Source organism: Salmonella sp. NW1250 (assembly GCF_051812965.1).
Lineage (GTDB): Bacteria > Pseudomonadota > Gammaproteobacteria > Enterobacterales > Enterobacteriaceae > Salmonella > Salmonella enterica.
Map to the genome: position 1 here is coordinate 230,687 of NZ_JAMNDD010000002.1, position 57,671 is coordinate 288,357.

General features: G+C 51.8%; 52 protein-coding genes and 2 CRISPR repeat arrays (2 of these 54 running past the window's edge). Of the genes, 39 read left to right on the plus strand and 13 right to left on the minus strand.

Annotation, left to right across the window (positions count from 1 at the left end; all coding sequences use genetic code 11):
• The 3 genes from eno to NBA72_RS04365 form a co-directional block, all read left to right on the plus strand.
• Positions 1 to 43: the 3' portion of a phosphopyruvate hydratase gene (gene eno, locus NBA72_RS04355; RefSeq protein ID WP_000036734.1), read on the plus strand. It extends 1,256 nt beyond the left edge of the window; only the last 43 of its 1,299 coding nucleotides appear in the window; its start codon lies beyond the left edge, outside the window; its stop codon occupies positions 41 to 43.
• 135 nt (positions 44 to 178) lie between these two features.
• A complete protein-coding gene (gene queE / locus NBA72_RS04360; protein ID WP_001199961.1) occupies positions 179 to 850 on the plus strand; it encodes a 7-carboxy-7-deazaguanine synthase QueE in 672 nt (223 codons plus the stop codon).
• A gap of 296 nt (positions 851 to 1,146) precedes the next feature.
• Positions 1,147 to 3,066: direct repeats of the CRISPR family, unit length 29 nt; unit sequence GTGTTCCCCGCGCCAGCGGGGATAAACCG.
• 97 nt (positions 3,067 to 3,163) lie between these two features.
• The gene (locus NBA72_RS04365; RefSeq protein ID WP_042948848.1) at positions 3,164 to 3,961 is read left to right on the plus strand and encodes an MBL fold metallo-hydrolase; all 798 of its coding nucleotides are present in this window, start codon (positions 3,164 to 3,166) and stop codon (positions 3,959 to 3,961) included.
• Between the two features lie 87 nt (positions 3,962 to 4,048).
• Here the strand turns inward: NBA72_RS04365 and queD are convergent, their stop codons facing one another.
• Positions 4,049 to 4,411, minus strand: a complete 363-nt coding sequence (gene queD / locus NBA72_RS04370) for a 6-carboxytetrahydropterin synthase QueD (protein WP_042948849.1) — start codon at positions 4,409 to 4,411, stop codon at positions 4,049 to 4,051.
• A gap of 423 nt (positions 4,412 to 4,834) precedes the next feature.
• Between queD and cysJ the strand changes: the two genes are divergently transcribed.
• The 3 genes from cysJ to cysH all read left to right on the plus strand — a co-directional run bounded on the left by cysJ (position 4,835) and on the right by cysH (position 9,156).
• A complete protein-coding gene (gene cysJ, locus NBA72_RS04375; protein WP_042948850.1) occupies positions 4,835 to 6,634 on the plus strand; it encodes an NADPH-dependent assimilatory sulfite reductase flavoprotein subunit in 1,800 nt (599 codons plus the stop codon).
• Positions 6,634 to 8,346: an assimilatory sulfite reductase (NADPH) hemoprotein subunit gene (cysI, locus tag NBA72_RS04380; RefSeq protein WP_042948851.1), complete on the plus strand. Its 1,713-nt coding sequence runs from the start codon at positions 6,634 to 6,636 to the stop codon at positions 8,344 to 8,346. The genes cysJ and cysI overlap by 1 nt, the downstream gene beginning before the upstream one ends.
• 75 nt (positions 8,347 to 8,421) lie before the next feature.
• Positions 8,422 to 9,156, plus strand: a complete 735-nt coding sequence (cysH, locus tag NBA72_RS04385; protein ID WP_042948852.1) for a phosphoadenosine phosphosulfate reductase — start codon at positions 8,422 to 8,424, stop codon at positions 9,154 to 9,156.
• 87 nt (positions 9,157 to 9,243) lie between these two features.
• Here cysH and sopD read toward each other — a convergent pair whose 3' ends face one another.
• Complete coding sequence (gene sopD / locus NBA72_RS04390) at positions 9,244 to 10,197, minus strand: SPI-1 type III secretion system effector SopD (RefSeq protein WP_077917555.1); 954 nt, start codon at positions 10,195 to 10,197, stop codon at positions 9,244 to 9,246.
• 442 nt (positions 10,198 to 10,639) lie between these two features.
• Between sopD and NBA72_RS04395 the strand changes: the two genes are divergently transcribed.
• The 8 genes from NBA72_RS04395 to cas2e all read left to right on the plus strand — a co-directional run bounded on the left by NBA72_RS04395 (position 10,640) and on the right by cas2e (position 19,578).
• Positions 10,640 to 13,300: a CRISPR-associated helicase/endonuclease Cas3 gene (locus NBA72_RS04395; protein WP_042948854.1), complete on the plus strand. Its 2,661-nt coding sequence runs from the start codon at positions 10,640 to 10,642 to the stop codon at positions 13,298 to 13,300.
• 493 nt (positions 13,301 to 13,793) lie between these two features.
• Positions 13,794 to 15,350 (plus strand): type I-E CRISPR-associated protein Cse1/CasA, encoded by a 1,557-nt coding sequence (casA, locus tag NBA72_RS04400; protein WP_023137834.1) that lies wholly within the window; start codon positions 13,794 to 13,796, stop codon positions 15,348 to 15,350.
• On the plus strand, positions 15,347 to 15,907 hold the full coding sequence (gene casB / locus NBA72_RS04405) for a type I-E CRISPR-associated protein Cse2/CasB (protein ID WP_042948855.1): 561 nt from the start codon (positions 15,347 to 15,349) through the stop codon (positions 15,905 to 15,907). The genes casA and casB overlap by 4 nt, the downstream gene beginning before the upstream one ends.
• Before the next feature lie 13 nt (positions 15,908 to 15,920).
• The gene (gene cas7e, locus NBA72_RS04410) at positions 15,921 to 16,979 is read left to right on the plus strand and encodes a type I-E CRISPR-associated protein Cas7/Cse4/CasC (protein ID WP_042948856.1); all 1,059 of its coding nucleotides are present in this window, start codon (positions 15,921 to 15,923) and stop codon (positions 16,977 to 16,979) included.
• Positions 16,980 to 16,989: 10 nt separating this feature from the next.
• Positions 16,990 to 17,736 (plus strand): type I-E CRISPR-associated protein Cas5/CasD, encoded by a 747-nt coding sequence (cas5e, locus tag NBA72_RS04415; RefSeq protein WP_042948857.1) that lies wholly within the window; start codon positions 16,990 to 16,992, stop codon positions 17,734 to 17,736.
• A complete protein-coding gene (cas6e, locus tag NBA72_RS04420; protein ID WP_042948858.1) occupies positions 17,718 to 18,368 on the plus strand; it encodes a type I-E CRISPR-associated protein Cas6/Cse3/CasE in 651 nt (216 codons plus the stop codon). The genes cas5e and cas6e overlap by 19 nt, the downstream gene beginning before the upstream one ends.
• A complete protein-coding gene (cas1e, locus tag NBA72_RS04425; RefSeq protein ID WP_042948859.1) occupies positions 18,365 to 19,285 on the plus strand; it encodes a type I-E CRISPR-associated endonuclease Cas1e in 921 nt (306 codons plus the stop codon). The genes cas6e and cas1e overlap by 4 nt, the downstream gene beginning before the upstream one ends.
• Complete coding sequence (cas2e, locus tag NBA72_RS04430) at positions 19,285 to 19,578, plus strand: type I-E CRISPR-associated endoribonuclease Cas2e (protein ID WP_001518648.1); 294 nt, start codon at positions 19,285 to 19,287, stop codon at positions 19,576 to 19,578. The genes cas1e and cas2e overlap by 1 nt, the downstream gene beginning before the upstream one ends.
• A gap of 96 nt (positions 19,579 to 19,674) precedes the next feature.
• Positions 19,675 to 23,795: a CRISPR direct-repeat array (repeat unit 29 nt; unit sequence GTGTTCCCCGCGCCAGCGGGGATAAACCG).
• Positions 23,796 to 23,809: 14 nt separating this feature from the next.
• Here cas2e and NBA72_RS04435 read toward each other — a convergent pair.
• Positions 23,810 to 24,856: an aminopeptidase gene (locus tag NBA72_RS04435; protein ID WP_000490481.1), complete on the minus strand. Its 1,047-nt coding sequence runs from the start codon at positions 24,854 to 24,856 to the stop codon at positions 23,810 to 23,812.
• A gap of 250 nt (positions 24,857 to 25,106) precedes the next feature.
• Between NBA72_RS04435 and cysD the strand changes: the two genes are divergently transcribed.
• From cysD to NBA72_RS04485, 10 genes are all read left to right on the plus strand, one after another.
• Positions 25,107 to 26,015, plus strand: coding sequence for a sulfate adenylyltransferase subunit CysD (cysD, locus tag NBA72_RS04440; protein ID WP_042948861.1), 909 nt, complete (start codon positions 25,107 to 25,109; stop codon positions 26,013 to 26,015).
• A 9-nt stretch (positions 26,016 to 26,024) separates the two neighbouring features.
• Entirely contained in the window at positions 26,025 to 27,464 is a 1,440-nt protein-coding gene (gene cysN / locus NBA72_RS04445) for a sulfate adenylyltransferase subunit CysN (RefSeq protein ID WP_001522893.1), read from the plus strand.
• The gene (gene cysC, locus NBA72_RS04450) at positions 27,451 to 28,056 is read left to right on the plus strand and encodes an adenylyl-sulfate kinase (RefSeq protein WP_001173663.1); all 606 of its coding nucleotides are present in this window, start codon (positions 27,451 to 27,453) and stop codon (positions 28,054 to 28,056) included. The genes cysN and cysC overlap by 14 nt, the downstream gene beginning before the upstream one ends.
• A 50-nt stretch (positions 28,057 to 28,106) precedes the next feature.
• Entirely contained in the window at positions 28,107 to 28,430 is a 324-nt protein-coding gene (locus NBA72_RS04455) for a DUF3561 family protein (protein WP_001537530.1), read from the plus strand.
• Positions 28,431 to 28,620: 190 nt separating this feature from the next.
• A complete protein-coding gene (ftsB, locus tag NBA72_RS04460; RefSeq protein WP_000517480.1) occupies positions 28,621 to 28,932 on the plus strand; it encodes a cell division protein FtsB in 312 nt (103 codons plus the stop codon).
• 18 nt (positions 28,933 to 28,950) lie between these two features.
• Positions 28,951 to 29,661 (plus strand): 2-C-methyl-D-erythritol 4-phosphate cytidylyltransferase, encoded by a 711-nt coding sequence (gene ispD / locus NBA72_RS04465; RefSeq protein ID WP_001650520.1) that lies wholly within the window; start codon positions 28,951 to 28,953, stop codon positions 29,659 to 29,661.
• Positions 29,661 to 30,140, plus strand: a complete 480-nt coding sequence (gene ispF / locus NBA72_RS04470; RefSeq protein WP_001219244.1) for a 2-C-methyl-D-erythritol 2,4-cyclodiphosphate synthase — start codon at positions 29,661 to 29,663, stop codon at positions 30,138 to 30,140. Before ispD ends, ispF begins: the two co-directional genes overlap by 1 nt.
• The gene (gene truD / locus NBA72_RS04475) at positions 30,137 to 31,186 is read left to right on the plus strand and encodes a tRNA pseudouridine(13) synthase TruD (RefSeq protein WP_000134246.1); all 1,050 of its coding nucleotides are present in this window, start codon (positions 30,137 to 30,139) and stop codon (positions 31,184 to 31,186) included. Before ispF ends, truD begins: the two co-directional genes overlap by 4 nt.
• A complete protein-coding gene (gene surE / locus NBA72_RS04480) occupies positions 31,167 to 31,928 on the plus strand; it encodes a 5'/3'-nucleotidase SurE (RefSeq protein ID WP_001221538.1) in 762 nt (253 codons plus the stop codon). The genes truD and surE overlap by 20 nt, the downstream gene beginning before the upstream one ends.
• Positions 31,922 to 32,548 (plus strand): protein-L-isoaspartate(D-aspartate) O-methyltransferase, encoded by a 627-nt coding sequence (locus NBA72_RS04485; RefSeq protein WP_000253545.1) that lies wholly within the window; start codon positions 31,922 to 31,924, stop codon positions 32,546 to 32,548. Before surE ends, NBA72_RS04485 begins: the two co-directional genes overlap by 7 nt.
• A 138-nt stretch (positions 32,549 to 32,686) precedes the next feature.
• Here the strand turns inward: NBA72_RS04485 and NBA72_RS04490 are convergent, their stop codons facing one another.
• On the minus strand, positions 32,687 to 32,845 hold the full coding sequence (locus NBA72_RS04490) for a peptidase (RefSeq protein ID WP_223148970.1): 159 nt from the start codon (positions 32,843 to 32,845) through the stop codon (positions 32,687 to 32,689).
• Between NBA72_RS04490 and nlpD the strand changes: the two genes are divergently transcribed.
• Positions 32,775 to 33,857 carry a murein hydrolase activator NlpD gene (gene nlpD, locus NBA72_RS04495; RefSeq protein ID WP_223149274.1) on the plus strand — a complete coding sequence of 361 codons (1,083 nt, stop codon included), beginning with the start codon at positions 32,775 to 32,777 and terminating at the stop codon, positions 33,855 to 33,857. The two genes, NBA72_RS04490 and nlpD, sit on opposite strands and share 71 nt — an antisense overlap.
• A gap of 62 nt (positions 33,858 to 33,919) precedes the next feature.
• Entirely contained in the window at positions 33,920 to 34,912 is a 993-nt protein-coding gene (gene rpoS / locus NBA72_RS04500; RefSeq protein WP_000081498.1) for an RNA polymerase sigma factor RpoS, read from the plus strand.
• Between the two features lie 44 nt (positions 34,913 to 34,956).
• Here the strand turns inward: rpoS and NBA72_RS04505 are convergent, their stop codons facing one another.
• Genes NBA72_RS04505 through NBA72_RS04515 form a run of 3 tightly spaced genes read right to left on the minus strand, consistent with a single transcriptional unit; the run spans position 34,957 to position 37,224 of the window.
• Complete coding sequence (locus NBA72_RS04505; protein ID WP_000562964.1) at positions 34,957 to 35,193, minus strand: non-oxidative hydroxyarylic acid decarboxylases subunit D; 237 nt, start codon at positions 35,191 to 35,193, stop codon at positions 34,957 to 34,959.
• Between the two features lie 10 nt (positions 35,194 to 35,203).
• Positions 35,204 to 36,631: a non-oxidative hydroxyarylic acid decarboxylases subunit C gene (locus NBA72_RS04510; protein ID WP_000863168.1), complete on the minus strand. Its 1,428-nt coding sequence runs from the start codon at positions 36,629 to 36,631 to the stop codon at positions 35,204 to 35,206.
• Positions 36,631 to 37,224: a non-oxidative hydroxyarylic acid decarboxylases subunit B gene (locus tag NBA72_RS04515; protein ID WP_001237180.1), complete on the minus strand. Its 594-nt coding sequence runs from the start codon at positions 37,222 to 37,224 to the stop codon at positions 36,631 to 36,633. Before NBA72_RS04515 ends, NBA72_RS04510 begins: the two co-directional genes overlap by 1 nt.
• Positions 37,225 to 37,394: 170 nt before the next feature.
• Between NBA72_RS04515 and NBA72_RS04520 the strand changes: the two genes are divergently transcribed.
• Positions 37,395 to 37,799: a MarR family winged helix-turn-helix transcriptional regulator gene (locus tag NBA72_RS04520; RefSeq protein ID WP_000423338.1), complete on the plus strand. Its 405-nt coding sequence runs from the start codon at positions 37,395 to 37,397 to the stop codon at positions 37,797 to 37,799.
• Between the two features lie 18 nt (positions 37,800 to 37,817).
• On the opposite strand, the gene ygbI is transcribed toward NBA72_RS04520, so the two are convergent.
• The gene (gene ygbI / locus NBA72_RS04525) at positions 37,818 to 38,582 is read right to left on the minus strand and encodes a DNA-binding transcriptional repressor YgbI (RefSeq protein ID WP_000613179.1); all 765 of its coding nucleotides are present in this window, start codon (positions 38,580 to 38,582) and stop codon (positions 37,818 to 37,820) included.
• A gap of 196 nt (positions 38,583 to 38,778) precedes the next feature.
• On the opposite strand from ygbI, the gene ltnD reads away from it, so the two are divergent.
• From ltnD to NBA72_RS04555, 6 genes are read left to right on the plus strand one after another with little or no spacing between them, the layout of a single operon-like run.
• Positions 38,779 to 39,702 carry an L-threonate dehydrogenase gene (gene ltnD, locus NBA72_RS04530; RefSeq protein ID WP_000206957.1) on the plus strand — a complete coding sequence of 308 codons (924 nt, stop codon included), beginning with the start codon at positions 38,779 to 38,781 and terminating at the stop codon, positions 39,700 to 39,702.
• A complete protein-coding gene (otnK, locus tag NBA72_RS04535; protein ID WP_042948862.1) occupies positions 39,696 to 40,958 on the plus strand; it encodes a 3-oxo-tetronate kinase in 1,263 nt (420 codons plus the stop codon). The genes ltnD and otnK overlap by 7 nt, the downstream gene beginning before the upstream one ends.
• Positions 40,955 to 41,593: a 3-oxo-tetronate 4-phosphate decarboxylase gene (otnC, locus tag NBA72_RS04540; protein ID WP_042948863.1), complete on the plus strand. Its 639-nt coding sequence runs from the start codon at positions 40,955 to 40,957 to the stop codon at positions 41,591 to 41,593. The genes otnK and otnC overlap by 4 nt, the downstream gene beginning before the upstream one ends.
• 4 nt (positions 41,594 to 41,597) lie before the next feature.
• On the plus strand, positions 41,598 to 42,374 hold the full coding sequence (locus tag NBA72_RS04545; RefSeq protein ID WP_023202630.1) for an HPr family phosphocarrier protein: 777 nt from the start codon (positions 41,598 to 41,600) through the stop codon (positions 42,372 to 42,374).
• 39 nt (positions 42,375 to 42,413) lie between these two features.
• Positions 42,414 to 43,364: a D-erythronate dehydrogenase gene (gene denD / locus NBA72_RS04550; protein WP_001165731.1), complete on the plus strand. Its 951-nt coding sequence runs from the start codon at positions 42,414 to 42,416 to the stop codon at positions 43,362 to 43,364.
• A complete protein-coding gene (locus tag NBA72_RS04555; RefSeq protein ID WP_000202725.1) occupies positions 43,361 to 44,857 on the plus strand; it encodes a GntP family permease in 1,497 nt (498 codons plus the stop codon). Before denD ends, NBA72_RS04555 begins: the two co-directional genes overlap by 4 nt.
• 41 nt (positions 44,858 to 44,898) lie before the next feature.
• Here the strand turns inward: NBA72_RS04555 and NBA72_RS04560 are convergent, their stop codons facing one another.
• Entirely contained in the window at positions 44,899 to 45,831 is a 933-nt protein-coding gene (locus tag NBA72_RS04560; RefSeq protein ID WP_000216305.1) for a LysR family transcriptional regulator, read from the minus strand.
• Positions 45,832 to 45,918: 87 nt separating this feature from the next.
• On the opposite strand from NBA72_RS04560, the gene NBA72_RS04565 reads away from it, so the two are divergent.
• Both NBA72_RS04565 and NBA72_RS04570 read left to right on the plus strand, forming a co-directional pair.
• The gene (locus NBA72_RS04565) at positions 45,919 to 47,127 is read left to right on the plus strand and encodes an MFS transporter (protein WP_023205392.1); all 1,209 of its coding nucleotides are present in this window, start codon (positions 45,919 to 45,921) and stop codon (positions 47,125 to 47,127) included.
• Positions 47,124 to 47,504 carry a DUF4440 domain-containing protein gene (locus NBA72_RS04570; protein ID WP_023250572.1) on the plus strand — a complete coding sequence of 127 codons (381 nt, stop codon included), beginning with the start codon at positions 47,124 to 47,126 and terminating at the stop codon, positions 47,502 to 47,504. The genes NBA72_RS04565 and NBA72_RS04570 overlap by 4 nt, the downstream gene beginning before the upstream one ends.
• A 55-nt stretch (positions 47,505 to 47,559) precedes the next feature.
• On the opposite strand, the gene mutS is transcribed toward NBA72_RS04570, so the two are convergent.
• Positions 47,560 to 50,127 carry a DNA mismatch repair protein MutS gene (gene mutS, locus NBA72_RS04575; protein ID WP_042948934.1) on the minus strand — a complete coding sequence of 856 codons (2,568 nt, stop codon included), beginning with the start codon at positions 50,125 to 50,127 and terminating at the stop codon, positions 47,560 to 47,562.
• A gap of 146 nt (positions 50,128 to 50,273) precedes the next feature.
• Between mutS and NBA72_RS04580 the strand changes: the two genes are divergently transcribed.
• From NBA72_RS04580 to NBA72_RS04590, 3 genes are all read left to right on the plus strand, one after another.
• On the plus strand, positions 50,274 to 51,731 hold the full coding sequence (locus NBA72_RS04580; protein ID WP_042948865.1) for a tyrosine-type recombinase/integrase: 1,458 nt from the start codon (positions 50,274 to 50,276) through the stop codon (positions 51,729 to 51,731).
• Between the two features lie 11 nt (positions 51,732 to 51,742).
• Positions 51,743 to 52,327, plus strand: coding sequence for a hypothetical protein (locus NBA72_RS04585; RefSeq protein WP_042948866.1), 585 nt, complete (start codon positions 51,743 to 51,745; stop codon positions 52,325 to 52,327).
• Between the two features lie 158 nt (positions 52,328 to 52,485).
• The gene (locus NBA72_RS04590; protein ID WP_042948867.1) at positions 52,486 to 53,469 is read left to right on the plus strand and encodes a hypothetical protein; all 984 of its coding nucleotides are present in this window, start codon (positions 52,486 to 52,488) and stop codon (positions 53,467 to 53,469) included.
• 122 nt (positions 53,470 to 53,591) lie between these two features.
• On the opposite strand, the gene NBA72_RS04595 is transcribed toward NBA72_RS04590, so the two are convergent.
• On the minus strand, positions 53,592 to 54,110 hold the full coding sequence (locus NBA72_RS04595) for a helix-turn-helix domain-containing protein (RefSeq protein WP_042948869.1): 519 nt from the start codon (positions 54,108 to 54,110) through the stop codon (positions 53,592 to 53,594).
• 896 nt (positions 54,111 to 55,006) lie between these two features.
• Between NBA72_RS04595 and NBA72_RS04600 the strand changes: the two genes are divergently transcribed.
• Positions 55,007 to 55,432, plus strand: a complete 426-nt coding sequence (locus NBA72_RS04600) for a hypothetical protein (RefSeq protein ID WP_042948870.1) — start codon at positions 55,007 to 55,009, stop codon at positions 55,430 to 55,432.
• A 132-nt stretch (positions 55,433 to 55,564) separates the two neighbouring features.
• Here NBA72_RS04600 and NBA72_RS04605 read toward each other — a convergent pair whose 3' ends face one another.
• The gene (locus tag NBA72_RS04605; RefSeq protein ID WP_079981021.1) at positions 55,565 to 55,837 is read right to left on the minus strand and encodes a hypothetical protein; all 273 of its coding nucleotides are present in this window, start codon (positions 55,835 to 55,837) and stop codon (positions 55,565 to 55,567) included.
• A gap of 445 nt (positions 55,838 to 56,282) precedes the next feature.
• Positions 56,283 to 57,671, minus strand: the 3' portion of a protein-coding gene (locus NBA72_RS04610; protein ID WP_052940660.1) for an AAA family ATPase. Its footprint extends 582 nt past the window's final position; only the last 1,389 of its 1,971 coding nucleotides appear in the window; its start codon lies beyond the right edge, outside the window; its stop codon occupies positions 56,283 to 56,285.

Here is a 57,671-nt window from a genome sequence, read left to right on the forward strand (position 1 = left end):
AGCACCGTACAACGGTCGTAAAGAGATCAAAGGCCAGGCGTAATCCTGCTTTTACCTCTTAACGTATAAACCCGCTTCGGCGGGTTTTTTTGTATCGGTTCAATAGCGCAGCCGCTGCGCATGACCGGGCAGACGAAATCTGCAATAATTAACGATTATCCCCTTAACAGAGAACGCTATGCAGTACCCGATTAACGAGATGTTCCAGACCCTACAAGGCGAGGGTTATTTTACCGGCGTCCCCGCTATTTTTATTCGTTTACAGGGATGTCCGGTCGGCTGTGCCTGGTGTGATACTAAGCATACCTGGGATAAACTGAGCGATCGGGAAGTGTCTCTGTTCAGCATTCTGGCAAAAACCAAAGAGAGCGACAAATGGGGTGCTGCGAGCAGTGAAGACTTGCTGGCAGTAATTAATCGTCAGGGCTATACCGCGCGTCACGTTGTCATCACCGGTGGCGAACCCTGTATTCACGACCTCATGCCGCTCACCGATCTGCTTGAAAAGAGTGGTTTTAGTTGTCAGATTGAAACCAGCGGGACGCACGAAGTGCGCTGTACGCCTAACACCTGGGTCACGGTTTCACCAAAAGTGAATATGCGCGGGGGATATGACGTGCTTTCCCAGGCGCTGGAGCGCGCCAATGAAATCAAGCATCCCGTTGGGCGAGTTCGTGATATTGAGGCGCTGGATGAACTGTTAGCCACGTTGAGCGATGATAAACCGCGCGTGATTGCTTTGCAGCCCATTAGCCAGAAAGAAGACGCGACGCGTCTGTGTATTGAAACTTGTATTGCGCGTAACTGGCGGCTGTCTATGCAAACGCATAAATATTTAAATATCGCCTGATGCATTACTAATCTTACAGACGGCCTGCCGATGCCGTCTGTGACTCATCCATTACCTTGCATTGTTTATTTTCTCTATGTGAATTTCGATGAGTGTATAAAAGCGCTGATAAATTTTTCCATAGCGATGCACGGATCACGCTATTTTGGTAAATTTAAAGAAAAAATCATTCTATGAACTTTTTTGCATCAAAATCAGCAAATTAGCTGTTCTTTAATAATTTAAATTGTTGCGATTATGTTGGTGGAATGTGGTGCTGATAAAAAGTAGTTTATAAACAATGATATACGTTTAGTGTGTTCCCCGCGCCAGCGGGGATAAACCGTGTGAGATACCGGCGCGGCCCGTCATGACGTCGTGTTCCCCGCGCCAGCGGGGATAAACCGTTTATGCCGAAGTTAACGGGACAAGAAGCGCAGTGTTCCCCGCGCCAGCGGGGATAAACCGTGAGATCGGCAATTGCTCTCTGGAGTTGCCATGTGTTCCCCGCGCCAGCGGGGATAAACCGGCCAGACAACAGCAGACACCTACGCAACTGCAGTGTTCCCCGCGCCAGCGGGGATAAACCGACAACTTCAAACGGTGATAACCAGGAAATAATGTGTTCCCCGCGCCAGCGGGGATAAACCGTTAGCCTCAACGTAAAATCCTGGGCTTTAGGCGTGTTCCCCGCGCCAGCGGGGATAAACCGATCGCGTTTTCCCTGGCACTTAAGGAGGTTTAGTGTTCCCCGCGCCAGCGGGGATAAACCGCTGGACGGTCGGATCGTGGGCAATTATCCGTTGTGTTCCCCGCGCCAGCGGGGATAAACCGCAGGTTTATTTTCCGCGCGGGCAGGCGCTGGAGTGTTCCCCGCGCCAGCGGGGATAAACCGTTATCAGCACATAACGGAGAGCGAGGCGCAGTGTGTTCCCCGCGCCAGCGGGGATAAACCGCGATTTATGTAAAGGGTGGCCTGGAAGGGGATGTGTTCCCCGCGCCAGCGGGGATAAACCGATTATTGATGGTCATCATCGTTTCCTGGGGGCGTGTTCCCCGCGCCAGCGGGGATAAACCGAACGCTGTCAAATTATTTTCCCGCCAGCTTGCGTGTTCCCCGCGCCAGCGGGGATAAACCGCACCTCAGATGTTTGGGGTGCAATTTGTAATGGTGTTCCCCGCGCCAGCGGGGATAAACCGTGCCAGCTCATCAGCGCTCATAACGGGCTCCAGTGTTCCCCGCGCCAGCGGGGATAAACCGGCATGACTGTATGGCGTACAAACTGGATAGATGTGTTCCCCGCGCCAGCGGGGATAAACCGGATCGTGATTACGCTAAATATTTAATGAGAGGGTGTTCCCCGCGCCAGCGGGGATAAACCTGCCGATTCAATAAAAACAGATAATCTGGCCGCGTGTTCCCCGCGCCAGCGGGGATAAACCGGCTGTTATCGCCAGTATGGGCGGCCTGTGGTTGTGTTCCCCGCGCCAGCGGGGATAAACCGAGGATCTGTCCCAGCAGGGCGTCTGCACGTTTGTGTTCCCCGCGCCAGCGGGGATAAACCGGTCACTTGGGGCAACTTCAAGAATACTTCTGTGTGTTCCCCGCGCCAGCGGGGATAAACCGCGCAGGTATCACCTCCGCCATGGGGATCGCGCGTGTTCCCCGCGCCAGCGGGGATAAACCGGCCTCTACCACGGAGCAAAAATGATAAGCGCAGTGTTCCCCGCGCCAGCGGGGATAAACCGGATGATCGTTTTTTTCGTTACGTCGCGCAAATGTGTTCCCCGCGCCAGCGGGGATAAACCGCCGTAGCTTGGTTGTGGACTCATCCTAACGGGGTGTTCCCCGCGCCAGCGGGGATAAACCGATGCCGTACATAGTCCCCATATGGTTTGTGATGTGTTCCCCGCGCCAGCGGGGATAAACCGAGAATGATTTATCAGAGCATTTTGATAGTAATGTGTTCCCCGCGCCAGCGGGGATAAACCGGCGCGTCAGCGTGGATTAACTCAACAGCGCTCGTGTTCCCCGCGCCAGCGGGGATAAACCGGAGTTTGGGGGCACTATGAAGGGATCGATGCTGTGTTCCCCGCGTCAGCGGGGATAAACCGACGTTTTGCGAGCCATCAGAAACCTTAAATGCGTGTTCCCCGCGCCAGCGGGGATAAACCGAGCGGCTAAACCTGCCGGTTATCGCTGAGCAGGTGTTCCCCGCGTCAGCGGGGATAGCCGTTGCATAATCATAATCTGTGTACCAGTAATGGCTGCTACAAACCTGTAAAGTAAAAAGGCCGCGTTTTTCCGGGGAGGCTTTTATACAGGAGAAGGCCATGGCGTTAAGGATCAGGGTATTGCTCGAAAATCATAAGGGGGCTGGAGCGGATAAATCGTTGAAGGCCAGGCCAGGGTTAAGCCTGTTGGTCGAGGATGAGTCTACGTCTATCTTGTTCGATACCGGCCCTGATGGCAGTTTTATGCAAAACGCGTTGGCGATGGGGATCGACCTGTCCGATGTGTCTGCTGTGGTGCTTTCGCATGGTCATTACGATCATTGCGGCGGCGTGCCGTGGCTTCCTGATAACAGTCGAATCATCTGCCATCCCGATATTGCGCGCGAACGTTATGCGGCAATGACTTTTCTCGGTATTACCCGAAAAATAAAAAAATTGTCGTGTGAGGTGGACTATTCACGCTACCGAATGATGTACACGCGTGCCCCTCTACCGATTGGCAAAAACTTTATCTGGTCAGGGGAAATACCGGTGGTCGCGCCTGAAGCCTACGGTATTTTTGGCGGCCACGATGCGGAGCCGGACTCTATTTTGGATGAGGGCGTACTGATTTACCTGTCGACAAAAGGATTAGTCATCATTACGGGATGCGGGCATCGGGGGATCGCAAATATTGTCCGGCACTGTCAGAACATTACCGGTATAAAGCGGATTTACGCGCTTGTCGGCGGATTTCATCTCCGCTGCGCATCACCGTTCACGATGTGGCGAGTCAGGCGCTTTCTGCAAGAACAAAAACCTGAAAAACTATGCGGTTGTCACTGTACAGGGGCCTGGGGGCGGTTGTGGCTACCGGAAATAACCGCACCTGCAACCGGTGATGTGCTGCGCTTTTAACACCGCGCTGGACAATGTTTTCACCGATAAAACGTCGTGTGGATGGGCTGGAATCAATCTGCCATCCAGCCCACGCGTTAATAAACCTTATTCGCCGCGATAGACGCAGCCGGCTGTACAGGTTTCTTTCACCATCACGGCGCTCAGTAGCGGCACGACGGGCTTAACCTGATCCCAAATCCATTTTGCCAGCACTTCGCTGGTGGGATTGGACAGCCCTGGAATATCATTCAGATAGTAGTGATCAAGACGATCGTAAGTAGGTTTAAACGCCGCTTTGAGATCCGCGAAATCTATAATCCAACCGGTATGCGGATCGACTTCACCGGTAATTTCGAGACGCACCATAAACGAGTGTCCGTGCAGGCGGCCGCACTTATGCCCTTCAGGCACGTGAGGCAGGCGGTGAGCGGCTTCAAAGGTGAAATCTTTATACAACGTGGTGGACATGATGAACTCTCAGGCAATAAAAAAACCGCCGTAGGGTACCGGAAAGCGCATTTTTTATCATTAACTAAAACCATTCTCCGCCTTGTGACGGGCAATTAATTTAAGAATTTCCAGAAAAATTAATAATTATCAATCAATTATAAAATCTATTTTGGCGTTAATAACGATAACTAAAACAGGTTAGTTCATTTGGTTATTTGTTATTTCCAACCCTTCTTTAATTGTTATTCCTCTCACCGTTAACCTTATCCTCAGTTTGGGATTTATCGCTTATACATTTCATCTTTCAAGCCGCATCTGTGTTGACTGCGTTTACTCACCCCAGTCACGTATTTATGTACGCTCCTGGGGCGCGCTCAGCTTACGGCGAACTTGAATGATTTTGTGTATAGATCCGCTTTGCTTACTGGAACATAACGACGCATGACGACACCGGCTCCACTGACTGGGTTGCTTCCGCTTAATCCGGAGCAACTGGCGCGCCTTCAGGCCGCGACAACCGACCTTACTCCCGAACAGCTTGCCTGGGTCTCCGGCTATTTTTGGGGCGTACTGAACCCGCGCTCAGGCGCTGTTGCCGTCACGCCTGCTCCTGAGGGGAAGATGCCGGGGGTTACGCTTATCTCCGCTTCGCAAACCGGCAATGCGCGTCGTGTGGCGGAAGCGCTGCGTGATGATCTGCTGGCGGCCAACCTTAATGTGACACTGGTGAACGCCGGCGACTACAAATTCAAACAGATTGCCAGTGAAAAACTGCTGGTGATAGTGACGTCCACCCAGGGAGAAGGCGAGCCGCCGGAAGAGGCCGTCGCGCTGCATAAGTTCCTGTTCTCGAAAAAAGCGCCGAAACTGGAAAACACCGCGTTTGCCGTATTTGGTCTTGGCGATACATCCTATGAATTCTTCTGCCAGTCCGGAAAAGATTTCGACAGCAAACTGGCGGAACTGGGCGGTGAACGCCTGCTCGACCGTGTCGATGCTGACGTTGAATATCAGGCAGCTGCCAGCGAATGGCGCGCCCGCGTGGTTGATGTTCTGAAGTCCCGCGCACCTGTCGCGGCACCTTCGCAATCCGTCGCTACTGGCGCGGTAAACGACATCCACACCAGCCCCTATACCAAAGACGCGCCGCTGACCGCGACCCTCTCCGTGAATCAGAAAATCACCGGTCGCAACTCGGAAAAAGACGTTCGTCATATTGAGATTGATTTACGCGACTCCGGTCTGCGTTACCAGCCGGGCGATGCGCTGGGCGTCTGGTATCAGAACGATCCGGCTCTGGTGAAGGAGCTGGTTGAGTTGCTGTGGCTGAAAGGCGATGAGCCGGTGACGGTTGATGGTAAAACCCTGCCGCTCGCCGAAGCGCTGGAGTGGCACTTCGAGCTGACGGTGAATACCGCCAACATTGTTGAGAACTACGCGACCCTGACGCGCAGTGAGTCGCTGTTGCCATTAGTGGGCGACAAAGCGCAGCTTCAGCACTACGCCGCGACCACGCCCATTGTTGATATGGTACGTTTCTCTCCGGCGCAGCTGGATGCTCAGGCGCTAATCGACCTGCTGCGCCCGCTGACGCCGCGTCTGTACTCCATCGCCTCCGCGCAGGCGGAAGTCGAAAGCGAAGTACACGTAACCGTCGGCGTCGTGCGCTACGATATTGAAGGCCGCGCCCGCACGGGTGGCGCTTCCAGCTTCCTCGCCGACCGCGTGGAAGAAGAGGGCGAAGTGCGCGTGTTTATTGAACACAACGATAATTTCCGCCTGCCAGCGAATCCGCAGACTCCGGTGATTATGATTGGCCCAGGTACGGGTATCGCGCCGTTCCGCGCCTTTATGCAACAGCGTGCGGCGGAAGGGGCGGAAGGCAAGAACTGGCTGTTCTTCGGCAACCCGCACTTTACCGAAGATTTCCTCTATCAGGTGGAGTGGCAGCGCTACGTGAAAGAGGGACTGTTAAGCCGTATCGATCTCGCCTGGTCACGCGATCAAAAAGAAAAAATTTACGTACAAGACAAGCTGCGTGAACAGGGCGCCGAGCTGTGGCGCTGGATCAATGATGGCGCGCATATTTATGTCTGCGGCGACGCCAGGCGCATGGCCGCAGATGTCGAAAAAGCATTGCTGGAAGTGATCGCTGAATTCGGCGGTATGGACCTCGAATCGGCAGATGAATATTTAAGTGAGCTGCGCGTAGAGCGCCGTTATCAGCGAGATGTCTACTAATGAGCGAAAAACATCCAGGCCCACTGGTGGTCGAAGGTAAACTGTCCGATGCCGAGCGCATGAAGCTGGAAAGCAACTATCTGCGCGGTACCATTGTGGAAGATCTGAACGACGGTCTCACCGGCGGTTTTAAAGGCGACAACTTCCTGCTAATACGCTTTCATGGCATGTATCAGCAGGATGACCGCGATATTCGCGCCGAGCGTGCGGCGCAGAAGCTGGAGCCGCGCCACGCCATGCTGCTGCGCTGCCGCCTGCCGGGCGGGGTGATTACTACGACGCAATGGCAAGCGATCGACAAATTCGCCGCTGACAACACGATTTACGGCAGTATCCGTCTGACCAACCGTCAGACCTTCCAGTTCCACGGCATTCTGAAGAAGAACGTCAAGCCAGTGCACCAGATGCTGCACTCGGTGGGGCTGGACGCGCTGGCGACCGCCAACGATATGAACCGTAACGTGCTGTGTACCTCTAACCCGTACGAGTCTCAGCTGCATGCTGAAGCCTACGAATGGGCGAAGAAGATCTCTGAACATCTGCTGCCGCGCACTCGCGCCTATGCGGAGATCTGGCTCGATCAGGAGAAGGTGGCGACCACCGATGAAGAGCCGATCCTCGGTCAGACCTATCTGCCGCGTAAATTTAAAACCACGGTGGTGATCCCGCCGCAAAACGATATCGATCTGCACGCCAACGACATGAACTTCGTGGCGATTGCTGAAAACGGCAAGCTGGTGGGCTTTAACCTGCTGGTTGGCGGCGGTCTGTCTATTGAGCACGGTAATAAGAAAACCTACGCTCGTACCGCGAGCGAGTTTGGCTATCTGCCGCTGGAGCACACCCTGGCGGTGGCCGAAGCGGTAGTGACGACGCAGCGCGACTGGGGTAACCGTACCGACAGGAAAAATGCCAAAACCAAATACACCCTTGAGCGCGTGGGACTGGAGACATTTAAAGCGGAAGTCGAGCGTCGCGCGGGGATCAAATTTGAGCCGATCCGCCCGTATGAGTTTACCGGTCGCGGCGATCGTATCGGTTGGGTGAAAGGGATCGACAACAACTGGCACCTGACGCTGTTTATCGAAAACGGTCGTATCCTGGATTATCCGGGGCGTCCGCTGAAAACCGGTCTGCTGGAGATCGCGAAGATTCATCAGGGCGAGTTCCGTATCACCGCTAACCAGAACCTGATTATTGCCAGCGTGCCGGAAAGCCAGAAAGCGAAGATCGAGAAACTGGCGCGCGATCATGGGCTGATGAATGCCGTGAGCGCGCAGCGTGAAAACTCAATGGCCTGCGTGTCGTTCCCGACCTGCCCGCTGGCAATGGCGGAAGCCGAGCGTTTCCTGCCGTCGTTCACGGACAAAGTGGAAGCGATTCTGGAAAAACACGGCATTCCTGATGAGCATATTGTGATGCGCGTGACCGGCTGCCCGAACGGCTGTGGCCGCGCGATGCTGGCGGAAATTGGCTTAGTAGGGAAAGCGCCTGGTCGTTATAACCTGCATCTTGGCGGCAACCGCATCGGGAGTCGTATCCCACGGATGTATCAAGAAAATATCACCGAGCCGGATATTCTGGCCTCGCTGGATGAACTGATTGGGCGCTGGGCGAAAGAGCGTGAAGCGGGTGAAGGCTTCGGCGACTTTACGGTGCGTGCGGGCATCATTCGCCCGGTGCTCGATCCAGCGCGTGATTTCTGGGAATAACCTGAATTGCCGGATGGCATCTGTGTAGGCCTGATAAGCGCAGCGCCATCCGGCAAGGCAAACAGTGAGGAACTTATGTCCCAACTCGATCTCAACGCATTGAATGAACTGCCAAAAGTCGATCGCGTACTGGCGTTGGCAGAAGCCAACGCCCAACTGGAAAAACTGAGCGCCGAAGAACGCGTGGCCTGGGCGCTGGAAAATCTGCCCGGCGAATACGTGCTCTCCTCAAGCTTTGGCATCCAGGCGGCGGTGAGCCTGCACCTGGTGAACCAGATTCGCCCGGATATCCCGGTGATCCTCACCGATACCGGCTATTTGTTCCCGGAAACCTACCAGTTTATTGATGAGTTAACGGACAAACTCAAACTCAACCTGAAAGTTTACCGCGCGGGCGAAAGTCCGGCCTGGCAGGAAGCGCGCTACGGCAAGCTGTGGGAGCAGGGCGTTGAGGGCATTGAGAAATACAATGACATCAACAAAGTCGAGCCGATGAACCGGGCGCTAAAAGAGCTGAAAGCGCAGACGTGGTTTGCGGGTCTGCGTCGCGAGCAGTCCGGCAGCCGCGCGCATTTACCCGTTCTCGCTATCCAGCGCGGCGTGTTTAAAGTGCTACCGATTATCGACTGGGATAACCGTACCGTTTACCAGTACCTGCAAAAGCACGGCCTGAAATACCATCCGCTGTGGGATCAGGGCTATCTGTCGGTGGGTGATACGCACACCACCCGCAAATGGGAGCCGGGTATGGCGGAAGAAGAGACACGCTTCTTCGGGCTGAAGCGCGAGTGCGGGCTGCACGAAGGGTGATTGTCCTTACGCGGTATGATTATACTTGCTGCTATGAAAAATCCGGCAGGCAGCCGGATTTTAAATTAGTTATATTACTGACTATCTTTATGTCAGTAATATATTACGACTGCACCCATCTTTACCAATGTGCAAAGAACGTTCATGGGTTAGATATAGCTTTTCAAGAATTACATCAATAAACATCTTTTTTGCATGATAGTCGTTATAATCCTGATTAAGTTTTTTTAAAAAACCGGAATTTGTTGGTTTAAACTCTGTAAACGGCGAATAGGTATGTAGTAAATAGGAGATGCACGGATGCATCATGCTAAAAGCGACTTCACCCTGTACCTCCTGATAACCTATTTTGCAAAACTGAGTTGTAGGCTCAAAGTTACCGGCATTAATACAGGCCAGCATCGATTTTTCATCTGCAGTAAGTGAGTCCTGCCATTCGACAAGCGGGTGGTCTGGAGCCTCTGCGGGACGCATCATCTCATAAACCGCCGCTTTGATTTGTGCATTGCCCGTCACTTCTTTTCGTAGAGTTGAAATCGACTCCTGAAGTAATTCCGGGTGCCAGGTCATCTTCGAACCAATCACCTCGCATATTTGTAAAAATAACTGTCTCTCCTCTCTACTCATAGATTCTATCACTGCATCATCTGATATATTGAGGATGTCCTTAATATTGCTTTGGCTGATCACCGTGTCGCCGACCATAAGTAAAAATTGTGTCTGAGAAGCGTCCATCTTGATAGTAAACAGATCCTGATGAGCCGGGCAGGCCAGATGTTGTAGCCGTTTAAAGGCGTAAATTTTATTTATATCCTCTACGTTAACTTCCATCTCTCCAGGTTCACCACGGCCCTGTCCGTGAATGATGGAGTGTAATACTTCCAGCGCATAGTCCTTTTTTTCCGCTCTAAAATGATCCTGGACTTTATCCCAGCCCCCCATATGGATTGCTTTTTCTTTATCTGCGCTTAACAGATGAGCAAGCCGACTTTCGTTAAGCGTATAATTTTGATGATTACCGAAGCTTAAAGTGACTGGCATAATATTTTCCTTCAAATTTATATTATTCAATATCCGGAGTAAAATATATCTTTCAATTCTCTCTTTTTTATTAAACAGATAAAGTTTACTCCAGGAGAGAATTTGAACGACATTATTAATACAGCACATTTATGGTTGGTAATCCTTTGTGGTGACGATAATTCAGACAAAAGGTAGATGATTCGCCGCAAATGGTCGTTTTTTTAAATTTTGGTTTATGCAGGGGGCGTTGGAAGAAGCCTCTTTGATCGCTTCTTCCAGAAGAAAAGAGCGGAAAATTTATAATAATTATTCGTGGGGTAAATGTTTCTGAAGAATATATAAAGTTGAGTGAGCATATTTAAATATAATCTCAGGAAGTGCAATTTTTGTGAGATATATCAACAAAAAAGACCATTAAAAAGGCGTAGAGTGCTTTTATTATCCACATGCTGGAGTTTACGTGTCGATATATCACTATTGGGGAAAATCTCGACGAGGAGAAACTGACGGCGGTGATGATTACCATTTGCTTTGCTGGCATTCTTTAGATGTTGCGGCTGTGGGTTACTGGATGGTGATAAATAATATTTATTTTATTGACCACTATCTAAAAAAATTAGGCATCCAGGATAAGGAGCAGGCGGCGCAATTTTTTGCCTGGATTTTATGTTGGCATGATATTGGAAAATTTGCTCATTCCTTCCAGCAACTATACCGTCATGAGGCTTTAAACATCTTTAATGAGCCTACACGGCATTATGAAAAAATCGCGCATACCACGCTGGGATACGTGTTGTGGAACTCCTGGCTAAGTGAATGCCCTGAATTGTTTCCTCCTTCTTCGCTTTCAGTTCGTAAAAGTAAGCGCGTTATGGCGCTTTGGATGCCAGTCACTACAGGTCATCATGGACGCCCTCCAGAGGCAATCCAGGAGCTGGACCATTTTCGCCAGCAGGATAAAGACGCGGCAAGAGATTTTCTTCTGAGAATAAAAGCGCTCTTTCCTTTAATTACTTTGCCTGAAGCCTGGGATGAAGATGAGGGTATCGACCAATTTCAGCAACTTTCCTGGTTTATTTCCGCTGCGGTTGTACTGGCTGACTGGACTGGTTCTGCCAGCCGTTATTTTCCGCGTACTGCGGAAAAAATGCCTGTTGATACCTACTGGCAGCAAGCTCTCGCTAAAGCACAAACTGCCATCACGCTATTTCCCTCAGCGGCGAATGTGTCTGCCTTTACGGGCATAGAAACGCTTTTCCCTTTTATTCAGCATCCCACACCGTTACAACAAAAGGCGCTTGAGCTGGATATCAACGTGGATGGCGCCCAACTCTTTATTCTTGAAGATGTCACCGGGGCCGGAAAAACAGAGGCGGCGCTCATATTAGCTCATCGACTGATGGCGGCAGGTAAAGCGCAGGGACTCTATTTTGGACTGCCGACAATGGCGACAGCCAACGCGATGTTTGAACGTATGGCGAACACCTGGCTGGCGCTGTATCAGCCGGACTCCCGTCCCAGCCTGATTCTGGCGCATAGCGCGCGTCGCTTAATGGATCGTTTCAATCAGTCAATATGGTCGGTCACTCTTTCTGGTACGGAAGAACCCGATGAAGCGCAGCCTTATAGTCAGGGATGCGCCGCCTGGTTTGCCGACAGCAATAAAAAAGCGTTGTTGGCGGAGGTTGGCGTAGGCACGTTGGATCAGGCGATGATGGCGGTAATGCCATTTAAACATAACAACCTGCGGTTACTGGGTCTTAGCAACAAGATTTTACTGGCTGATGAGATCCATGCCTGTGATGCATGGATGTCCCGAATACTTGAAGGTTTGATTGAACGGCAGGCCAGTAATGGCAACGCCACTATTCTGTTATCTGCGACGCTATCGCAGCAGCAGCGAGATAAGCTGGTGGCGGCATTTTCCCGTGGGGTGAGGCGTAGTGTGCAGGCGCCGTTGCTAGGCCATGACGATTATCCCTGGCTGACTCAGGTCACACAAACAGAGCTGATTTCTCAGCGGGTTGATACACGCAAAGAGGTTGAGCGTAGCGTAGATATTGGCTGGCTACATAGTGAAGAGTCGTGTCTTGAACGTATAGGTGAAGCAGTGGAAAAAGGAAACTGTATCGCCTGGATACGTAACTCCGTTGATGATGCGATTCGTATCTATCGCCAGCTTCAACTGAGTAAGGTCGTCGCCACGGAAAACCTTTTACTCTTCCATAGTCGCTTTGCTTTTCACGATCGTCAGCGGATTGAGTCGCAGACGCTGAATCTCTTTGGCAAACAGAGCGGCGCGCAACGTGCCGGTAAGGTCATTATCGCCACGCAGGTAATCGAACAAAGTCTGGATATTGACTGCGATGAGATGATCTCTGATTTAGCGCCGGTGGATTTATTAATTCAGCGGGCCGGTCGACTACAGCGTCATATTCGCGATCGTAACGGTCTGGTGAAAAAGAGTGGGCAGGATGAGCGAGAGACGCCAGTGCTGCGCATTCTTGCTCCGGAGTGGGATGACGCGCCGCGAGAGAACTGGTTATCCAGCGCCATGCGTAACAGCGCCTATGTCTATCCCGATCATGGGCGCATGTGGCTGACGCAGCGCATATTACGTGAGCAGGGGACGATTCGGATGCCGCAATCTGCCCGCTTGTTGATTGAGTCGGTCTACGGTGAGGATGTCAACATGCCGGTTGGATTTGCAAAAACCGAGCAATTGCAGGAAGGCAAATTTTATTGCGACCGGGCATTTGCCGGCCAGATGCTGCTTAACTTTGCGCCGGGCTACTGTGCTGAAATTAGCGATTCTTTACCGGAGAAAATGTCAACGCGGCTGGCGGAAGAGTCTGTCACGCTGTGGCTGGCGAAAATCGTGGATAGCGTCGTAACCCCTTATGCCAGCGGTGAACACGCCTGGGAGATGAGCGGGCTGCGAGTACGTCAGAGCTGGTGGAGTAAACATAAAGACGAGTTTGAACGGTTAAAAGGCGAATCGTTTCAACAGTGGTGCGTTGAACAACATCAGAATAAGGATTTTGCCATCGTGATCGTGGTAACGGACTCAGCAGCATGCGGTTACTCAGCGAATGAGGGATTGACCGGGAAAATGGAGTAGATTGCCCGGCGCCGAAGGGCGCCGGGGCTTATCCCCGCTGGCGCGGGGAACACCATAGCATAACACCGATATCGGCCTTAATTACTGGTTGAACCCCATTGAGGGGAACCTTAGCAGTTTAACAGATTTTGCTGTTTATGATGTCTTCAGGTACTGCTAATTTTCATATCAGCCTTTATTACCTTTTGTTTTTTTGGTGAGAGGTGTACTATCACTCTTAATTCATGTGGATTAAAGCTCCAGAGCCTTTCCATAAGAAGAAACGCCCTGAAGCCTAATCATGTCTCGCAGCTTGATACTACTTCCTGGGCTTAGCTGTTATCAATAGTAAGGGATCTCCCATGGAAGAAAAAACAAACCGATACAAACAATTGTGCTGTCGGTTGATGATTCGTCTGGGTAAGAAGCTGTCAGTTAGCTTTCAACTGTCAGTTCGCTAACATTACAGGGAACACTTTTGCGCCATGGATCGGCGCATCAGGTAAGGAAAAGTATGTTTCCGATAAATTTACTGACAACGCCCTGGCTCCCCGTCCGTTTCAAAGACGGCTCCACGGGTAAGTTGGCCCCCGTCGATCTGGCGGATGAAAACGTGGTGGATATTGCCGCAACGCGAGCAGATTTGCAGGGAGCGGCCTGGCAGTTTCTGTTGGGATTGCTGCAATGCAGTATCGCGCCGAAAAGATACAAAAACTGGGAGGATATCTGGTTTGATGGATTGCATGCCGATGCGCTCCATAAGGCATTAGCACCGTTAGAACACGCTTTTCAGTTTGGCGCGGAAACGCCGTCTTTTATGCAGGATTTTGAACCGTTAACCGGCGAAAAAGTGTCGATCGCCTCATTGTTGCCGGAAATACCTGGCGCGCAAACCACGAAGTTCAATAAAGACCATTTTATCAAACGCGGCGTAACGGAACGTTTTTGTCCACACTGCGCGGCGCTGGCGCTGTTCTCGTTGCAGCTTAACGCGCCTGCGGGCGGCAAAGGCTATCGTACCGGGCTGCGCGGCGGTGGGCCGCTGACCACGCTGGTTGAATTGCAGGAATATCAGGGCGAACGGCAAACGCCGCTCTGGCGCAAGCTGTGGCTCAACGTAATGCCGCAGGATGTTGCGGATCTGCCTTTATCAGACCAGTGTGATGCGGCCGTTTTCCCGTGGCTTGCCGCGACGCGGACCAGCGAGCAGGCGAATGCCGTTACCACGCCGGAGCAGGTCAATAAACTCCAGGCGTACTGGGGGATGCCGCGTCGTATCCGCCTGGATTTTGCCACCTTACAGTCAGGTTGCTGCGATATTTGCGGCGCTGAAAGTGATGAGCTTCTTGGCTTTATGACCGTCAAGAACTACGGCGTTAACTACGATGGCTGGCGGCACCCGCTGACGCCTTATCGCGCCCCGGTAAAAGATCAAAACGCCTTCTTTTCCGTTAAACCGCAGCCTGGCGGCCTTATCTGGCGCGACTGGCTGGGGTTAAGTCAGAACAACCAGACGGAAGCGAATAAAGAATATCCGGCGCTGGTTGTTAACGTGTTTAACGCACGTCGCCTCAGGGATGTCAAAGCGGGGATCTGGGGCTTTGGCGCGGATTTCGACAATATGAAAATTCGCTGCTGGTATGAGCATCACTTTCCGTTGCTGATGACGGAAGGTCTGATTCCTGATTTACGTAAAGCAACACAAACTGCTACCCGCCTCCTCAGCCTGCTACGCGGTGCGCTAAAAGAAGCGTGGTTCACTAATGCGAAGGATGCGCGGGGTGATTTCAGTTTTATCGATATTGATTTCTGGAACCTGACGCAGGGGCGCTTTCTCAATCTGATCCACGATCTGGAAAACGGTCAGAAGCCGGACGAAAGGCTGAATAAATGGCAAAGAGAACTTTGGCTGTTTACCCGTTGTTACTTCGATGATCACGTCTTTACCAACCCCTACGAGAGCAGCGATCTGGAGCGCATCATGAAGGCGCGCAAAAAATATTTTACTTCATCGGCGGAAAAGCAAAGCGCGAAAGCCGCCAAAGCAAAGAAGCAGGAGGCTGCTGAATGAGTATTGTGCAAGAGGATCACAAAGCCACGCTGCGCAAATGGCATGAGGATTTACAGGAGAAGCGGGGTGCACGGGCCAGCTTGCGGCGCAGTAAAACGGTGAATGAGGCCTGCTTGTCTGAGGGATTTCATTTGCTGTTAATGCAGACGCATTCGTTGTGGAAAAACAAGGCAGCCTGGCATGTTACTGCATTGGCAATTACTGCGGTGCTGGCTGCGCATATCAAATTTATTGATGAGCGACAGAGTTTTGCTACGCAGCTTGGACAGAAGAAGAGTGGTGACAATCCGGTAATGTCAAAACTACGCTTCTCCCGCCTGTCTACGGTGAAAACACCCGACGAGCTATTACGCCAGTTGCGTCGTGCAGTGCAGTTGCTTGATGGTTCGGTAAATCTAATTTCTCTGGCGGACGATATTTTCCGCTGGTGTCAGGAACAAGACGACTTGCTGAGCCACCATCGCCGTCAGCAGCGGCCAACCGAATTTCTCCGTATCCGCTGGGCGCTGGAATACTACCAGGCCGGCGATGGCGATATCGATAACGAACAGGATTAACAGGGATATCTTTATGACAACGTTTATTCAACTTCACTTACTGACCGCTTACCCCGCCTCTAACCTGAACCGTGATGATACCGGCGCGCCAAAAACCGTGGTGCTTGGCGGCGCAACGCGTCTGCGTATCTCCTCTCAGAGCCTGAAACGTGCCTGGCGCACCTCGGAACTGTTTGAGCAGGCGCTTGCCGGGAATATCGGTATTCGTAGCGGACGTATTGCGCGCGAAGCGGCGCAAATCCTCGTTGAAAGTGGCATTGAACCGAAAAAAGCGGTTGACTACGTCAAGAACATCGCCAACTGCTTTGGCAAGGTAAAAGAGGATAAGAAACCCAAAGATGAGTTGACGAATGCGGAAACCGAGCAACTGGTGCATATCAGCCCTGCTGAGTTTGAGGCCGTGAAAGCGCTGGCGCGCCGTCTGGCAGAAGAAAAACGTCCGGCAACAGAAGAGGAAGCGGAACTGTTACGTCACGATCGCATGGCCGTCGATATTGCCATGTTTGGCCGGATGTTAGCGAAGAAAACTGATTTTAACGTGGAAGCCGCCTGCCAGGTCGCCCACGCCTTCGGCGTCAGCGAAACGATCATCGAAGACGATTTCTTTACCGCTGTGGATGACCTACGCCAGGCATCGGCAGAAGATGCAGGCGCAGGCCATCTCGGCGAAGCCGGCTTTGGCTCCGCGCTGTTTTACACCTATATCTGCATCGACAAAGATCTGCTGGTGAAAAACCTGAACGGCAATGAAGAACTGGCAAACAAAACGCTGCGCGCCTTTACTGAAGCGGCGCTGAAAGTGTCGCCGACCGGCAAACAGAACAGCTTTGCCAGCCGTGCCTATGCCTCGTGGGCGCTGGCCGAAAAAGGCACCGACCAACCACGTTCACTGGCGGCCGCGTTTTATGAACCGATCAACGGTACAGACCAATTGAACGTTGCGGTTAAGCGTATTACATCGCTGCATAAGAATATGAATAAGGTTTATGGCCAGCGGACTGATACCGCCAGTTTCGACGTGATGAATCAGCAGGGAAGCATGGAAGACGTGCTTGACTTCATCTGCGCGTAAGGGGCGGCTTATGAGCCAATATCTGGTTTTTCAGCTTCACGGGCCGATGGCCTCCTGGGGCGTGGATGCGCCAGGCGAAGTGCGCCACAGCCATGAACTTCCTTCGCGTTCTGCGCTGTTGGGGCTATTAGCTGCGGCGCTGGGAATTCGCCGCGATGAGGAGGAATGGCTAAACGCCTTCAATCGTCATTACCAATTTTTGCTGTGCGCCAGCGGCAACCCGCGCTGGGCGCGGGATTATCACACGGTGCAGATGCCGAAAGAGGTACGTAAGGCACGTTACTTCAGCCGCCGTGAAGAGTTGCAGGATCCTGAATTACTGAGCGCGCTGATTTCCCGACGCGACTACTACACCGACGCCTGGTGGATGATCGCTGTCAGCGCGACGCCGGACGCGCCTTACACGTTGGCGCAGCTTCAGGCGTCGTTACAACATCCTGTGTTCCCGCTGTATCTGGGGCGCAAAAGTCACCCTCTGGCGTTGCCGCTTGCGCCGCAACTGCTGGAAGGGAGTGCGGCGGATGTCCTGCGTGAAGCATATCGTTGGTATCAGGATCAATTCAATGCGCTGAAACTGACTCTCCCCGGATTACAGAATGAATGCTGGTGGGAAGGTGAACACGATGGCTTAACGGCGAGCAAAATTTTACGTCGTCGCGACATGCCGTTGAGCCGCCAGCAATGGCTGTTCGGTGAACGTAGCGTGAATCAGGGGCCGTGGCTCCGCAAGGAGGACGCGTGTATCTCTCAAGAATAACGCTGCACACCAGCGAGCTTTCGCCGGCACAGCTCTTGCATCTGGTGGAGCGCGGCGAGTACGTGATGCACCAGTGGTTATGGGATCTCTTTCCCGGCGGCAAGGAACGGCAGTTCCTTTATCGCCGCGAAGAGTTACAGGGCGCGTTTCGCTTTTTTGTTCTCTCACAGGAACAGCCTGCCGCCAGCGCGATTTTTGACGTGCAGACTCGCCCGTTTGCGCCAACGCTGAGCGCGGGACAGACGCTGCGGTTTAACCTGCGCGCCAATCCGACAGTTTGCAAAAACGGCAAGCGTCACGATTTGCTGATGGAGGCGAAACGCCAGCGTAAAACGCAGGGTGATAGCCAGGATATTTGGTCTTATCAGCAGCAGGCGGCGCTGACGTGGTTGGCGCGCCAGGGGGAACAAAATGGCTTCACCCTGCGCGAGACGAGCGTTGATGCTTATCGGCAGCAGCAGATACGTCGCGGGAAAGATCGGCAGATGATTCAGTTTAGCAGCGTGGACTATACCGGCGTGCTGGTGGTTAACGATCCCGTGCTTTTCCTGCAACGTCTGGCACAGGGGTACGGTAAAAGCCGGGCGTTTGGCTGCGGAATGATGATGATCAAACCCGGAGACGACGCGTGACGTTCGTACCGCTCAACCCGATCCCGTTAAAAGATCGAACCTCGATGATCTTCCTCCAGTATGGCCAGATTGACGTGCTGGATGGGGCATTTGTGCTGATCGATAAAACGGGAATCCGCACGCATATTCCCGTCGGTTCGGTCGCTTGTATCATGCTGGAACCGGGAACGCGGGTTTCCCATGCGGCAGTGCATTTAGCATCAACGGTCGGCACCCTGTTGGTATGGGTGGGCGAGGCGGGAGTGCGGGTCTATTCCTCCGGACAACCCGGTGGCGCACGAGCCGATAAGTTGCTTTATCAGGCAAAGCTGGCGTTAGATGATGACCTGCGGCTTAAAGTAGTCCGCAAAATGTATGAACTGCGTTTTCGTGAGCCGCCTCCCGCCCGTCGTTCCGTTGAGCAACTGCGCGGTATTGAAGGATCCCGTGTGCGGGCGACCTATGCATTACTGGCGAAGCAGTATGGCGTGAAATGGCATGGTCGTAACTACGATCCGAAAGACTGGGAGAAGGGGGATGTCGTCAACCGATGTATTAGCGCGGCGACATCGTGCCTGTACGGGATTTCAGAAGCGGCTATCCTGGCGGCGGGATATGCGCCGGCTATCGGTTTTATCCATAGCGGAAAACCGTTGTCTTTTGTTTATGACATTGCCGATATCATCAAATTTGAATCGGTGGTGCCCAAAGCATTTGAGATCGCCGCTCGTCACCCGGCGGAACCTGATAAAGAAGTGCGCCTGGCCTGCCGGGATATTTTTCGTAGTTCGAAGCTGACCGGAAAATTGATCCCGCTGATCGAAGAGGTGCTCGCTGCCGGTGAAATTAACCCACCTCAGCCTGCGCCGGATATGCTGCCGCCAGCAATACCGGAACCTGAATCACTGGGTGATAGCGGCCATCGGGGGCATGGTTGATGAGTATGGTGGTTGTGGTCACGGAAAACGTACCGCCGCGCCTGCGGGGACGTCTTGCCGTCTGGTTACTTGAGGTTCGTGCAGGTGTTTATGTTGGCGATACCTCGAAGCGTATTCGGGAAATGATTTGGCAACAGATCACACAGCTTGGCGGAGTCGGAAACGTAGTAATGGCCTGGGCAACAAATACTGAGTCTGGTTTTGAGTTCCAGACCTGGGGTGAAAACAGACGTATTCCGGTAGATTTGGATGGACTTAGATTAGTTTCTTTTCTTCCTGTTGAAAATCAATAAGTTGAATGTTCTTTAATAATAAGGAATTGTTATCTTACCGTTGGTAGTTTGTTAGATAGTAAAAAAGGGCTTTTAGAACAAATATATAGTTTTAGTGTGTTCCCCGCGCCAGCGGGGATAAACCGCTCTTTCATGGTCGTCGGTTTGATAAGCTCGGGTGTTCCCCGCGCCAGCGGGGATAAACCGCCCGTATTCGCTATCGCCTCCGAGATGGTCGCGTGTTCCCCGCGCCAGCGGGGATAAACCGCCAACGAAGTAGAAGCGCCCCCGGTGCTGGTGGTGTTCCCCGCGCCAGCGGGGATAAACCGTTACTGTTTTTATTGGGTTTTCTTTTTATCTCGTGTTCCCCGCGCCAGCGGGGATAAACCGTGGTTCTCCAGTCTGGAATTTCGCCGTCAGGGGTGTTCCCCGCGCCAGCGGGGATAAACCGCCGCCGGAACTGAAAGAGGATCCGACGGGCGAGTGTTCCCCGCGCCAGCGGGGATAAACCGATCACAAGAAAACTTGATACTCGATTATCGCTGTGTTCCCCGCGCCAGCGGGGATAAACCGGCGGTAAACAAATAAACATTTAATTAAATAATGTGTTCCCCGCGCCAGCGGGGATAAACCGTTTGGTTAGACTGCGTGTTAGTCATAGTTTAAGTGTTCCCCGCGCCAGCGGGGATAAACCGGGGGGCAATGACGATGACGGCGCGGCGAGATGGTGTTCCCCGCGCCAGCGGGGATAAACCCGCTGGCGCGGTCACCTCTTCCCCTTCTGGGGCGTGTTCCCCGCGCCAGCGGGGATAAACCGATGACTGGTGAGATCGCGTGTGCGGTATACCAGTGTTCCCCGCGCCAGCGGGGATAAACCGTGACGCTTTTTATTGATTCATTTTGCGATACGGTGTTCCCCGCGCCAGCGGGGATAAACCGCGCAGCGCCGCGCCGGCATAACTGACGATCAGGTGTTCCCCGCGCCAGCGGGGATAAACCGCGAGCCCAAATAAGCCGCCAGGCGTCGCGAGAGTGTTCCCCGCGCCAGCGGGGATAAACCGACCCACTCCCACCTGCGGAAATTGAAACTACAGTGTTCCCCGCGCCAGCGGGGATAAACCGCCCGCAAGGGCTTTTTTTATGCCCGGAGTAAACGTGTTCCCCGCGCCAGCGGGGATAAACCGTGCTTCAGGCTGGCTTAATCATTACGGCTTGAGTGTTCCCCGCGCCAGCGGGGATAAACCGAGTACAATGAACTGATCTCAGCGGCTAAAACCGTGTTCCCCGCGCCAGCGGGGATAAACCGCCGCGGCTTACCAGGTACTTTTCACCGTCCGTGTGTTCCCCGCGCCAGCGGGGATAAACCGGCTCAGAAAGGGGATAAAGGGGACAAAGGCGAGTGTTCCCCGCGCCAGCGGGGATAAACCGCGACTAGCTCAATACTTTCAAGCGGCGCGAACGTGTTCCCCGCGCCAGCGGGGATAAACCGCCGAATACAAAAAACCCCGGTTGGTAGCCGGGGTGTTCCCCGCGCCAGCGGGGATAAACCGCGACGAATGCGTTCATTGAGAATAGCCAGAACGTGTTCCCCGCGCCAGCGGGGATAAACCGTGACCAGAGCAACGGCGACGATCCGTATACGAGTGTTCCCCGCGCCAGCGGGGATAAACCGTTCCTGTCCGATCTGAGCGTGACCGGCGAGGAGTGTTCCCCGCGCCAGCGGGGATAAACCGGGGTCGTTTTAGAGGAACTATTGAGGAATTTGGTGTTCCCCGCGCCAGCGGGGATAAACCGTTTGAACAGGCGCTGAACTGGGCTGATATCGCGTGTTCCCCGCGCCAGCGGGGATAAACCTTTCTGTTATTAATTGCCATTGGCCACCACACCGTGTTCCCCGCGCCAGCGGGGATAAACCGGGTAAAACGGTGGAACAGTGATTTTAGCGTTAGTGTTCCCCGCGCCAGCGGGGATAAACCGACTGTTTCTATAACGGTTCGTAAACCGTCATTGTGTTCCCCGCGCCAGCGGGGATAAACCGGCTTCAACAGCAACAGGCTCAGGCTCATATGCCGTGTTCCCCGCGCCAGCGGGGATAAACCGGATACATTATGAAAAAAAGCATCATTGCCGCCGTGTTCCCCGCGCCAGCGGGGATAAACCGCTGCGCGACAAACGCCATACGCAGGAGGAAATGTGTTCCCCGCGCCAGCGGGGATAAACCGTTCAATGCTAAATCAGGTCGCCGCACCGAGATGTGTTCCCCGCGCCAGCGGGGATAAACCGTTGATACGAGGCGTCGAAACCTCTTCTTAACGGTGTTCCCCGCGCCAGCGGGGATAAACCGTCTCCCCCCGCGCCGTTTGAATACCATTTCCAGTGTTCCCCGCGCCAGCGGGGATAAACCGGGGCGTTTAATCTTATCTCGCCTGTTGATTTTGTGTTCCCCGCGCCAGCGGGGATAAACCGGCGGATGAGTGTGGGGCTGTTGCCAGCGTCATGTGTTCCCCGCGCCAGCGGGGATAAACCGTGTAGCTCCCGGGAATCGCGAACTCGTTACGGGTGTTCCCCGCGCCAGCGGGGATAAACCGGTGTTCACATCCAGATAGCTGTCGTCATCAACGTGTTCCCCGCGCCAGCGGGGATAAACCGTGCGGCCCGTCTTTTAGCGTTTTCCAGTCGCCGTGTTCCCCGCGCCAGCGGGGATAAACCGGGAATATGAAAATTATTATTTTTGCAACTGCAGTGTTCCCCGCGCCAGCGGGGATAAACCGAATCTAAACAGTAATTTAAAATTGTTAGCGTCGTGTTCCCCGCGCCAGCGGGGATAAACCGCTGGCCGGGTTACAGGGTGGCAGTGAGAAAAAGTGTTCCCCGCGCCAGCGGGGATAAACCGATCCTCGAATCACTGGCGGTAAAAAAACGCAAGTGTTCCCCGCGCCAGCGGGGATAAACCGCGCAAACCAGACTGGCAAATAAAATTAGGTGCGTGTTCCCCGCGCCAGCGGGGATAAACCGGATACAACGCCGTTTTTACGCGTTGTGATGGAGTGTTCCCCGCGCCAGCGGGGATAAACCGAATAAACCAGTTCTTTGCAGACGTAGGTTCCGCGTGTTCCCCGCGCCAGCGGGGATAAACCGACGACTGAATTAAAACCATACGGCGGCTCATAGTGTTCCCCGCGCCAGCGGGGATAAACCGTAGCTATGACAACTAAAGACGACACAAACCAAGTGTTCCCCGCGCCAGCGGGGATAAACCGACGGAAATCCGCGTGACCTACAACGGGCACAGGGTGTTCCCCGCGCCAGCGGGGATAAACCGTCGCCGTTCTGGCGTCTGATTAAGGCAATCGTGTGTTCCCCGCGCCAGCGGGGATAAACCGCTGTTTTCATTAAAAATCACCTCCGTTATGGTGTGTTCCCCGCGCCAGCGGGGATAAACCGGTACTGGCCTATTCCACATACAGTGGCACGCGGTGTTCCCCGCGCCAGCGGGGATAAACCGCGGGCAAATGCCCGCTTTCTTGTTTCTATCAGGTGTTCCCCGCGTCAGCGGGGATAAACCGTGCCGCCGTCCGGGCGACGGGAATAATGTGGCGTGTTCCCCGCGCCAGCGGGGATAAACCGGCTGGAGCGCAACTGCCAGTGACTACAGAAGCGTGTTCCCCGCGTCAGCGGGGATAAACCGAGCACGCCACAGCGCGTAACTGTCGCAATAGAGTGTTCCCCGCGCCAGCGGGGATAAACCGCGTCTTATCAGGATACCTGCAAACAGATGTTGGTGTTCCCCGCGCCAGCGGGGATAAACCGACCCGACACGCGTGCGCGTATTTGAGAATGACGTGTTCCCCGCGCCAGCGGGGATAAACCTCGTCGACAAGTTACGACCGGACTTATTCGCGCGTGTTCCCCGCGCCAGCGGGGATAAACCGGATGACCCGTATACGTTCAAAATCAAAATCTAGTGTTCCCCGCGCCAGCGGGGATAAACCGATTGTTGCGCCACCAAAATTTTGAGCGCCACGGTGTTCCCCGCGCCAGCGGGGATAAACCGCCGACATGGGCAGGATTGCTGACGTTAGTCGAGTGTTCCCCGCGCCAGCGGGGATAAACCGGCCTCAAGGTCATGCAGGTGAATGTCCCCAGACGTGTTCCCCGCGCCAGCGGGGATAAACCGAGGGGCGTTCCGCAGTCGACAAGGGCTGAAAAATGTTCCCCGCGTCAGCGGGGATAAACACGTTTCACCAGCATATCAGGACGTTTTTTCCGCCTTCGCCAGCTCTTTTACCAACGGCAGCATTATCCGCACTACATCGCGGCTACGGCGCTCAATCCGCCCAGGCAGCGCCTTGTCTATATGCTGTTGATTATCAAGCCGTACGTCGTGCCAGCTATTGCCGTTCGGGAAGGATGCATTTTTCACGCGTTGCTGGTATCCGTCTTTTTTACCCAGATTCCAGTTCGTCGCCTCAACAGAAAGCACCGATATTCCCGCTTTATCGAAAACCTCCGCATCATTACAGCAACCCGTTCCTTTGGGGTAGGATGGATTGCGTCCCGGATTGGTGTTGGCGGCGATACCATAACGGCGCGCAATCGCTAATGCCCGATCGCGGGTCAGTGTACGCACCGCTTCCGGCGTATTTTTCCCGCTATTAAAATAGAGCTTGTCGCCAACAATCAGGTTATCGAGATTAATCACCAGCAGCGTATTTTTCTTCTCAGCGTCACTCATTCGTTTGAGTAAATTTTCCGCGCCTAGCTTTCCCTCTTCTTCCCCGCTGGTGGCGATAAAACGAATCCCATAATGGGTCGGTATATCTTTCAGACGCGCCGCCAGTTCCAGCATAACGCCTAATCCCGCGGCATTATCATCCATTCCCTGTAACGTTAAACCGCCCAGATTGGCATCGACATCAGCGTCGCTCTGCGGAGCGTAGGTATCCAGATGCGCCATAATGATGATCTGCTGCGGCACGCGCCCTTCATGGGCGGCGATGACCGTACTGCCCGTCACGTTATGCCAGTTTTTGCGATTATCCTTCGTGGTATAAATAAATCGGCTATTAAACGTTCGAATATCGCTTTGGTATCCCATCTGGGTAAATTGTTGGCGTAAATAATCGGCAGATAACATCTCGGCGGGGGAGCCCGTCATTCTCCCGGGAAAAAAGGTGGCGATATGTCGTGCCTGAGTATTCGCTATTTCACCAGGCCCTGGTGATGCTGCTTGTGCAGGAAGGATAAAGCCTACGCCGAGCGCCAGAATGACGGCAAAGCGGCGCGTTGCGGAAAACATAATGAGTCCTTAAATACAGAACAAAATTTTACGTGGCTAGTATGAAACCGCGATCGTGTTAATACAATTTCATTTGCTCCTAAATGCTGGCAATCCGGTACGTTAAGCATTTTTTGATATTGGTTTTTGGGCCGCGTTATTCCTTTGAGGAACTACTCATTCCAATTCGTCATTTCATTCACTCTCCTGCGCTCCCTATAGTCGTGTAATCGAAATGTTTAGCAAAAAACGGTATTACAAAGGAACGGTTATGGATCAAAAACGACTCACCCACCTGCGGCAACTGGAGGCGGAAAGTATCCACATTATCCGTGAAGTGGCAGCGGAATTCGCTAACCCGGTCATGCTGTACTCCATTGGTAAAGACTCCAGCGTCATGCTGCATCTGGCGCGTAAGGCGTTTTATCCGGGTACGTTACCGTTCCCGCTATTGCACGTTGATACCGGTTGGAAATTCCGTGAGATGTACGCCTTTCGCGATCGTACCGCCAACGCATACGGCTGCGAATTGCTGGTACATAAAAATCCGGAAGGCGTGGCGATGGGCATCAATCCGTTCGTTCACGGTAGCGCTAAACACACCGACATTATGAAAACCGAAGGGTTAAAGCAGGCGCTGAATAAGTACGGTTTTGATGCCGCGTTCGGCGGCGCACGGCGCGATGAGGAAAAATCCCGCGCGAAAGAACGTATTTACTCCTTTCGTGACCGTTTCCATCGCTGGGACCCGAAAAATCAGCGGCCAGAGTTGTGGCGTAACTATAACGGTCAGATTAATAAAGGCGAAAGTATACGCGTCTTCCCGCTCTCCAACTGGACAGAGCAGGATATCTGGCAATACATCTGGCTGGAAAACATCGACATCGTGCCGCTGTATTTGGCTGCTGAACGCCCGGTTCTGGAACGTGACGGCATGTTGATGATGGTGGATGACGATCGTATCGACCTCCAGCCCGGCGAAGTCATCAAAAAAAGGATGGTGCGCTTCCGTACACTTGGCTGTTGGCCGCTCACCGGGGCGGTGGAATCCCACGCGCAAACTCTGCCGGAAATTATCGAAGAGATGCTGGTTTCTACCACCAGCGAGCGCCAGGGGAGGATAATTGACCGCGATCAGGCGGGGTCAATGGAGCTTAAAAAACGTCAGGGGTATTTCTAAGGAGCCGCCATGAACACCATACTTGCACAACAAATCGCCAATGAAGGCGGCGTCGAAGCCTGGATGATTGCCCAACAACACAAAAGCCTGCTGCGTTTTTTAACCTGTGGCAGCGTTGATGACGGTAAAAGTACGCTGATAGGTCGTTTGCTGCACGATACCCTGCAAATTTATGAAGATCAGCTCTCTTCTCTGCATAATGACAGTAAACGTCATGGCACGCAGGGAGAAAAACTCGATCTGGCGCTGCTGGTAGATGGGCTGCAGGCCGAGCGTGAGCAGGGCATTACTATTGACGTCGCGTACCGCTATTTCTCCACGGAAAAACGAAAATTTATTATCGCCGACACGCCGGGCCATGAACAATATACTCGTAATATGGCGACCGGGGCGTCCACCTGCGATCTGGCGATCCTACTGATCGACGCGCGTAAAGGCGTGCTGGATCAGACGCGTCGCCATAGCTTTATCTCCACTCTGTTGGGGATCAAACACCTGGTGGTGGCAATCAACAAAATGGATCTCGTTGACTACCGCGAAGAGACCTTCGCCCGTATTCGTGAAGATTATCTGACCTTTGCTGAACAGTTGCCGGGCGATCTGGATATTCGCTTTGTCCCGCTTTCGGCGCTGGAAGGGGATAATGTCGCCGCGCAGAGCGCGAATATGCGCTGGTACAGCGGTCCGACGCTGCTGGAAGTCCTGGAAACGGTAGACATACAGCGTGCGGTAGACCGTCAGCCGATGCGCTTTCCGGTACAATACGTCAATCGCCCGAATCTTGATTTTCGGGGGTATGCCGGCACTCTGGCGTCTGGTAGCGTCAAAGTCGGAGAGCGCATTAAAGTGCTGCCGTCTGGCGTGGAATCCAGCGTGGCGCGTATCGTCACTTTTAATGGCGATAAAGAAGAAGCCTGTGCGGGCGAAGCCATTACCCTGGTACTCAACGACGACATTGATATTAGCCGCGGCGATCTGCTGCTGGCGGCAAACGAGACGCTGGCACCTGCGCGGCACGCCGCGATCGATGTGGTATGGATGGCGGAACAGCCGCTGGCGCCGGGCCAAAGCTACGACGTTAAACTCGCGGGTAAGAAAACCCGCGCGCGTATCGAGGCTATTCGCTATCAGATTGATATCAACAATCTGACCCAACGAGACGTCGAGAGTCTGCCGTTAAACGGTATTGGTCTGGTGGAGATGACATTCGATGAGCCGCTCGCGCTGGATATTTATCAGCAAAATCCGGTGACGGGCGGACTGATTTTTATCGACCGACTTTCTAACGTTACCGTGGGCGCTGGCATGGTGCGGGAACTGGACGAACGCGGAGCGACGCCGCCCGTGGAATACAGTGCGTTTGAGCTGGAGCTGAATGCGCTGGTACGCCGTCATTTTCCGCACTGGGACGCCCGCGATTTGCTGGGAGATAAACATGGCGCTGCATGATGAGAACGTGGTCTGGCACTCTCATCCCGTTACTGTCGCAGCTCGTGAACAGCTCCACGGCCACCGTGGCGTGGTGCTGTGGTTTACCGGACTCTCCGGTTCGGGAAAATCAACGGTGGCCGGCGCGCTGGAAGAGGCGTTACATCAGCGTGGCGTCAGTACCTACCTGTTGGATGGCGATAATGTGCGCCACGGTTTGTGCCGTGATTTAGGCTTTAGCGATGCCGATCGCCAGGAAAATATCCGGCGGGTAGGCGAAGTGGCCAGTCTGATGGCGGACGCTGGCCTGATTGTTTTGACGGCATTTATTTCTCCGCACCGCGCCGAGCGGCAACTGGTAAAAGAGCGCGTCGGCCACGATCGTTTTATCGAGATTTATGTCAATACGCCGCTGGCTATCTGTGAACAGCGCGATCCTAAAGGATTGTATAAAAAAGCGCGCGCGGGCGAGTTGCGTAACTTTACCGGTATCGACGCCATTTACGAAGCGCCTGACTCGCCCCAGGTTCATCTTAATGGTGAACAATTAGTAACAAATTTGGTTTCCCAATTATTAGACCTGCTGAGACGGCGCGATATTATCAGATCCTGAGACACCACCGGGCTTGTATGCCCGGTATGGTCAAGGTTACAGGATTTAATATGCGTAATAGCCATAACATTACTTTCACAAGGTCAGACGCCTTCATGGTCGACGATGACGCCACCAGTGCATTTCCGGGGGCGGTGGTCGGCTTTGTGTCATGGCTGTTGGCGTTGGGGATCCCTTTTCTGCTTTATGGCCCTAACACGCTGTTTTTTTTCCTCTATACCTGGCCCTTTTTCCTCGCGTTAATGCCGGTATCGGTGATTATCGGCATTGCGTTGCATCTGCTGGTAAAGGGCAAAATACTTTTTAGCATCATGTTTACTCTACTGGCCGTAGGCGCGCTGTTCGGCGCGTTATTTATATGGCTATTAGGGTAGACGGGTTATCAGTGCGCCTCCGGTCATAATTCAAACCGTAACCAACAATGAGATTATGTTCTCCTTACTCGGGTATACGTAACATCCGGCAAATGTGGTACATTTGCCGGCGTTGTCGCGGCAATCCCGTCCTGAATGTGGAGTCACAGAGGACGTTATGGGATGATGATGCCGTTTTTCAGGGGGCAGGATGGGTAAACTAACGCTGCTGTTGCTGGCTTTACTGGTCTGGCTACAGTACTCGCTGTGGTTCGGTAAGAACGGCATACATGACTATAGCCGCGTCAACGATGATGTGGTCGCGCAGCAGGCGACAAACGCCAAACTTAAAGCGCGTAACGATCAGCTTTTTGCCGAAATTGACGATCTCAATGGCGGCCAGGAAGCGATAGAGGAGCGCGCGCGCAACGAACTTAGCATGACCAAACCGGGCGAAACCTTCTATCGTCTGGTGCCTGACGCCTCAAAACGCGCGGCAACGGCGGGGCAAACTCATCGATAAACCATCCAGGGATTTAACATGGCAGCCACTTTATTGGACGTTTGCGCCGTGGTGCCGGCGGCCGGATTTGGCCGCCGAATGCAAACAGAATGTCCTAAGCAGTATCTCTCAATCGGTAATAAAACCATTCTGGAGCACTCAGTTTATGCGCTGCTGGCGCATCCTCGGGTGACACGCGTTGTTATTGCTATCAGCCCTGGCGATCATCGCTTTGCCCAACTTCCGCTGGCGAATCATCCGCAAATCACCGTTGTGGATGGCGGCAACGAACGCGCTGATTCCGTTTTGGCCGGGTTACAGGCCGTTGCAAAGGCGCAGTGGGTGCTGGTGCACGACGCGGCAAGACCCTGTTTGCATCAGGATGACCTTGCGCGGTTACTGGCCATCAGCGAAAACAGCCGGGTCGGCGGTATTCTCGCCAGTCCGGTGCGCGACACCATGAAACGCGGCGAACCGGGGAAAAACGCTATTGCCCATACCGTAGAGCGCGCCGATTTATGGCACGCGCTCACCCCGCAGTTTTTCCCCCGCGAACTCTTGCACGATTGTCTGACGCGTGCGCTGAATGAAGGCGCGACCATCACCGACGAGGCGTCAGCGCTGGAGTATTGTGGTTTTCATCCGGCGCTGGTAGAAGGTCGCGCGGATAACATCAAGGTCACCCGTCCGGAAGATCTGGCGCTGGCGGAATTTTATCTGACCCGAACCATCCACCAGGAGAAAGCATAATGCGAATTGGACACGGTTTTGACGTACACGCGTTTGGCGGAGAAGGGCCGATTATTATTGGCGGCGTGCGTATCCCTTATGAAAAAGGGCTATTGGCGCATTCCGATGGCGATGTGGCGTTACATGCGCTGACCGATGCGCTGCTGGGCGCGGCGGCGCTTGGCGATATCGGCAAGCTCTTCCCGGATACCGATCCGGCATTTAAGGGAGCGGATAGCCGCGAACTACTGCGTGAAGCCTGGCGTCGTATTCAGGCCAAGGGGTACACCCTCGGCAACGTGGATGTCACCATTATTGCGCAGGCGCCGAAAATGCTGCCGCATATTCCGCAAATGCGCGTCTTTATCGCCGAAGATCTCGGCTGCCATATGGATGACGTTAACGTGAAGGCGACGACGACGGAAAAGCTCGGATTTACCGGACGCGGAGAAGGCATTGCCTGCGAAGCGGTCGCGTTGCTGATGAAGGCGGCGAAATGACAGAGTTTGACAATCTCACCTGGCTGCACGGAAAACCACAAGGTAGCGGATTGCTGAAAGCGAATCCGGAAGATTTTGTGGTGGTTGAAGATTTAGGCTTTACGCCGGATGGTGAAGGCGAGCACATTCTGCTGCGTATTTTGAAAAACGGTTGCAATACCCGTTTTGTCGCTGACGCGCTGGCGAAATTCCTGAAAATTCACGCTCGCGAAGTGAGCTTTGCCGGGCAAAAAGATAAACACGCCGTTACCGAGCAGTGGCTGTGCGCGCGCGTGCCGGGGAAAGAGATGCCCGATTTCAGCGCCTTTCAGCTGGAAGGTTGTAAAGTGCTGGAATACGCGCGTCACAAGCGTAAGCTGCGTTTAGGCGCGCTGAAAGGCAATGCCTTTACGCTGGTGTTGCGTGAAATAAGCGATCGCCGCGATGTCGAAACACGATTGCAGGCGATTCGCGATGGCGGCGTGCCGAACTATTTCGGCGCACAGCGATTCGGCATTGGCGGCAGCAACTTGCAGGGCGCGCTGCGCTGGGCGCAAAGTAACGCGCCGGTGCGCGATCGCAATAAACGCAGTTTTTGGTTGTCGGCGGCACGTAGCGCGTTGTTTAATCAAATTGTTCACCAGCGGCTAAAGAAACCAGACTTTAATCAAGTTGTTGACGGCGATGCGCTACAATTAGCGGGGCGTGGAAGCTGGTTCGTCGCGACATCTGAAGAACTGCCTGAATTGCAGCGCCGGGTAGACGAAAAAGAGCTGATGATTACAGCATCGTTGCCGGGCAGCGGAGAGTGGGGAACACAGCGTGCGGCGCTGGCGTTTGAGCAAGATGCCATTGCCCAGGAAACGGTGTTGCAATCGCTGTTGCTGCGCGAAAAAGTAGAGGCGTCGCGCAGAGCGATGCTGCTTTATCCGCAACAATTAAGCTGGAACTGGTGGGATGACGTTACCGTCGAGTTACGTTTCTGGCTGCCCGCAGGCAGTTTTGCCACCAGCGTAGTAAGGGAACTGATCAACACAATGGGTGATTATGCGCATATTGCTGAGTAACGATGACGGGGTTCACGCGCCCGGTATACAAACGCTGGCGAAAGCGCTGCGTGAGTTTGCTGATGTACAGGTCGTAGCCCCGGATCGTAACCGCAGCGGCGCGTCTAATTCCCTCACGCTGGAATCTTCGCTTCGTACTTTTACCTTTGATAATGGCGATATCGCCGTACAGATGGGGACGCCGACCGATTGCGTCTATCTGGGCGTTAATGCCTTAATGCGTCCGCGTCCGGATATTGTCGTTTCCGGTATTAACGCGGGTCCGAATCTGGGCGATGATGTGATCTATTCCGGTACTGTCGCCGCGGCGATGGAAGGTCGTCATCTCGGCTTTCCGGCATTAGCGGTCTCCCTTAACGGCTATCAGCATTATGATACGGCTGCGGCCGTGACTTGTGCGCTTTTGCGAGGGTTAAGCCGGGAGCCGTTGCGTACCGGGCGTATTCTCAACGTGAATGTCCCGGATCTACCGTTAGCGCAGGTTAAAGGCATTCGCGTGACTCGCTGTGGTAGCCGCCATCCAGCGGATAAAGTAATCCCGCAGGAAGATCCGCGCGGTAATACATTGTACTGGATTGGCCCGCCGGGCGATAAGTACGATGCCGGGCCGGATACCGATTTCGCGGCGGTGGATGAAGGCTACGTCTCCGTCACGCCGTTGCATGTGGATTTAACCGCGCACAGCGCGCATGATGTGGTTTCAGACTGGTTAGACAGCGTGGGAGTTGGCACGCAATGGTAAGTGGACGTGTACAGGCTCTTCTTGAACAATTGCGCGCGCAGGGCATCAGAGATGAGCAGGTGCTTAATGCGCTTGCTGCAGTGCCGCGCGAGAAATTTATTGATGAAGCGTTTGAACATAAGGCCTGGGAAAATATCGCTTTGCCGATAGGCCAGGGTCAGACGATTTCGCAGCCCTATATGGTGGCGCGAATGACGGAACTGCTCGAACTGACGCCGCAATCCAGGGTGCTGGAAATTGGCACCGGTTCCGGCTATCAGACGGCGATTCTGGCGCATCTGGTACATCACGTTTGCTCCGTTGAGCGGATTAAGGGGCTGCAATGGCAGGCGCGTCGCCGCCTGAAGCAGCTCGATTTACATAATGTTTCTACCCGTCATGGCGATGGCTGGCAAGGCTGGCAGGCGCGTGCGCCGTTTGACGCTATCATTGTGACGGCCGCGCCGCCGGAAATTCCTACCGCGCTCATGGCACAGTTGGATGAAGGCGGCATTCTTGTTCTGCCCGTGGGCGATGAGCAGCAGTTTTTGAAACGCGTGCGTCGCCGGGGCGGCGAATTTATTATCGATACCGTGGAGGCCGTTCGCTTCGTCCCGTTAGTCAAGGGAGAGCTGGCCTAGTTTGCCCTGCAAACACCCACTCTTACGCCTGATGAAGCCGAAACGAATACCTGGAGTTTTCCTGGTTATTCCCGGTGGGTTAAGCGTATCGTGAACACATTTTCCCGTGTTCACTTAATGCGTTGCACGGTTCTTACGTCACTGGTTGTTAACCAAATTTTTTCCTGGGGGATAAATGAGCGCGGGAAGCCCAAAATTCACCGTTAGTCGCATTGCGGCACTATCACTGGTTTCACTATGGCTGGCAGGTTGTACCAGTTCGTCAAACCCTCCGGCGCCGGTCACGTCTGTGGACAGTGGTTCGTCATCAAATACCAATTCCGGGATGTTGATCACACCGCCGCCAAAAATGGGCGCGACGACGCAACAAACGCCGCAACAAGCGCCGCAAATTCAACCCGTTCAGCGTCCTGTAACGCAGCCCATGCAAACTCAACCGGTCACGGAACAACCCGTGCAGATGGAAAATGGGCGAATCGTATACAATCGCCAGTATGGGAATATTCCGAAAGGTAGCTATACGGGTGGCAGTACTTACACCGTGAAAAAGGGTGATACGCTTTTTTACATCGCCTGGATTACCGGGAACGATTTCCGCGATCTGGCCCAGAGAAACAGTATTTCTGCCCCGTATAGCCTGAATGTAGGGCAAACTTTGCAAGTTGGTAACGCATCCGGTACGCCAATTACTGGCGGAAATGCGATCACCCAGGCGGATGCAGCACAGCAAGGAGTTGTGACCAGGTCTGCACAAAATTCCACCGTTGCAGTTGCGTCTCAACCTACAATTACGTATTCTGAGGGCTCAGGTGAACAAAGTGCTAACAAAATGTTGCCAAACAACAAGCCTGCTGGGACGGTTGTCACAGCGCCTGTAACGGCACCAACGGTAAGCACGACCGAACCAAATGCAAGCAGTACGTCAACCAGCGCGCCGATTTCCGCATGGCGCTGGCCGACGGATGGCAAAGTGATCGAAAACTTTGGCGCTTCCGAAGGGGGCAATAAAGGGATCGACATTGCAGGCAGTAAGGGACAGGCTATCGTCGCAACCGCTGATGGGCGCGTCGTATATGCCGGTAACGCACTGCGTGGTTACGGTAATCTTATTATCATCAAACATAACGATGATTACCTGAGTGCCTACGCCCATAATGATACGATGCTGGTCCGGGAACAACAGGAAGTTAAGGCGGGGCAAAAAATCGCTACTATGGGTAGCACCGGCACCAGCTCTACACGCTTGCATTTTGAAATTCGTTACAAGGGGAAATCCGTAAACCCGCTGCGTTATTTACCGCAGCGATAAAGCGGCGGAACCAGGCTTTGACTTGCTAGTTCCGTCAAGGGATCACGGGTAGGAGCCACCTTATGAGTCAGAATACGCTGAAAGTTCATGATTTAAATGAAGACGCGGAATTTGATGAGAACGGAGTAGAGGCTTTTGACGAAAAAGCCTTGAGTGAAGAGGAACCCAGTGATAACGACCTGGCTGAAGAAGAGCTGTTATCGCAAGGGGCCACACAGCGTGTGTTGGACGCGACTCAGCTTTACCTTGGTGAGATTGGGTATTCACCACTGTTAACAGCCGAAGAAGAAGTCTATTTTGCGCGTCGCGCACTGCGTGGAGATGTCGCTTCTCGCCGTCGCATGATTGAGAGTAACCTGCGTCTGGTGGTAAAAATTGCCCGCCGTTATGGCAATCGTGGACTGGCGTTGCTGGACCTGATTGAAGAGGGCAACCTGGGGCTTATCCGTGCAGTCGAGAAGTTTGACCCGGAACGCGGGTTCCGCTTCTCAACATACGCAACCTGGTGGATTCGCCAGACAATCGAACGGGCGATTATGAACCAAACCCGTACGATTCGCTTGCCGATTCACATTGTTAAAGAGCTGAACGTATACCTGCGCACCGCACGTGAGTTGTCGCATAAACTGGACCACGAACCGAGTGCGGAAGAAATTGCAGAACAACTGGATAAACCGGTTGATGACGTCAGCCGTATGCTTCGTCTCAACGAGCGCATTACCTCGGTAGACACCCCGCTGGGCGGTGATTCCGAAAAAGCGTTGCTGGACATCCTGGCCGATGAAAAAGAGAACGGTCCGGAAGACACCACGCAAGATGACGATATGAAACAGAGCATCGTCAAATGGTTGTTCGAACTGAACGCCAAACAGCGTGAAGTGCTGGCGCGCCGTTTCGGTCTGCTGGGATATGAAGCTGCGACACTGGAAGATGTAGGCCGTGAAATCGGCCTTACGCGTGAACGTGTTCGTCAGATTCAGGTTGAAGGCCTGCGCCGTCTGCGCGAAATTCTGCAGACGCAGGGGCTGAATATCGAAGCGCTGTTCCGCGAGTAAGTACCCTTGTCAAAAAAAGGCCAGTCTGTCGACTGGCCTTTTTTTTACCGTTTGTCTTCTGCCAGCAGCGGCGGGATACTCGGCACCATTGGCGCGTCATCAATATCTTTTTGCGTCATGCGAAACGCTTGTGGATAGTGTTCGCGGCTGGTACGGCGTAACGGTTCGGTATCGCGCCAGGTATACAGACAATGCTGACACTGATATACCGTCCAGACTCCTTTTACCGGAGAAGTCGCCATGAGTTCAATATGTGCATCGGCACAGCGTGGACAAATCATCGGTTACTCCTTATTTACGGTTGGCCAGCATGGCGGTCAGCTTTTCAGCCCAGGCTTTAGTTTCCGGTAAATCAACAACCGGCTGGCTATAGTGACCACGGTTATCTGGCGCAACCGGCGTGGTGGCGTCAATGATCAGCTTGTCGGTAATCCCCGCCGGGCTTGAGCCCGGATCCAGTTCCAGGACGGACATATTCGGTAGCTGTACCAGATCGCCTGCCGGATTCACTTTCGACGACAATGCCCACATCACCTGTGGCAGATTGAATGGATCGACATCTTCATCGACCATGATCACCATCTTCACATATCCCAGACCGTGCGGCGTCGTCATCGCTCGCAGGCCCACCGCGCGGGCAAAGCCGCCGTAGCGTTTTTTGGTCGAGATGATGGCCAGCAGGCCGTGGGTGTACATGGCGTTTACCGCCTGCACTTCCGGAAATTCGGCTTTCAGCTGTTGATACAGTGGCACGCAGGTCGCCGGCCCCATCAGGTAGTCGATTTCCGTCCACGGCATCCCTAAATAGAGCGATTCAAAAATGGGTTTGCTGCGGTAAGAGACCTTATCGATACGCACCACGGTCATGTTGCGACCGCCGGAATAGTGGCCGGTAAATTCGCCGAACGGTCCTTCAATTTCACGTTTACGGCTTTCGATGACCCCTTCAAGAATGACTTCAGATCCCCACGGCACATCAAAACCGGTCAACGGCGCGGTGGCGATAGGATAGGGGCTTTCACGCAGCGCGCCTGCCATTTCATACTCTGACTGATCGTATTTCAGCGGCGTTGCGCCCATCAGGGTAATGATCGGATCGTTACCCAACGTGATCGCAATCGGCAGATCTTCCCCGCGCTCTTCAGCTTTGTGCAGGTGCAATGCGATATCATGCATCGGCACCGGTTGCAGACCCAGCTTACGCTTGCCTTTAACTTCCATACGGTAGATGCCGACATTCTGCTTGCCGAAGTTATCGGGATCGAGCGGATCGCGTGATACCACACAGGCTTTATCCAGATAGAATCCGCCGTCGCCGTCGTTCAGACGAAACAGCGGCAGGATATCAAACAGGTTGATCGCGTCGCCGTCGACGGTATTTTCCGCCCAGCCCGGATTCGCCCGTCGTTCCGGCGCTACCGGAAAATTGTCCCAGCGGCGAATAAATTCATCGATCTGTTTTTTAACCGGCGTGTTAGGCGGCAAACCCAGTGAGATGGCATGGTTCTGCCAGGAACCGATGGTATTCATCGCCACGCGGGCGTCGGTAAAACCACGAATATTGTCAAACCACAGCGCGGGCGCGCCATCGCCGATGCGTCCCGTTGCGTTGGCAGCGGCGGCGAGATCCGGCTCCGCATTCACTTCCTCGCTGATTTTCAGCAGTTGTCCCTGCTGATCCAGCGCATGTAAAAAACTGCGCAAATCATCAAATGCCATTATCCATTCTCCTGTGAAAAATTTGCTGCCTGTCGCAGTCCTTGCCAGCGGCGCGCGCGCGTATGCTCCAGACCAAACTGGTCGAGAACGCGCGCTACGATGTGCTGGATAATATCGTCAACGGTTTGCGGCAGGTTATAGAACGCGGGCATGGGCGGCACTATCGCCACCCCCATACGAGAAAGCGCAAGCATGTTTTCCAGATGAATCGTGCTGAGCGGCATTTCCCGCGGCACAAGCACCAGCTTGCGACCCTCTTTCAACACGACATCGGCAGCGCGTCCCACCAGCCCCTCGGCATAGCCGGCGCGAACCCCCGCCAGTGTTTTCATACTGCAGGGGATAATAATCATGCCGTCGGTACGAAATGAGCCGGAGGAAATGGTCGCCGCCTGATCGGCCGGGCTATGACAATAATCTGCCAGGGCGGCTACCTCAGCGGGCGTGTAGGGCGTCTCCAGTTCAATAGTGGTTTTGGCCCACTTTGACATTACCAGATGCGTTTCAACATCAGGTATCGCCCGCAATGCCTGGAGTAGCTCGACGCCAAGCGGCGCGCCGGTCGCACCGGTCATCCCCACAATCAATCTCATTTCTTACCTCAAATATCGTTCGTATACGAACATTTTGATCAAAATACGCCCACACGGCCTTTGCGACAAGATCGCTTCCGACGCCTGCGCACGTTTAGCTAAAGCATTCGTCATTAAAAAACCGTGCATAAGTCGTTATGATAGAAAAAGTTAATTTATCCGGAGCGCTCATGGAGTTACGAAACACCGCGTTTCATCTGTTACGCCAACTTTTTCAGCAACATACCGCACGCTGGCAGCATGAACTACCGGAGCTCACCAAACCTCAATATGCGGTGATGCGCGTTATTGCTGAACATCCGGGTATTGAACAGGTCGATCTGACCGAAGCGGCGGTCAGCACTAAAGCGACGCTGGCGGAGATGTTAAGCCGGATGGAAAATCGTGGGCTGGTAAAGCGAGAAAACGATCCGCTGGATAAACGTCGGCGTTTTGTCTATCTCACCGTTCAGGGCCAAACGTTGCTCGCCGCCGCGATACCACTGGGGGATCGCGTTGACGATGAGTTTTTGGGGCGACTGAGCGCTGAAGAACGCGAACAGTTTACGCAACTGGTACGCAAGATGATGACGTAAGCGGCTTGCGCCGCTTCGCTATTGTTTGGCCATCAGCAGTGAGATATCCACTTTGGCCAGCGCCCGAATTGCGCTTTCCGGCAGGCCGTCATCGGTGACGATTTGGTTGAATTCCGCCAGCGGTAACGCCAGCCACGTCGCGACCTGGCCGTATTTGGTCGCGTCGCACACCAGAATTTTTTGGCGGCTGGCGCTGGCGACGGCCCGTTTCACCGTGACTTTATCTTCTGCCGGCGTTGAAATACCGCGCACGCTCCAGGACGAGGCGGAAATAAAGGCCTGGTCAATCATCAATCCGCGCAAAAGCGTCGCCGCGGCTTCACCGACGCACGACCGGTTTTCCCGGCATACCGCCCCGCCAGTGTGAATAATTGTGCAATCGCTGTTGTCCATCAGGTAATCGGCGATAACGAAATCATTCGTCACCACCGTAAGTTTATTCATCGTAACCAGCTGCCTGGCGATCGCCAGCGTGGTAGTACCTGCATCAAGGTAGATACAGCTTTCTGGCTGTACCAGGCTGGCGGCCAGTTTGCCAATCGCCGCTTTCTGCGGCGTCGCCAGTTCGGTTTTGATCTGATGCGAGGGTTCGTGCGCCACGCGAGTCGATGATTGCACGCCGCCAGAGACCTGGATTACCGCGCCTTGCTGCTCCAGTTTTTGTAAATCACGGCGGATAGTCATGTGGGATACATGCATGCGCTCGGTCAGTTCAGCGATACTGACGATGCCTTTCTCCGCTACCATATCAAGAATGATTTGTCGACGCTCAGTAGGTATCAACGTCTGCTCCTTTCTTTAGTCCTGTCGCGATTTTACGCGATTTCTCGTCACAGCGTGTGAAGTTCTATGAGGATTGCCTTCACAAAAAATAACACATTTTGTTATTTTTTGTGAAACAACTCACCGCAATTGTTTACAAAAACGCCTATATTCACATAACAAAACATAATATCACGTAAATTAACATGGAGTGATAATGACAACAGGAACTGATTTTCATGTCGGCATTGTGGGACTTGGCTCAATGGGAATGGGCGCTGCGCGTTCATGCCTGCGCGCCGGGCTTTCCACATGGGGGGCTGATCTTAACCCGCAAGCGTGCGCGAATCTTCTTGCTGAAGGGGCTTGTGGGGCTGCCGCCAGCGCCAGGGAGTTCGCCGGCGTCGTGGATGCGTTAGTCATTCTGGTCGTCAATGCCGCCCAGGTCAGACAGGTGTTATTCGGTGAGGATGGCGTCGCCCATCTGATGAAACCCGGAAGCGCGGTGATGGTTTCGTCCACGATCTCAAGCGCCGACGCCCAAGAGATCGCCGCGGCGTTGACGGCATTGAATCTTAACATGCTGGATGCGCCGGTTTCCGGCGGCGCGGTAAAAGCGGCGCAGGGCGAAATGACGGTGATGGCCTCCGGGAGCGAGGCGGCGTTTACCCGCCTGAAGCCTGTGTTGGACGCCGTTGCCAGCAACGTTTATCGCATCAGCGATACGCCGGGCGCAGGCTCAACCGTCAAAATCATTCATCAACTGCTGGCTGGCGTGCATATTGCGGCGGCGGCCGAAGCGATGGCGCTGGCCGCGCGGGCCGGTATTCCTCTGGACGTGATGTATGACGTCGTGACCCATGCCGCCGGCAACTCCTGGATGTTTGAAAACCGTATGCAGCATGTCGTTGACGGCGACTATACCCCGCGTTCGGCCGTCGACATTTTTGTCAAAGATTTGGGGCTGGTTGCCGACACGGCGAAAGCGCTGCGCTTCCCCTTACCGCTGGCCTCTACGGCGTTAAATATGTTCACCAGCGCCAGTAACGCCGGTTATGGCAAAGAGGATGACAGCGCTGTGATCAAAATTTTCTCAGGGATTACTCTGCCTGGCGTCATGCCTGAGGAGCCGTCATGTTAAAAATTGGCGTCATTGCCGATGATTTTACCGGCGCGACCGACATCGCCAGTTTTCTGGTCGAAAACGGGATGCCGACAGTGCAGATCAATGATGTCCCAACCGGGACGCAACCGGAAGGATGCGACGCGGTGGTTATCAGCCTGAAAACCCGCTCATGCCCGGCGCAAGAGGCGATAAAACAATCGCTGGCGGCGCTGGTATGGCTGAAAAAACAGGGCTGCCAGCAAGTCTATTTCAAATATTGCTCGACTTTCGATAGTACTGCCGAAGGCAATATCGGCCCGGTCACCGATGCGCTGATGGTGGCGCTGGATACCTCATTTACCGTGATTTCTCCCGCGCTGCCGGTTAACGGACGCACGGTTTATCAGGGCTATCTGTTTGTCATGAACCACTTGCTGGCGGAGTCCGGTATGCGCCACCACCCTATCAATCCGATGACCGACAGCTACCTGCCGCGTCTGATGGAAGCGCAGGCGCAAGGGCGCTGCGGCGTTATTCCGGCTCAGACGCTTGATGAAGGCGTTGCCGCGACCCGTGCGGCGCTGTCGCGTTTACAGCAGGAAGGATATCGCTACGCGGTACTTGACGCGCTCAATGAGCGGCACCTGGAAATCCAGGGCGAGGTTTTGCGTGATGCCCCGCTGGTGACCGGCGGTTCCGGGCTGGCAATGGGGCTGGCGCGTCAGTGGGCGAAGCACGGCGTTTCTCGGGTCCGTTCCGCAGGCTATCCGCTGAGCGGCCGCGCGGTGGTGCTTTCCGGTTCCTGTTCGCAAATGACGAATCAGCAGGTGGCCTTCTATCGACAACATGCTCCCACACGCGACGTTGACGTGGCGCGCTGCCTGTCATCCGAGACGCGCGAGGCCTACGCTGAAGCGCTGGCGCAGTGGGTGCTCAGTCAGGACAGCGAACTGGCGCCAATGATTAGCGCCACCGCCTCCACGCAGGCGCTGGCCGCCATCCAGCAGCAATATGGCGCTACCGAAGCCAGCCATGCGGTAGAGGCGCTCTTTTCCCTGCTGGCCGCTCGCTTAGCGGAAGGCGGTATCACCCGGTTTATCGTGGCGGGCGGCGAAACCTCGGGCGTGGTGACGCAAAGCCTCGGTATTACCGGTTTTCACATCGGACCGTGCATTTCACCCGGCGTTCCGTGGGTCAACGCGCTCCATGCGCCGGTCTCGCTGGCGCTAAAGTCAGGCAATTTTGGCGATGAATCCTTTTTCATCCGCGCTCAAAGGGAGTTTCAGGTATGACGATACTGGCAAAAGAAGAGCACGCTTTGCGAGAAGAGATGGTCAGGATAGCCGCCTCGTTTTTCCAGCGCGGCTATGCCACCGGCTCGGCAGGCAACCTCTCGCTGTTACTGCCGGACGGCAATATTCTGGCGACGCCCACCGGTTCGTGTCTGGGTAATCTCGACCCGCAGCGGCTATCCAAAGTGGACCCGCAAGGCGAATGGCTCAGCGGCGATAAACCGTCTAAAGAGGTGCGTTTTCATCTGGCGTTGTATCGCAATAACCCTTGCTGCAAGGCCGTGGTACATCTGCACAGCACCTGGTCAACGGCGCTTTCCTGTCTCGAAGGGCTGGACCAGCAAAATGTGATTCGCCCGTTTACCCCCTATGTGGTGATGCGGATGGGAGACATTCCGCTGGTTCCCTACTATCGCCCGGGGGATGACCGAATTGCTCGCGATTTGGCTGCGCTGGCGGCCCGGCATCAGGCCTTTTTACTGGCTAATCATGGGCCGGTCGTGTGCGGGGAGAATTTGCAGGAAGCCGCTAATAATACCGAGGAGCTGGAAGAGACGGCAAAGCTGATTTTTATCCTTGGCGAACGCCCGATTCGTTATTTAACCACCGAAGAAATTGCGCAGTTAAGGAGATAACCCGATGCCGCGTTTTGCCGCCAATTTGTCGATGATGTTTACCGAAGTGCCGTTTACCGAGCGTTTTGCCGCCGCTGCCGAAGCCGGTTTTCAGGCCGTTGAGTTTCTGTTCCCCTACGGCTTTGCCGCCAGCGAGATTAAAGCCCAGCTATCGCGTCATGATCTGACGCTGGCGCTGTTTAATACTTCAGCGGGCGATATCGCGGCGGGCGAGTGGGGACGTGCCGCGCTACCGGGGCGCGAACACGACGCGCGCGCCGATATTGAACTGGCTCTGGAATACGCTCTGGCGCTGGAATGCGAGCAGGTTCACATCATGGCGGGCGTAGTGCCGGATGGCGCTGATGGCGCACGTTATCGCGCCACGTTTATCGATAATTTGCGTTATGCCGCCGACCGGTTTGCCGCCCACGATAAACGTATTTTGATCGAAGCGCTGAGTCCCGGCGTTAAACCCGGCTACCTCTTTTCCAGCCAATATCAGGCGCTGGGCATCGCAGAAGAGGTTGACCGCCCGAATGTATTCATCCAGCTCGACACTTTCCACGCGCAAAAAGTGGATGGCAATTTGAGTCACCTGATTCGCGAGTACGCGGGCCGCTATGCCCATGTACAAATCGCCTCGCTACCGGACAGACATGAACCGGATGATGGCGAGATCAACTACCCATGGCTGTTCCGGCTGTTCGATGACGTAGGTTATCGCGGCTGGATAGGCTGCGAATACCAACCACGGAATACCACGCAGGACGGGCTTGGCTGGTTTAACGCCTGGCGCTAACCCTGAACTACCCTACACAACAATAAAGAGGACATCCGGATGCAGATTATCATTACCGGCGGGGGCGGCTTTTTAGGCCAGAAACTCGCAAGCGCCTTATTAAACTCATCGCTGGCGTTTAACGAACTGCTTCTTGTTGATTTAAAAATGCCTGCACGGTTATCAGATTCCCCTCGTTTACGCTGCCTGGAAGCTGACTTAACCCAGCCGGGCGTACTGGAGAATGTGATTACCGCTAATACCTCTGTTGTTTATCATCTCGCTGCGATTGTCAGCAGCCATGCGGAAGACGATTTCGATCTGGGATGGAAAGTTAACCTGGATCTTACCCGCCAGTTACTTGAGGCGTGTCGTCGGCAACCGCAGAAAATTCGTTTTGTCTTCTCCAGCTCGCTTGCCGTTTATGGCGGTACGCTGCCGGAATGCGTCACCGATACCACCGCACTCACGCCGCGCTCGTCTTATGGCGCGCAGAAGGCCGCCTGTGAACTGTTGGTCAACGACTATACCCGCAAAGGCTATGTGGATGGGCTGGCGCTGCGTTTGCCGACGATCTGTGTTCGCCCGGGTAAACCAAACCGCGCCGCCTCTTCTTTTGTCAGCGCGATTATTCGTGAACCGTTGCAGGGCGAGACGACCGTCTGCCCGGTGTCGGAAAGTTTGCGGCTGTGGATTTCCAGCCCGGCGACGGTGATCCATAACCTGTCGCTGGCCGCAACGTTACCCGCGCCTGGCGAGGCGAGCAGCATCAACTTACCGGGGATCAGCGTAACCGTGGGCGAGATGCTGGAAACGTTGCGTCAGGCGGGCGGTCAGGCGGCGCGCGATCGGGTTACGCATCAGCGCGACGAAGGCGTCGAGAAAATTGTCGCCTCCTGGCCGGGACGTATCGATAACCAGCGTGCGCTGGCGTTAGGTTTTGTCGCCGATAAACGCTTCGATGACATTATCGAACGCTTTCGGCAAGATGATATGGAGGGGAGGTCATGACAAGTTTACCGACCCCAATTATCGGCCTGATCGTTGCCGTTTTCGTTCTGGTATGGCTGGTGTTACGCACCCGTGTTCATGCGCTGATCGCGATGCTGGCGGCGGCCTGTATCGCCGGTCTGTTGGGGGGAATGGGCATTGATAAAACGCTCTCTGTCATCACCAGCGGATTCGGTACGACGCTGGGCAGCATTGGCCTGGTGATTGGTCTCGGCGTAATGATGGGGCGCTTGCTGGAGGTTTCCGGCGCGGCGGAGCGTATCGCCTGGAGCTTTATCAAATGGCTGGGGAAACGCCGTGAAGAGTGGGCGCTGGCGATCACGGGTTATATTGTCAGCATCCCCATTTTCGTCGATTCCGCTTTTGTCATTCTTTATCCGGTGGCGAAAGCGCTGGCGAAAAGCGGTAAGCGTTCGCTACTGACGCTGGGCGTCGCGCTGGCGGGCGGGCTGGTGGTCACTCACCATACGGTACCTCCCACGCCCGGTCCGCTGGGGGTAGCCGGAATTTTTAACGTCGACATCGGCGCAATGTTATTGACCGGGATGGCGCTGGCGGTGCCCTGTGTGATCGGCATTGTGTTCTATGCGCAGTGGCTGGATAAACGCTACCCTGATTTCGTGCCGCGCACGCTGAACGCCGATGAAGTCAATGCCGCGCTGGAGCAGTACAATAAAGAGAAAGAGCAAAAGGATCTGCCGAGCCTGACGCTCTCTCTGCTGCCTATTGTGGTGCCGATCGTGCTGATCTTCCTGAAGGCTATCTGTTCCACCCTCGCCACTGTAGAAGGATGGTCCGGCCTGGCGACGCATCCGGTGGTACAGGCAATCAACTTTGTGGGAAGTCCGGTGATCGCGTTGGCCATCAGCGTTCTGCTGGCGGTGTATACGCTGGTGCCGCGCATGGATAAACATACTACCGCAGAGCGTCTGGAAGAGGGCTTGCAAAGCGCCGGGATTATCTTACTGGTCACGGGCGCTGGCGGCGCGTTGGGCGCGATCCTGCGCGACAGCGGCGCGGGGCAACAGCTGGCGGAGCAGGTTGCCAACCTGCCGATCTCGCCGATCCTGATCCCGTTTATCGTGGCGACGTTGGTACGCCTGATTCAGGGATCGGGGACGGTGGCGATGATCACTGCCGCCTCGATTTCCGCGCCGATCCTGGCGCAGATCCCCGGCATCAATATGTTGCTTGCCGCTCAGGCCGCAACGATGGGGTCGCTGTTCTTCGGCTACTTCAACGACAGCCTGTTCTGGGTGGTTAACCGCATGATGGGCGTCTCTGATGTCAAACAGCAGATGGTGGTTTGGTCTGTACCGACCACCATTGCCTGGGCGATTGGCGGCACCGGCGTGGCGTTGATTAACCTGCTGTTCGGTTCCGGCGGCAGTTGGCTCGATCCGTTACTGCCGATTGTCGTTCTGGCGGCAATTATGCTGTGGGTGCGTTGGCAGGCGCAGGGGATCAAAGACAAGCTGGTAGTTAAGGATTAAGACGGTATTATCCGTCCGGGAGCGCAATGCTCCCGGGCTGGCTACAATGATGGGGCGTGCTCCCCGCAATCCCATTGCGAACGTAAAAAATCAATAAATGCGCGTACTTTTGTCGATACATGGCGGGCGTCCGGATAAACGGCATAAATGCCCTGACGGGGAAAATGATAGTCGGGTAACACGTGAATTAACGTTCCATCCTCCAGTGCGGTGTTGACTAACCATTGCGGCAGTAATGCGACGCCGCTTCCCGCGAGAGCGAAGGCCATCAGCGAGCGCGCGCTGTCGACAGAAATTTTGCCGGCTTTGCTTATCTCCAGGCGTGAGTGTTGGCCATGATTATTCGTTACTGTCCACCGTAGCGGCGTAGGTAATCGCTCATGAATAATCCATTCCGCCTGGGCCAACGACTCCAGTGACGACACGGGGTGGCGGGCGAGCCACTGCGGCGCGGCGACCGGCAGAATGGTAAAGCGGGATATCAGCGCGGCGCGATAGCGGGAGTCCGCCAGCGAGCCAAGCCGAATCGCCACATCAAAGCGCTCGGCAATTAAATCGGCATGATGTGATGAGGACATATGCCGAATACGGAGATCGGGATGGCGCTGACTAAACTGCGCCAGTACCGGAATGACCACCTGTTCGCCAAACTCGGGCGTAGTGGTAATACGTAACTCGCCGCCCAGCCCACTATGGCTGGCACGCACTTCATCCTGCAAATTTTTCGCTGCATTGAGTAAATTCACGCCTTTTTGGTAAAAGAGGACGCCGGCGTCTGTGAGCGTCAGTCGTCGGGTGGAACGTAGCAGTAACGTTACGCCAAGCTCTTTTTCAAGCTGCCGAATATTAAAACTCACTACCGCTTTTGTTTGGCCCGATGCGGCGGCGGCGGCCGTGAAGCTGCCGCTATCTACCACGGCGATAAACAGCGACATACGCTGCAAATTGAGCATGGCGAGCTCCTTTACTGTCAAAATTATTTTGACAGTATATCGTTGAAGCGCGGACTTATCTGGCTTTCTCCGGACGGCTACATTAGCGCCTCTGACGGAGGATGCATAATGACGTATCGCAGTAAAGTGGCAGTGGTTTACCTGCTCGGCTTCTTTCTTGATCTGATTAATCTGTTTATTGCCAGCGTGGCTTTTCCTGCGATGTCCGTGGATCTGCATACGTCCATATCGGCGCTGGCATGGGTGAGTAACGGTTATATCGCAGGATTAACGCTGATCGTTCCGTTTAGCGCGTTTCTTTCGCGTTATCTCGGCGCACGACGGCTGATCATATTTTCGCTCATTCTGTTTAGCGTTGCCGCCGCTGCCGCAGGTTTTGCCGATTCCTTACACAGCCTTGTTTTCTGGCGTATTGTGCAGGGGGCGGGCGGTGGCTTATTGATCCCGGTTGGTCAGGCGTTAACCTGGCAACAGTTTAAACCGCATGAACGCGCTGGCGTGTCATCGGTTGTCATGATGGTGGCGCTACTGGCGCCGGCATGTTCGCCTGCGATTGGCGGGCTGCTGGTGGAAACGTGCGGCTGGCGCTGGATATTCTTTGCCACGCTGCCGGTGGCCGTTCTCACCTTATTGCTCGCTTATCGTTGGTTGAACGTCGCGTCGACGACAATGGCGTCAGCAAGATTGCTCCATCTGCCGCTGTTGACGGACAGGCTGCTGCGTTTTGCCATGATCGTCTATCTGTGCGTACCGGGTATGTTCATTGGTATCAGCGTGGTCGGGATGTTTTATCTACAGAACGTCGCGCAGCTATCGCCTGCGGCGGCGGGGTCGCTGATGCTCCCCTGGTCGATCGCTTCATTTGTCGCCATTATGCTTACCGCACGTTACTTCAATCGGCTTGGGCCGCGTCCGCTGATTATCGTCGGCTGTCTTCTTCAGGCCGCAGGGATACTGCTTTTAACTAACGTTACGCCTGCGACATCGCACCGTGTACTGATGATGATATTCGCCTTAATGGGCGCTGGCGGCAGTTTGTGCAGCAGTACCGCGCAGAGTGGCGCTTTCCTGACTATTGCTCGCCGGGACATGCCTGACGCCAGCGCGCTATGGAATCTTAATCGTCAGCTCAGTTTTTTCCTTGGCGCGGCGCTGTTGACGCTGCTGTTAAACGCGCTCCAGCGCGTTATGTCGCTTGAGGTTGCTTATCGCTGGACCTTTATTGCCGCCGCCGGTATCACCCTGCTGCCCCTTATTTACGCTGTCTGTCTAAACAATAGACAGGCGCTTCTGTGCCTGAAAAAGGAAAGACCATGAATCCATATAAAGATGAAATTATTCACGCCCATGCGGCGATTGAGAACTGGCTTAGTAAGGGGATGGGTAGCCTGGAGGCGTTGATAGCGCGTTTCGCTGCTGATTTTACGATGATAACGCCAGGCGGTGTTTGTCTGGATTATCCGGCGCTGGGCGCTTTTTTCCAGGCGCAGCGCGCGTGTCGCCCGGGTCTGGTTATCGTGGTTGAGCACATTGACCTTGTGGCGGAGTGGCCGGAAGGCGCCGCGCTGCGTTATCGCGAGCGACAGCAACTGCCGGGCCAGGCCGAGACGGTACGCTGGTCGACGGTCATTTTAAAAAGGGAAAGAGAACGGATAGTCTGGCGTCATTTACACGAAACGACAGTCACAGCCTGAAAAGCTTGTTCCGGCGCGCAGACCCGATAGCGCGGCGCTATCGGGTCTGACACGTTTACACCAGACTTTTCAGCCGATAGATCCACTCCAGCGCCTGGCGTGGCGTCAGGGAGTCCGGATCGAGATTTTCCAGCGCTTCAACGGCAGGCGATGTCTCCTCCGGGGCGGCAAGCAACGACATTTGCGTGCCGTCCACCTGCGTTGCCGCCGCATTGGGCGAGATGCTTTCCAGCTCGCGGAGTTTCTGGCGCGCGCGTTTGATGACTTCTTTAGGGACGCCCGCAAGCGCCGCGACCGCTAGGCCATAGCTCTTACTTGCCGCGCCGTCCTGCACGCTGTGCATAAACGCGATAGTATCGCCGTGTTCCAGCGCATCCAGGTGGACGTTCGCCACGCCTTCCATTTTCTCCGGTAATTGGGTCAGCTCGAAGTAGTGGGTAGCGAACAGCGTTAACGCTTTAATCTTATTCGCGAGATTCTCCGCGCAGGCCCAGGCCAACGACAGCCCGTCATACGTGGAGGTACCGCGCCCGATTTCATCCATCAATACCAGACTGTTTTCCGTGGCATTATGCAGAATGTTCGCGGTTTCGGTCATCTCCACCATAAAGGTCGAACGCCCGGAAGCCAGGTCGTCCGCTGCGCCGACGCGGGTAAAAATACGGTCGATGGGGCCGATTTCCACGTTTTGCGCCGGAACGTAACTGCCGATATAAGCCAGCAGGGCGATCAATGCCGTTTGCCGCATATAGGTACTTTTACCGCCCATATTGGGGCCGGTAATGATCAACATCCGGCGCTGCGGCGACAGGTTGAGTGGGTTAGCGATAAACGGCTCATTCAGTACCTGTTCAACCACCGGGTGGCGACCTTCGGTAATACGGATACCGGGTTTATCGGTAAATGTCGGGCAGGTGTAATTCAGCGTCCAGGAGCGTTCGGCCAGGTTAACCAGCACATCCAGCTCCGCCAGCGCGTTGGCGCTCTGCTGTAAATCGGCCAGATGCGGCAACAGCAGATCAAACAATTCGTCATATAGCTGTTTTTCCAGCGCCAGCGCTTTGCCTTTCGAGGTCAGAACTTTATCTTCGTACTCTTTAAGCTCAGGAATAATGTAGCGTTCGGCATTTTTCAGCGTCTGGCGACGCACATAATTGATGGGCGCCAGATGGCTTTGACCACGGCTAATCTGAATGTAATAACCATGTACCGCGTTATAGCCGACTTTCAGCGTATCCAGCCCGGTACGCTCGCGTTCGCGAATTTCCAGACGATCGAGATAATCGGTGGCGCCGTCCGCCAGCGCGCGCCATTCGTCCAGCTCTTCATGGTAGCCGGGTGCAATAACGCCGCCGTCGCGGACCAGTACCGGCGGCGCGTCAATAATGGCGCGTTCCAGGAGGTCGCGCAGTTCGGCGAAATCGCCCATTTTTTTACGCAACGCCTGTACCGGCGCGCTGTCAACGGTTTCAAGCTGAGCGTGCAATTCCGGCAGTTGCTGAAAGGCGTGACGCATTCGGGCGAGATCGCGCGGACGCGCGGTGCGCAGCGCCAGACGCGCAAGGATACGCTCCAAATCGCCGACCTGACGCAGCACCGGTTGCAGTTCGCTGACGGTGTCCTGCAAGGCGCCGATGGTCTGCTGGCGTTCACGTAATATGTCGGTATTTCGTACCGGCATATGCAGCCAGCGTTTAAGCATTCGGCTACCCATTGGCGTCACGGTACAGTCAAGCACCGCGGCGAGGGTATTTTCGACACCACCGGCCAGGTTTTGGGTAATTTCCAGATTGCGGCGGGTCGCGGCATCCATAATGATGCTGTCCTGCTGGCGTTCCATCGTAATGGAACGAATATGCGGCAGGGAGGTGCGCTGGGTATCTTTTGCGTACTGTAACAGGCAGCCTGCCGCACATAATCCACGCGAGGCATTTTCGACGCCGAAACCGACCAGATCCCGCGTACCGAATTGCAGATTTAACTGCTGGCGGGCGGTATCAATCTCAAACTCCCACAACGGGCGACGGCGCAGACCCCGGCGTCCCTCTATTAACGCCATTTCAGCAAAATCTTCGGCATACAACAGTTCGGCGGGATTGGTGCGCTGCAGCTCTGCGGCCATCGTTTCACGGTCGGCGGGTTCGCTCAGACGAAAGCGCCCGGAGCTGATATCCAGCGTGGCGTAACCGTAGCCTTTACCATCCTGCCAGATAGCCGCCAGCAGGTTATCCTGACGCTCCTGTAACAGGGCTTCATCGCTGATGGTGCCAGGCGTAACGATACGCACGACCTTACGTTCAACGGGACCTTTGCTGGTGGCCGGATCGCCAATCTGTTCGCAAATAGCGACGGATTCGCCCTGATTGACCAGTTTCGCGAGGTAGTTTTCTACGGCGTGGTGCGGGATTCCCGCCATAGGGATAGGTTCGCCAGCCGATGCGCCGCGTTTGGTCAGCGAAATATCGAGCAACTGCGACGCACGCTTTGCGTCGTCATAAAACAGCTCGTAAAAGTCTCCCATACGATAAAAGAGCAGGATCTCCGGATGCTGGGCTTTCAGCTTGAGATACTGCTGCATCATCGGGGTGTGGTTGGAGAGATCCTTGTCGATAGACTCTTGCATATTGATTTTACTCATTTTTTAAGTCTTGCGGTTACCCATGTGGCCCCATGTGAAACCGCTTTAAACCCATATAAATCGATAAATTTGTATACCAGAAGTATACCGGTTAGTATCGGGTATACACTCTGACTTGCTGGTATACATTTATGAAAATGACACTTACTCAGTCGATTATAATCAATAAGTTATCTATCGACGTGAAACCAGATCTCGACCAGCAAGGGCAAGTAGTCTACTTACCCAATCCTGAACGAAAGCCGTATATTATCACTGACAACCACAGGGATTCACCCGTAGGTTTCGGTGTCAAAATCAGTGCCACCAAAAAAACCTATATCATTCAACGACGGGTGGCATCAGCAGACAAGCGACCCTCGACGGGTGGCAAGGCACCGAAACAGGTTATCAGATCTACGATTGGTAATGTTTCAGATTTTGCCAACATTGATCAGGCACGCGATGCTGCTCGCAAATTCGTTGAAACTATGAAGTTGACCAGACGAAATCCGAATGCAGTAAAGCGAGAAGCAGAGGCTTCTGAGCTAACGATCAGTGAAGTTTTTGCGCAATACAGAAGTCATCTTATGGGCAGATCGAAACCGGCAAAGCCCAACACATTAAATGTGCTGAACAAAGCCGAAAACCGCCTGGAAGAGTGGGAAAATCTTAGAGTAAAAGATCTGACTGGCAACGAGATATTGCGCAAGTTTGATGAGATTGCTTCAAGAGCCAGAACTGCGGCAGAGCAGACTTTTCGCTGGGTGAATGTGGCGGTAAGACATGCGATTGAGATCGAAGCGGGAAATGCCCAGACACAACAACGACAACCGACACTAAGTTACAACCCCTTTTCAATTCTGACGATTCAGAAAAAATTCAGAACCCGTTCAGAGCTTGAAGAAAGCTATCGCGCAAAAGGTGTACGAAACCCACTGTCGCCAAAAGACACCTTGGGGCGATTTTTAACGGCATTGCACAACAAGAGAAGCTTCAACCGCCTAGGATGCGATTATCTTTTGCTGACTGTTCTGACAGGAACCAGGAAAGAAGAAACAGCTTCATTGTGCTGGCGAGAAGCTCTGACAGAAGAAGAAGCCAGAACGACCAGCTATGTTGATCTTGAAAATAGGATAATTCGATTTTACGACACTAAAAACCGCAACGACCATGAACTTCCAATTTGTGATGCTACAAAGCGAATTCTTGAAGACCGAAGAGATTTAGTCAACGAGACTGAAAAGCGAGCAGATAAACGAAAATGGGTTTTTCCTGCTCGGTCGTCGCGAAGCAAAGTTGGGCACTATTCAGACAGCAAAAGCCTACGCGAGTATATCTGCCAGGAAGCCGGAATAGGGAAGTTGGGAATGCACGACCTGCGAAGAACCTTTGGTCGTGTTGCAGAAGGACTCACTTCATATAGTGTGGTGAAAAGGTTGCTCAACCATCGCAATACTACTGATCCTACTGAACGGTATGCAATACCTGATAATGACCGAATTTATGAGGCACTTCAAAGTATTGAGCTCCATATGCTTATGACTGCACCAGAATTGTATAATACACTTCTGGCTTCGGCGAAATATCAACCATTGCCAACAAATTAGGGGAACAGGGAATGAGTGCAATCGATACTTTAAGGGAGTATGCCGAAGTATGGCGGCTATTTGGTACTATGCCAGATGATGCAACCCTGAGTGCTGAGGTTTCGGCCCTTTATCTTGGTGTAAGTGTCAAAACATTGGCTCGTTATCGTCAGACTGGTAATGGCCCTGCTGACATCCAATACCAGGCAGAAGACAGCAAAGCAAGGAATCAACGAGTAAATTATCTTTTAGGTGATTTAAGAATATGGCGTGATCGTCATAAGGTAAGCAGCACAATGGAGGCTGCACAGGTCCGTGGACTGGCTTTTACTTCGTTGGTTGACTTTATCGAACCGGAGCCTTTCTGGACTATTGATAATAAAATTTATTCACATGTTCTTACTGTTTCTGACGAAATATTCAAGGAACTATTAAATACAAACCGTGCAGAAGTTATCTGGATCTCTGTAGAAAAAGTTTTGTCTGAGGACTGGCATACTGTGAGAGAACGGCAGAGATGGAATAATTTTTTTGTTGGGGTTATGACAGGATTGGTAGATGCTTGTGTGGCTGAGCAGGAGAGGCATGTATTGTATGAAGAATTTTTGCAATCATAATTTAATTTCTATTTTTTTGTTATTTTGAATAAGTTTATTATTGGTTATGCTCAGTGTAATAATATTCATTTAATTATGGATTGCATAGAGTAAATAATTTGAAAATTCAATATAGTAGCACATATATCTTTTAATCTTTTATCATTCCGGAGTTAACTATGAGTATTGACTCACGATTTGAAAAATTCATGCTTTCATTACCTTCAATAGAAAGCATAGATTCAATAGAATTGAGTGAGGAACTCAGAAAAGAGAAAAAGGCTGATTATTTAGGAATGGGAAGGAAGATCATTTTTGAACAAAAATGTATAACACAAGAGCAATCTCAAAAAATCGAACTTGAGTTAGAGCAATATGTCAATGACGAAAACTATCCTGTTTTCTATGGTGAAAGGGATTTCAATTTAGTCATAAAAGATCTTCCTAATAGTGAAGATATCAAAAACAAAGTGTTTGTTCGAATTACAAAATTACTTGAGTCATATTTGAGTCAGGCATGTAAACAAATAGAATCATCTAAAAATATTTTTAATTTAGATAATTCAGTTGGTGTGCTTGTCATTTTAAATGAGAAAATAAAAATACTATCACCAGATTTAGTAGTTTATCGATTGCAGCAAAGAATGAAAGAAAAAAAAGATGGAGAGTATAGGTTTAACTCTATTGACTATATAATATTTATATCTGAAACACATGAGATAAATGGTAATCCAGTTGTGATTATTTTAGAAGGTTCTAATGCGGCTAAGAATCCTGCAGAAATTAATGAATATTTGAATTATATTGCCAATGGGTGGGCTCAATTTAATGGTCGTAATACTATGAAAATTGACAATGCCAGAGATTTATTCATTAATTTAGAAGAGAAAGAAGAGTCTAAATCAAATAGTTTAACTCGCACTGATGAAAGAAAACTATGGTATCGTAAAAACCGATATATGAACGATTGGTCAGATGATAAAGTTTTACAGGCGGCGGTTGATCATATGAACAAAATAATGCCATTTATTTTGAAAAATGGACCAAAATTACCAGTGGATAAGTTAGGTGAGCTAATGTTGGCATTTGGTGATTTTATTGAAGAGTCCAACATGCGTGGCTTAGATCTAAAAGGACTTAAAAACCTTTTCACGGATAAGTAATTTTTAAAGATATCAAATATAATATATTATAATTGTTGCCATTTTTGTAACCAATTAAAAATGGCAACCTTTTTAGTATTATTTTTATCATTCGAGATATATATATTTTAGTGCTGTGAGATTTATTCACGATTGTTTTTTTTAACACTATAAAAACTAAACGAGTTATCAAAGTCCTCAGTTTCTGCTTTGGATCTCTTGAATTTATCCATTTGCTCCTCATTAAATTTATGAGGAATCCCTTTTACACATAAATTAGAGTTCAAATATACATAGTCGTCTTCTGTATTGCGAATGAGTATTCTCTTTTCAAATAACTCTTTGAATGCTCTCGAAACATTAGATTTTTGTAGTCCTAAATCTTTTGCTACCCTTGATTGAGAGAAGTTAACAAGAATATTACCATAATCAATGATTGAAAAAAGATAAATAATTATTCGAAAAGAAGTTGGTGTTAGCTTCATTTTTGCCAGAGTGCCGATATTTGTTTTAAAAATTATGGAAAAATCATCCTTAAAGGAGGTTTTCCTTTTATTACTGGCTTTAATTCTAAGTTCTTCTAAATCGTCTAATGATACGTCTAATGCTTCTGCAATCGCGGATTTTTGTTCTCTTGTTAGAATAACATTTGTATTTATCATATTATCTCCTTTTATTGTTTATCTGATAATATATATTGCATGTTTTATTTAATTGTCAAATTTTTTTTCATAAAAACACAAATTATTTTATCTATATTGACATATGGAGTATTAAATTAAATACTATGGGTGGTAGATTTAATGTTTCAGGTTATAAAATAAATAAATTTACTTCATGGAAGTCATTACCGCTCATCTGATGTAATGTTATGATTTAATTGGTTTTATTTTATTTGTCTTTCGCAAGATAAAAGATAAATAAAGAAATAAGAAACCATAGCATTACAATACTAATTAGATCTGCCATATTGTCTTGCTTGATTCAATATCGAATATATCTATTATGCTTATGTGTATAAATGTAATGAAGTCTGCGCAACTTCAGTGTTGCGCCATTGGACTTCGGTTATCATTATTTTTTTGACTAAATTTAAATAATTACGCCATATACAGATATCTGAAGTTAAATGAATGAGCAAGGTTGTCGCAGAAGAGCTTAGATATCAGAATAACTGAAAATCATTGTATTACCTGATTATAAAAACCGGCTTTCGCCGAAAACCTCTGGAAATTTTTTCTACTTCAGCGAGTGAGTGCTTTGTGCACTCAGCGGTGCTGCAAGAAAGTCCCTAGAGAAGTATAAACCAATATCTTCGTATCAGTATATGGGGCGTAAGCCAGTGCGAAGCACTTTGTTATAAATATCCGTAGAAGGTTTTTTAAATTCGATTAAAGGATCATTGTTTTTTAATTTATATGTATTATTCTTTTGTTTCTCAGAAGCGAGATGAAAATTATTTCTCATTGATAATGACATAAAAATATTTTGTTTTAGGTGTTGATTTTTTATGTTGGCATAATAGTACTTGATTATAAAACTAAAAAAGGATCAAGCTATGTGCAATAATGTTGCTCTTTCTCAGGAAGAAAAATTTATCAAGTTGATTGATAAATATATCACTCAGCATCGTGATAATACTATTAATGCTGTTTTTTACCGAAAGCTGTATGTGCTTTTCGTCGGATATCATCTCAAATATTATTACACAAGTAAGCAATACTGCAACTCGTGTTTTCATGTGGATAATATTATGCAGATGTTCACAGGTGTAGTTTCTTCACTCAAGGCTAATGTGCTAACAAAGCTCAACAATAGTCATACAATGCTTCATTGCTTGAACGGGCTTGTGGATTACATTTCCGCTAACCTCATGGAGGTTGAACAACTCTATGCAGATTTACTGGCGCAATATGAAAGGAAAAGTATTTCTCATTCGTTGGATTTTATACCACCACCTATGGGGGGCAGAAAAAGACTGTGAGAATACGGAAATAACAGTTATGCGGAACTTTCAGTTCAAATTAATTAGCGGGTAAGAAAAGCAGGAGTTGGTTATCCAAGCTCCTGACTGAATGAAGAATTTGCTGAAATTTTACTTATTGTGGGATTTATTTTATTGAATAAACAAAACCCTGTCTGCATAGATTTTTTTAAGTATATATATAAGAACAATACAGCTTACGAAAAACGTAATGACTGAGACTGGAGTGTTTCCGGTCAATGAAAATGCTAACCATGCGAGACCGAACGCCACGAATTGAAACAGAAATGCCACTATGACCGGGCTTTCGCCATAGACCACTTTTGCATGGTATCCAATGCATATTTTTACACCGTGGGGACTTTCCTTAAAGCAGAAGGGGCACCGAACTGTCTGGTTACTCATTATGACTCCGTGGCCTAAATTAAGTTGATGTCTTTTTGACCATTCTCGATGAATAATTCTCTTTAGTAAAATTGCTTGTACCGATCGATGATTATCATGTGATAGGTTGTAACTATCATAATCAAAATAACAATCTGTACAAACGATCAATTATTTATTGACTAAATTATATTTATGAACTAATGGTGAGGCGGCTTGTAGCTGTGAGTTTTGCTAACTGATTGTTCTGAAATGAGTTTATCAAAAGGCTCAGGGCTGTGTGCAAGTAAGTGAAGATTATAGATTTGTTTAAAGGGACGAGCGGTCGCATACAACAGAGAACTACCCAACTGTCTGAGCAGTTGTATGAGCCTGCTAAGAAATGGAAGCCACACCTGATGCAGTGTTAAGTATTAAATGATAACTCGTGCGATGTTAATAAATAACATCGCACATATCAAAAAATCTAAGAATTAATAATTTCTCTTATTGTTTCAAATAATTCTTCAAATGCCGAGAAGTCTAAATCCAAATATCTTTCGTTCTTATTTAAGATATTGTCAGCGAAGTCATTTTTAGATAATGCCAATGAATTACCATAGATGTCAATAACATCTGAATCTATGATATTATCAAATGCTGGATTATTTTTCCCTTTTATTTTGTTATGGTTCTTGACTCCAATTTCTAAATTTTCAGTTAATCTGCCATTTTCATTAAATTCTTTTGAGGTATAAATTCTACGTCCGGCTTCATCACATCTGTATAAATCTTGATCCTTATACATGAATTCAATGCAAATTCCTTCATGATAATTACGGTGTTCTGGTTGAGGTATGCTGATGGCATACACCTTATTACCAAGACTATTTATTTTGTTTTTACTATATCGCTTTCCATTACCTTCATCGCGATCAAAAATACCAATTATTTTTTTTGTGTTTTGCACTTGGCTGACATTTGTCAAAAAGCTATTAAGTTTATCATCTGAAAATGAAGCATCATTGTACTCATGAAACTCAAAGTCTAAGTCAATAAATTTCTCTTGCTTTTCTTGAAAAAATAAAAGTGCAGACTTTATATGTTTCCAGTCAGTCTTTCCTTCGGTTATAACTAATGTTTTTGTTGATTTATATAGATCCTTTTCAAGGATTTTGAGATTGTTTTTGATATCTTGAAATCTTTCAATGAAAATAGAGTATGCTGTTTGTATCTCATCAAAATCAGATTCTTGAATAATTTCTCCATTTGGTGTGCTGATAATTTGATAATTATCTGAGAAGCACTCTTTCATGCCAAGCAAAAAAAATGGAGAATGACTTGTTATAATGAATTGAACTTTGGGGAATAACCGTAAAAGTTCCGGGACAGCATTTTTTGCATATTCAATATGAAGATTAAGATCTATTTCATCAATGATTACAATACCTTCAATTTGGGTTAGGTTGAATTCTTCCAGTGTCGATATTTCATCAAATTTTTTGATGATTGAACAAAATAATGCGACCAACATTGCTTCGCCTGACGACATATGTGAAAATGTTGGGCATATTCTTTTTTCGCCTTCAACTCCATTCTCTTTAATAATAACTGATATTTTTCTGCCAGCTTCCTTACTGCTAATTCCAAATCTTGCTGTTTCTAGATTTGGAATTTTAGATTTTAATATTATAGTTAGTATTTGATTTATTAAAATCTGAATTTTAGTATTTTTTCCATTTGAAGATCGTATTACTTGCCCTGGTATAGGAATAAAATTATTCCCTACGGGAATATAAGCTTGAACCATTAATGGTATTTTTTCATAAAGCTCAGAGTCAAGGATGACATCTAATATCCATGATTCGATTTCTTT

Coding starts and splice junctions, on each gene's coding strand:
- cysJ (WP_042948850.1), top strand. CDS start 4,835: ATGACGACACCGGCTCCACTGACTGGGTTGCTTCCGCTTAATCCGGAG.
- NBA72_RS04485 (WP_000253545.1), top strand. CDS start 31,922: ATGGTAAGTGGACGTGTACAGGCTCTTCTTGAACAATTGCGCGCGCAG.
- NBA72_RS04435 (WP_000490481.1), bottom strand. CDS start 24,856: ATGTTTTCCGCAACGCGCCGCTTTGCCGTCATTCTGGCGCTCGGCGTA.
- ftsB (WP_000517480.1), top strand. CDS start 28,621: ATGGGTAAACTAACGCTGCTGTTGCTGGCTTTACTGGTCTGGCTACAG.
- ispD (WP_001650520.1), top strand. CDS start 28,951: ATGGCAGCCACTTTATTGGACGTTTGCGCCGTGGTGCCGGCGGCCGGA.
- denD (WP_001165731.1), top strand. CDS start 42,414: ATGCAGATTATCATTACCGGCGGGGGCGGCTTTTTAGGCCAGAAACTC.
- sopD (WP_077917555.1), bottom strand. CDS start 10,197: ATGCCAGTCACTTTAAGCTTCGGTAATCATCAAAATTATACGCTTAAC.
- NBA72_RS04600 (WP_042948870.1), top strand. CDS start 55,007: ATGTGCAATAATGTTGCTCTTTCTCAGGAAGAAAAATTTATCAAGTTG.
- cas5e (WP_042948857.1), top strand. CDS start 16,990: ATGAGCCAATATCTGGTTTTTCAGCTTCACGGGCCGATGGCCTCCTGG.
- cysC (WP_001173663.1), top strand. CDS start 27,451: ATGGCGCTGCATGATGAGAACGTGGTCTGGCACTCTCATCCCGTTACT.
- cas2e (WP_001518648.1), top strand. CDS start 19,285: ATGAGTATGGTGGTTGTGGTCACGGAAAACGTACCGCCGCGCCTGCGG.
- ltnD (WP_000206957.1), top strand. CDS start 38,779: ATGACAACAGGAACTGATTTTCATGTCGGCATTGTGGGACTTGGCTCA.
- surE (WP_001221538.1), top strand. CDS start 31,167: ATGCGCATATTGCTGAGTAACGATGACGGGGTTCACGCGCCCGGTATA.
- NBA72_RS04595 (WP_042948869.1), bottom strand. CDS start 54,110: ATGATAAATACAAATGTTATTCTAACAAGAGAACAAAAATCCGCGATT.
- NBA72_RS04555 (WP_000202725.1), top strand. CDS start 43,361: ATGACAAGTTTACCGACCCCAATTATCGGCCTGATCGTTGCCGTTTTC.
- otnK (WP_042948862.1), top strand. CDS start 39,696: ATGTTAAAAATTGGCGTCATTGCCGATGATTTTACCGGCGCGACCGAC.
- mutS (WP_042948934.1), bottom strand. CDS start 50,127: ATGCAAGAGTCTATCGACAAGGATCTCTCCAACCACACCCCGATGATG.
- NBA72_RS04580 (WP_042948865.1), top strand. CDS start 50,274: ATGAAAATGACACTTACTCAGTCGATTATAATCAATAAGTTATCTATC.
- otnC (WP_042948863.1), top strand. CDS start 40,955: ATGACGATACTGGCAAAAGAAGAGCACGCTTTGCGAGAAGAGATGGTC.
- queE (WP_001199961.1), top strand. CDS start 179: ATGCAGTACCCGATTAACGAGATGTTCCAGACCCTACAAGGCGAGGGT.
- NBA72_RS04365 (WP_042948848.1), top strand. CDS start 3,164: ATGGCGTTAAGGATCAGGGTATTGCTCGAAAATCATAAGGGGGCTGGA.
- casA (WP_023137834.1), top strand. CDS start 13,794: ATGTTTCCGATAAATTTACTGACAACGCCCTGGCTCCCCGTCCGTTTC.
- NBA72_RS04510 (WP_000863168.1), bottom strand. CDS start 36,631: ATGGCATTTGATGATTTGCGCAGTTTTTTACATGCGCTGGATCAGCAG.
- rpoS (WP_000081498.1), top strand. CDS start 33,920: ATGAGTCAGAATACGCTGAAAGTTCATGATTTAAATGAAGACGCGGAA.
- NBA72_RS04605 (WP_079981021.1), bottom strand. CDS start 55,837: ATGAGTAACCAGACAGTTCGGTGCCCCTTCTGCTTTAAGGAAAGTCCC.
- NBA72_RS04585 (WP_042948866.1), top strand. CDS start 51,743: ATGAGTGCAATCGATACTTTAAGGGAGTATGCCGAAGTATGGCGGCTA.
- cysH (WP_042948852.1), top strand. CDS start 8,422: ATGTCCCAACTCGATCTCAACGCATTGAATGAACTGCCAAAAGTCGAT.
- NBA72_RS04565 (WP_023205392.1), top strand. CDS start 45,919: ATGACGTATCGCAGTAAAGTGGCAGTGGTTTACCTGCTCGGCTTCTTT.
- NBA72_RS04455 (WP_001537530.1), top strand. CDS start 28,107: ATGCGTAATAGCCATAACATTACTTTCACAAGGTCAGACGCCTTCATG.
- cysI (WP_042948851.1), top strand. CDS start 6,634: ATGAGCGAAAAACATCCAGGCCCACTGGTGGTCGAAGGTAAACTGTCC.
- ispF (WP_001219244.1), top strand. CDS start 29,661: ATGCGAATTGGACACGGTTTTGACGTACACGCGTTTGGCGGAGAAGGG.
- NBA72_RS04590 (WP_042948867.1), top strand. CDS start 52,486: ATGAGTATTGACTCACGATTTGAAAAATTCATGCTTTCATTACCTTCA.
- NBA72_RS04515 (WP_001237180.1), bottom strand. CDS start 37,224: ATGAGATTGATTGTGGGGATGACCGGTGCGACCGGCGCGCCGCTTGGC.
- NBA72_RS04545 (WP_023202630.1), top strand. CDS start 41,598: ATGCCGCGTTTTGCCGCCAATTTGTCGATGATGTTTACCGAAGTGCCG.
- truD (WP_000134246.1), top strand. CDS start 30,137: ATGACAGAGTTTGACAATCTCACCTGGCTGCACGGAAAACCACAAGGT.
- casB (WP_042948855.1), top strand. CDS start 15,347: ATGAGTATTGTGCAAGAGGATCACAAAGCCACGCTGCGCAAATGGCAT.
- cysD (WP_042948861.1), top strand. CDS start 25,107: ATGGATCAAAAACGACTCACCCACCTGCGGCAACTGGAGGCGGAAAGT.
- cysN (WP_001522893.1), top strand. CDS start 26,025: ATGAACACCATACTTGCACAACAAATCGCCAATGAAGGCGGCGTCGAA.
- NBA72_RS04520 (WP_000423338.1), top strand. CDS start 37,395: ATGGAGTTACGAAACACCGCGTTTCATCTGTTACGCCAACTTTTTCAG.
- NBA72_RS04570 (WP_023250572.1), top strand. CDS start 47,124: ATGAATCCATATAAAGATGAAATTATTCACGCCCATGCGGCGATTGAG.
- cas7e (WP_042948856.1), top strand. CDS start 15,921: ATGACAACGTTTATTCAACTTCACTTACTGACCGCTTACCCCGCCTCT.
- NBA72_RS04505 (WP_000562964.1), bottom strand. CDS start 35,193: ATGATTTGTCCACGCTGTGCCGATGCACATATTGAACTCATGGCGACT.
- queD (WP_042948849.1), bottom strand. CDS start 4,411: ATGTCCACCACGTTGTATAAAGATTTCACCTTTGAAGCCGCTCACCGC.